Below are 57,671 nucleotides of genomic sequence, written 5' to 3'. Positions count from 1 at the left end.
AACTTGCACCCACTGGAATCATGCTGTTATTTGCCATTTTATATTTTGCCATCATGATTGATACCGGGCTGTTTGACCCCTCAGTCAAATGGATTTTAAGATTGGTCAAAGGTGATCCTTTAAAAGTAACGCTGGGAACAATCACCTTAACTTTAATCGTATCACTGGATGGCGATGGCTCAACGACCTATATGATCTGTGTGGCAGCCATGCTTCCTCTATATAAGCGTCTAGGAATGAGCCCTCTGGTCATGGCCTGTCTAATGATGCTGTCCAGTGGCATTATGAACCTGACGCCATGGGGTGGACCTACCGCTCGTGCCGCCAGCGCACTTCATGTTGATCCAAGTGATGTATTTGTCCCTATGATTGTTCCCATGATCTGCGCCATTGCCTGGGTTTATTTTATGGGCTACATGTATGGACGTATGGAACGTAAACGTTTAGGAATTATTACCCTGGATGTCAGTCATGGCGATAATATTCAAATTTCTTCCAATCCAGAAGCGAATCGCGCTCATTTAAGATGGTTTAATACTTTATTAACTGTCGTGCTCATGATTTGTCTGGTCAAAAGTGCATTACCCATGTCGGTACTTTTCATGATTGCACTTTGTATTGCCCTGGTGGTGAATTACAAAGATATTAATATGCAAAAAGATTTAATTGCCCATCATGCGGGAAGCGCTTTAAATGTTGTGGGAATTATTTTCGCAGCGGGTATTTTTACAGGTATTCTGGCCGGTACTGGCATGATAGATTCCATGTCTAAAGAATTAGTCGCCATTATTCCTGAAAGTATGGGGCCATTTCTTGCGCCTATTACTGCTATTCTAAGTATGCCTTTAACCTTCTTTATGTCGAATGATGCCTTCTATTATGGAGTTCTGCCTGTTCTTTCTGAAGCCGCCTTGCATTATGGAATCACTCCAGTAGAAATGGCACGTGCTGCAATTGTTGGCCAACCCGTCCATCTCCTTTCTCCTTTAGTCCCTTCCACTTATCTTTTATGTGGTTTAGCCGGAATTGATTTTGGACAACATCAAAAATTTGCAATCAAGTGGGCCATTCTGACCTGTTTAGTCATGATGCTGGGTGGCCTAATTTTTGGTGGTTTTCCTTTTTACTCGACTCTTTCTTAAACACGAATGATAAAAAACCCAAAAAGTCGAACTTTTTGGGTTTTTTCTTATGCTGAGAAAAACTATTTAAAGTTCTCAATCAAGGTCTCAATCACGAGAGCATAGTGAATACCAATATCTTCTTCTAAAATATTGTATGCATTATCAAACTGAACCATTGGCCAGCCTTCTTTCCAGAAAGGGAAAATATTGTGGAGGTCATGCGTCACAACTGCATCTTCACGTAGAATCGCTTGCGCAACCTGGGATAAAACCTGAGCTGTTTCAGCACCGTCAATCGCCATGTAATCAATACCGCGTACTTTCAAAATACGGATACGGTCTTTTTTATATTTAATTTTTTTGGCTTGTCCGGCATTCAAACCTAATGCCAAAGTTACTGCTTCGACAAAGTTTTTTTCAAAAGCATCATGCAAAGCCACAATTGCCTGTTTATGTGCTTCTTGACGACCAGCTTTACCACCATTACGGATAATCTCTTGCGCCTCAGTATTCAGCACATCGTTTTTCATGGACTGTAAAATGTCTAAAATTTCGATATCGCTTAAAGATTCAGGAGATTGATCAGTCATGAACTGTCCTTGGACAAAAATAATAAAGGTCTATTTTCGCATAAATCATCATTTAATACAGGAATAAAATCTGCTTCACCATATTCTTCTTCAGCAACAAGACTAAAAACAATACTCATAAATGACGCTAGTGATTTAATAACATTAAAATTTATTTAGTTCATTAAGACTTATCATTTTGGAGTCACAGTAATCGCTCTATATCAAAATTAAACTCGACTTAAATAGTCAAAAGTTAACAGGAAATACTTTTTGCCATTCCCTCCCCCAAAGATAAGCTTACTTTTTCTCTGTTATATTCCGTTAAATCATTTATATTAGCCCTACTTTTTATGACCCCTTTTAATTCTTATGATCAGCAACAAACAAACTTCCCTTTTTTTAAAACAAATGCGGGAACAATACCCGACAGCGTTTAAAAGAAATTATTTGTTTTACAGCATGATCAAAACCAAGGGCATTTTAGATGAATTGAAAGAACTGATTCCGTGGGTTCTTGCAGTGATGATTTTCGTATCATTATCCATGAGTGGGGGGCATTTTATTTCGCTTCAACTTCCACAATTTGATACTTTTCGCGCGCATGGCATTGCTGTTCTAGCCATCATGTTGCTGTTTATGCTCTACACTCCACTCGTCATCAAGCAAATCAAACACAGCTCAACCTCTCTATATCAACACTTACGTCATACTCCGGTTAAACTCGCTGTTTTGATTCTGCTTCAGGCTATTAATATTGCTTATATTGAAAGCACTTTTTTAGAAGTGATTCTATTTTTCTTCGCTTTAAGTTTTGGTTTTGTACGCTTCTATAAAGAAAATATGTTCCGTGAAGACACCCAAAATGAGCAATATTTTTATCTACAAGAAACGCGTCGCATCTGCTTTTGGTCATATAAACAAATTTTAAAAATTAAATTTAAAATTTTATTGAGTGCTAAAAATTCAAAAAACCGTCATGTCCTTGAACGACAAGAAAAAAAGTTTATCGAGCTGCATATTCAGCTGATTCGTTATGAAAATGAACTCTGTAAAACCCATAAACATGTTGATGTTGAAACCTACTTAGATAGTCTGATGTAAATATTAAAATTTTCATTTCCTCATCTGTTTTTCATTAGAAAATGATTGTTTTTCTTGCTGCGCTCAAGAATGGAAAAATAATCATGATTATGCAAAATAATTTCAAAAATAAACTATTTTTTAGCTATAAATACATGAATTGATTGAAAAGAAGGCAAACACACCGAAAGATGCTTGCCAAGTTTTATTTCGTCATCTATTATTGCCCACATGCCCGAGTGGTGAAATCGGTAGACACAGGGGATTTAAAATCCCCCGCCCACAAAGCGTGCCAGTTCGAGTCTGGCCTCGGGCACCATTTTAATACTGATTAAAATGGTGCAATAAAAGACCCAGCGATAAGCTGGTTTTTTTATGCCTAAATTATTAAAATAGAATCAAACCAATAAAAAGAAATAATAAAAATGAATACAAATGACTTGCCACGCATGCTGTATTTCAGCCTGCTTATATTGCTTATCTCACCCTTTACTTGTGCAGCTGAGTCAGAGCCAAAAGCACCGACTCAGGTCATCTATTCTTTATTTTCTGGAACAATAACCCAAGATAAAGATCAGCTTATATTACATCATTGCACTTTAGCCAAAGATTCGTACCTGCTTGAGTTTAATCATGCACAAGATGAAAAACGGATTCGCTCACTTCTGCAACAGGAACCAAATTTTTGGCTTAACTTAAGAGCAAGTGCTTATCTAAAAAATGAAAAACGCTACTTAACTGTGGACGGGATAGCAGAGATCCATCCCAAAGAAAGCTGCCATCTTTCCAAAATGTTGTTTGATTTAAATAAATCTTCGAATCTTAAACTAACTAATAGAGAGTGACTTACCACTCTCTATTAGATACCAATTCTTCCATTTCAATATCCATATAACCGTGATCTTGCACCACCATCATCATGGCTTCAGCAATATAATCAGCCGCAGTATCATCTAATGATGAATCAAGATCTTCAAACTGCGGTTTCATCTTGTTAATGAAAACAACTGTTTCGGCAGCAAAACGATAAATTTCAACTTCAGACAAATCAGGCTTTGCTACTTTTTTCGCAAACTGCTTAATTGTCTGTTTAACTTCAGCCACCAGAATATCGGGATAATATTCATCATCAAACATTGGGAGAAGTAAATCTTCAAACATACAAAACTCAAAAAAGACACGCATTAAAGCGAGCCTGTATAACACAAAGCAACAAAATTTCCAAACCAAAGAGCAAAAGAGTGTGTATTTAACTACACCTGTTTTATCCTGATTTCCTCCAAACAATTAGACTAGGCAATTAAATTTGGCTCATTGCATCCCACACTTTAAGTGTCTCATTCCTCTCTTCACATCAGATTCATACACCCTGCTGTATACTCCACATGATTAGAACAATTAAATCCACTCTCACCTAACCAACTAAATTACTCATTTATTTAATCTTTTAATTCCATGTAGGGGTTTGGTTGAGTTTTCGATACATTCGATAGCATTGCTATGATTTAAATAAAAGTTACTTTATAAAATAAAAACCTAATTTTTATAGGGAAATGTTATGAAAGCCATTTTAGTTACATTTCTTGGAATAACATTCACCGCATGCTCTACAACTCCCACAACAAATACTCAAAACAATATTATTTCTGAAAGCAAAGTTATAGCTGCACAGCAAGCGTGGTGTAAATCGTTACTTGATATCAGTTCAACATACGATCAAAGCGGAAAACAGGCAGCAAATGATCTCGCTAGTCAGGTGATTGATAATGCATATTTTTATCAGGATGGGCCGGTGTTATTTAAACCCACTTTAACAACCAATCCACAAACAGCCAGAACGACAAAAGAAGGCGCTTTGTCTTATTTTGTGGGAGGAAACCCAAATTTTCCTAGTGACAAAGGCTTTGCACTCGCTGGTTGGGAAAAATGCGAAGTCGATAATGCTGCTATAAATATATCGGGCGACAGTGCAACCAGTTTAGGTAAAGTTCACTTCACCAACAAGAATGGTGAAGTGACCACTGTCGATAAAACCTGGAAATTTGTAAAAGATAACGCAGGTAAATTACGCATTGTTGTTCACCATTCTTCGCTTGAGAATGAAGCTAAATGATGAGCTATTAAAGCAAAAAAAAGCCCGATAGGCTATCGAGCTTTTTTGCCTATACGCCTAGTTGATTCATTGCATTCCAGACTTTAATTGCATCATCCATCGCCTTCACATCATGCGCTCGCACCATACAGGCACCTTGTTGAATACTCATCAGATGTGCTGCGACCGAACCTATGGCACGGTTTTGTGCATCCGCCCCACCCAGTGCTTCACCAATAAAACGCTTTCTGGAAAGTGCAGATAAAATAGGATAGCCCATGTCATTTAATTTATAAAATTCATTTAATAATTTTAAGTTTTGCTGTGCATTTTTAGCAAAACCGAAACCCGGATCAATCATGATATTCTCAGGTTTTACTCCTGCTGTTAAAGCATCATCGACACGCTGTTGTAGCTCTTTAATTACATCTGTAGTTACATCTTCATATTGATCTAAATTATTCATGGTGGTGGGTTCACCACGCATATGCATAATGATGACAGGTATATTCAGTTCAGCCGCAGTGTCGAGTGCCTGTGGACGGGTTAATGCACGCACATCATTCCAGATATGGGCGCCCGCTTGCACTGCTGCACGCATCACTTCCGGTTGTGAAGTATCAATCGAGATAATCACCTCATGCTTTGATAATTCTTCTACCACCGGCACCACACGACGGATTTCTTCTTCAACATCCACAGCCGATGCTCCCGGACGTGTAGATTCGCCACCGACATCAATCACCGTTGCTCCATCAGCCATCATTTGCAGTGCATAAGTTAGCGCCTGATCTTTTCCATTATGCTTCCCACCATCACTAAAAGAGTCTGGGGTGACGTTCAAAATGCCCATGACATGCGGTTGAGATAAATCCAGACTTAGCCGTCCACATTGCAATACTCGTTTTGGTAATGGCATCAACCGCATAACAACTCTCCTTAATATCTAATCCACAGTGTATCAAGAGTTGCTTTTACTCTGGCTGAAATCTTTTCAAACTCTCAATTTTTAAGCATAAAAAAGAGCCTCATTTGAGACTCTTTTTTACACCAAACCTAAAGCATTAGCTTGCAGGTAATGGTGGTGGTGTTGCTGGACCATCAGTAGGTGTTACATCTATCACTGGATTGTCAGCAATATATACTTTAGGTGGTTGAGGTTCACGACCTTCCATAATGTCACGGATTTGGTCACGATCAATAGTTTCCCATTCCATCAACGCTTTAACCATTGCATGGGCAACATCTTTCTTACTTTCCAAGATATCGCGTGCAATTTTATATTGCTCATCCAGAATTCGACGAATCTCGCGATCCACTTCGAGTTGAGTCGTTTCAGAAATACTGCGGCTACCAATACTGCCCATGAAAGATTGCTGTGCATCTTCTTCATAGACCATCACGCCCATTTTGTCAGACATACCGTATTTGGTTACCATTGCACGTGCCATTTTCGTTGCACGTTCAAAATCGTTTGATGCACCGGTAGACATTTGATTAATGAATACTTCTTCAGCAATACGACCACCAAACAAAATGGAAAGTTCATTCAACATTTTGTCTTTATAATGGCTGGTTTGATCAAACTCAGGTAACTGCCAAGTTACACCCAAAGCCCAACCACGCGGCATAATGGTTACTTTATGCACCGGATCTGTACCTGGCAAACTTTCAGCAACAATCGCATGACCTGCTTCATGGTAAGCCGTAGCTCGACGTTCTTCATCACGAAGTACCATCGATTTACGTTCAGGTCCCATATACAACTTGTCTTTTGCATCTTCAAAGTCATGCATATCGACTGTGTTCTTGTTACGACGTGCTGCAAAGAGTGCCGCTTCATTTACAAGATTCGCCAATTGTGCACCGGAGAAGCCAGGGGTACCACGTGCCAGAACTTTTACATCTACACCTGTAACAGAAGGCAATTTTTTCATGTGAACATTTAGAATTTGTTCACGACCTTTAATGTCAGGAAGACCTACCATTACTTGACGATCAAAACGACCTGGACGAAGTAAGGCTTTATCCAATACATCTGCACGGTTGGTTGCAGCAATAACGATAATACCTTCGTTACCTTCAAAACCATCCATTTCAACCAGCATTTGGTTCAATGTCTGTTCACGCTCATCGTGACCACCACCAGTACCTGAACCACGGTGACGACCCACTGCATCAATCTCATCAATAAAGATGATACATGGCGCATGGCGTTTTGCCTGTTCAAACATGTCACGGACACGGGACGCACCCACACCCACGAACATTTCAACGAAGTCAGAACCGGAAATACTGAAGAATGGAACTTTTGCCTCACCTGCAATGGCTTTGGCCAGTAAAGTTTTACCGGTACCTGGAGGACCAACCATTAAAACACCGCGTGGAATACTTGCACCGAGACGTTTAAATTTGGTTGGATCTTTCAGGAAATCGACAATTTCTACAACTTCTTGTTTAGCTTCATCACAGCCAGCAACATCTGCAAACGTTACTTTGATTTGGTCTTCGGAAAGCATTTTTGCTTTTGACTTACCAAAACTCATCGGTCCGCTTTTACCACCGGCACCACCACCCATGTTGCGCATAAAGAACATGAATAACAAAATGATCAAAAGTACAGGGAAGCTGGCGATAAGAAGTTGCATCAACAAACCTTGACGCGCAGGAGCAGTACCCTCTACCACAACGCCTTGTTTAATGAGGTTTGGCATAAGTTCTGGGTCTTGAATCGCAGGACGGATACTCTCAAACTCTGAACCGTTTGTTTTTTCACCACGAATTCTTTCACCATCAATTGTGACTTGCTTAATTTGACCAGCATTCACCGCTGAAACAAACTCTGAATAATTCATTGCTGTCGGTTGATTGCGGTCACTGATGTTGCTGAAAATTAGAATCAGCACACCGAGTATAACCAGCCACAATACGGCATTCTTGAAGAGATCGCTCAAAGCTTTATTCCCATATCAATCTAATTTGATCATGCCCAAAATGGATGACCTTAATTTAAGCTGAAGATCAGCTTTGCAATATTTTAAAAATGTACAAAATGCACAATTTTTAACGTCTTGGCAAGTAAACTTTATTTAGAAGCCTTCTTGCGCCCTTGTCCGATCAAAAATACTTCTTTAGAACGGGCACGTGAAGCAGCAGGTTTTGCTGTCTTTAAAACATCAAAGCTATCTACGACTTGTTTACGGAATTCATCAAATCCTGTGCCCTGGAAAACCTTAACTACAAACTGCCCTTTCGGTCCTAAAACCTTGTTGGCGAAATCTAAAGCAAGTTCACACAAGTAGATTTGACGCGGTTGATCTACAGCCTTGTTACCTGATGTATTGGGGGCCATATCTGAAATTACAACGTCTACAGTGCGCCCATTTAAAATATTTAACAATTTTTCGAAAACTTCTTCTTCTCGGAAGTCACCTTGCAAAAAGGTGACATCAGGCAATGCATCCATTTCCAGGATATCGGAAGCAATCAGCAAACCTTTATCGCCGACTAATTTTCCGGCAATTTGCGACCAACTACCCGGGGCAGCACCCAGATCGACCACGGTCATACCTGGTTTGATAATTTTGTATTTTTCTTGCATTTCAAGAAGCTTATAGGCAGCACGCGCACGATAGCCTTCCTTTTGTGCTTTTTTCACAAACGGATCGTCTAAGTGCTCGCGCATCCAATCTCGACTGCTTTTCGATAACTTTTGGTTGGTAATGCGTGTCGCCATAACTCTCTAAATAATAAAAAACTTCTAATTCATGATTGTACGTGAAAAATATATCCCTTGCAGTATACATCTGTATCTAAATCTGATCTTTGGTATGTTTTTTTCAATAAACGAAATTGATTTTTTCACAGAATATAAAGCGTTTAAACCTGGCATTTGCTATACTAAGCCGTTTTTAAAATTAGGTTATCTTTATGGCGGCTTTATCAATTCAGGAACGCAAGCGTTTGCGTCAAATCGGACATGCACTTAACCCAGTGGTTATGCTTGGCGGTCAAGGTTTGACTGAAAATGTCATCGAAGAAACAAACCGTGCTTTAAATGATCATGAACTGATTAAAGTTAAAATTGCCGGTGAAGATCGCGAAGCACGTGTTGCTGCAATTAACGAAATTGCTCAAGTGACTGGCGCTGAAATAGTACAAACGATTGGTAAAATTGCATTGCTTTATAAAAAAGCTGCAAAACAAAATCCAAAACTTTCGAATCTTGTACGCCACGCACATTTGTCTAACTAAGCTGTATGGCCAGTTACGAACTTAATGCTTTCGATCGTCGCTTTCAATCTATCTCTTTAGTGGGCGCGATTGAACAACAAGGTCCATATGGTTTAAATGTGGGCTATTGGCTACGTGATCCAAATCAGCTCATGCAATGGCCTGAATTAGAACAGGGTAACCCACGTCAAGATTTCTTGTGGGAAAATACCTGTTATGAAATTTTTATTGGCGTGCATGACGAAGATTTCTATCGGGAGATTAACCTCTCTCCTTCACAAGCTTGGCAGGTCTATCAATTCGAGGAATATCGTTATCCTGAAGATATGCCTCCGCAAGCTGCAAATGACATTGAACTGAATCAACTCAAACGCACACATTACGGTTTAAATGTGAGCCTGGATTTGACCGAGTTTATGTTAAAGCACAAATTAAAATGGTCGGATATGTTCTTGGGTTTAAGTGCTGTACTGAACACCTCACAAGGTACTCAATACTACGCGATGCAACACAGCAGCCCGAATGCAGACTTTCACAACAAACGTGATTGGCTACATCAGTTCTAAAAGATAGTACGGATATTCGGTAAATAAAAAAGTGAGGCACATGACCTCACTTTTTTATGCTTTCAGTTTTTATGTTTTCAATACTTATTTTATTTTTTCAATATTTGGATTCAGGAAATATTGCATATTGCGCATATTCCCGACCCCTTAGTTTTTCATTTTTGCTTTGAATAAAAAATCAGTTTTTTAAAGCTGGTTTTTCCTCAGCTTTTTCTGATACTTTTTTCCAGACATCTAAAGTATGTTCTTTTGAACGCTTGAAGGTCTCAGCCAGATGATCTTTATGTTTAACAGAAATTTGGCTGACATCTTCTTTCAGCTCTTTACCCATTTTCGATAACTCATCAATCACTGAATTTAATTCAGATTTAACAAATTCTTTTAATTCAGCTAAATCTTTTTGTGAAAAATTAAGTTGCTTTTTAATGGTCTCGAGACGCTGTATGAGATCCTGTTTCAGATTCTGAACTTGAACTTGTACATCAGCCTGCACTTCTTTGGCTTCAGCTTTAACATTTTCAGCCGATTCAGACATCGCCTGTGTTACGTTTTGCTGTGCCTCTTTAGACGCTTGTCCCAACTTTTCGGCACCTTCAGCGACCACCTCTTTTAAGGCAGGTTTAGCTTTAACTTGTTTTTGTTCTGTAGTCATGGCTTTATTCCTAGAGTTATTACATGAGAGCTTTAGACTAGTCGATTTGATAAAATTTAAGTTTTGATTTGTCAGACAATTCTCATTTGCTTACATTTTACCTACATACGCTCAAAACAGACTTTTATTCAAAACACAAGGTATTTATCTTACATATTCGGCATAAATGGCATGGACTTCAACAGGCCGACTGCGTATAATGCCGTGTTAAGTTCAAGCGAGCAGACATAGGGAGGGTTGGTTAAAAAAATAGCCTTCCTTTTTTTTCGTCTTCTCGCTTTTTTACAGCCTAAATTTCAGGAGCTTTGGTTTGAGCACTCCCGCCATTTTAGCCCTCGCAGATGGAACGATCTTTAAAGGTACGTCTATCGGTGCATCGGGTAGTACGACTGGTGAAGTCGTTTTTAATACAGCAATGACTGGCTATCAAGAAATTTTGACTGACCCAAGTTATGCACAGCAACTTGTGACTTTGACTTACCCGCACATTGGTAATACAGGTTGTAATGATGAAGACGCTGAGTCAGGTCGAATTCATAAGGTATGGGCAAACGGTTTAATTATCCGTGACCTTCCTTTATTGCATAGCAATTTCCGTGCGAATCAATCTTTGAGTGAATATCTTCAACAACACAATGTTGTTGCGATTGCTGATATTGATACACGTAAATTGACACGAATTTTACGTGCGAAAGGCGCGCAGAATGGTTGCATCCTTGCGGGTGACAACATTACAGAACAAGAGGCTTTAGAAAAAGCACGTGCATTTGGCGGCCTGAACGGTTTGGACCTGGCGAAAGAATGCTGTGACCCGACCGGTTTTGAATGGACGGAAGGTTCTTGGACATTGGGTCAAGGCTTCTCTCAACCTGAACTTAAATTCCATGTTGTTGCATATGATTACGGTGTCAAAACCAACATCTTACGTATGCTGACTGATCGCGGATGCAAACTAACTGTAGTTCCAGCTCAAACGCCTGCAGAAAAAGTTCTCGCATTAAATCCGGACGGTGTGTTCCTGTCGAACGGCCCTGGCGATCCAGCTGCATGTGATTACGCAATTGAAGCTGTAAAAACCATTGTTGAAACAACCGAGATTCCTGTATTTGGTATCTGCCTAGGTCACCAAATCCTTGCGCTTGCTTCTGGTGCTAAAACGGTGAAAATGCCTCACGGTCACCACGGTGCAAACCATCCTGTACAAAATCTTGAAGATGGTACAGTGATGATTACTTCTCAGAACCACGGCTTTGCAGTGGAAATTGATACCTTGCCTGCAAACCTGAAAGCGACGCACGTTTCATTGTTCGATCAAACCCTTCAGGGTATGCATCGCACGGACAAACCAGCGTTCAGCTTCCAAGGTCACCCTGAAGCGAGTCCTGGTCCACATGACTGTGCACCATTATTCGATCATTTCATCGAACTTATCGAAGCGTCTAAGAAGTAATTAAGGAAGCGATCATGGCTAAACGTACAGACATTAAAAGCATCTTAATTATTGGTGCGGGTCCGATTGTGATCGGTCAGGCATGTGAGTTTGACTACTCAGGTGCGCAAGCATGTAAAGCCCTTCGTGAAGAAGGTTACCGCGTTATTTTGGTGAACTCTAACCCAGCGACCATTATGACCGACCCGGCAATGGCTGATGCAACGTATATCGAACCGATTACTTGGCAGACTGTTGCACAAATCATCGAGAAAGAGCGTCCAGATGCTGTCCTTCCTACTATGGGTGGTCAGACAGCGTTGAACTGTGCGCTTGCACTTGATGAACATGGCATTTTAGAAAAATTCAATGTTGAATTGATCGGTGCGAGTAAAGATGCCATTGAAATGGCAGAAGACCGTAAATTGTTTGATGACGCAATGCGTCGTATTGGTCTTGAATGCCCACGTGCTGCTGTTGCAAGCACTATGGAAGAAGCATTTGAGATTCAGGCGAAACTCGGCTTCCCTTCTATTATTCGTCCATCATTCACCATGGGTGGTTCAGGCGGTGGTATTGCTTACAACCGTGACGAATTCATTGAAATCTGTGAACGTGGTTTCGACCTCTCGCCTACTCACCAACTTTTAATCGATGAATCATTGATTGGCTGGAAAGAGTACGAGATGGAAGTTGTTCGTGACAAAAACGACAACTGTATCATCGTATGTGCGATCGAAAACTTCGATCCTATGGGTGTTCACACCGGTGACTCAATCACTGTTGCCCCTGCGCAAACATTGACAGACAAAGAATACCAGTTGATGCGTAATGCTTCGATTGCTGTTCTACGTGAAATTGGTGTGGAAACTGGCGGTTCGAACGTTCAATTCGGTATTAACCCGAAAGACGGCCGTATGGTTGTGATCGAGATGAACCCGCGTGTATCACGTTCATCTGCACTTGCATCTAAAGCAACCGGTTTCCCGATTGCACGTATTGCAGCGAAACTGGCTGTCGGTTACACCCTTGATGAATTGAAAAATGACATCACTGGCGGTACCACACCTGCATCATTCGAACCTGCAATCGACTACGTGGTAACGAAGATTCCTCGTTTTAACTTCGAGAAATTCCCGCAAGCTGAAGCAATTCTAACCACACAGATGAAATCTGTGGGTGAAGTGATGGCCATTGGTCGTAACTTCCAGGAATCTATGCAAAAAGCGCTTCGTGGTCTTGAAGTCGGTGCTTCTGGTTTTGATGAGAAAATCGAAATTGGTGCTGATGGCGCGAAAGATAAAATCCTTCAAGAGCTTAAAGTTCCGGGTCCTGAGCGTATTTGGTACATCGCTGATGCATTCCGTCACGGCTTTAGCCTTGATGAAGTGTTCGCAGCAACCAACATCGACAAATGGTTCCTGATCCAAATCGAAGACATCATTAAATCTGAAGAACAGATCAAAACGCTTGGCTTCGGTGATTTGAACGCCGACAACATCCGTTCGTTCAAACGCAAAGGTTTATCTGACCTTCGCATTGCGCACTTGATGGGTATTTCACAAAAACAATTCCGTAAACACCGTTGGAACCTGGGCGTAACTCCAGTGTACAAACGTGTCGATACTTGTGCTGCAGAATTCGAATCTGATACTGCTTACATGTACTCAACTTACGATGAAGAATGTGAAGCAAATCCGTCAACTCGTGACAAGATCATGGTCATCGGTGGCGGTCCTAACCGTATCGGTCAAGGCATCGAGTTCGATTACTGCTGTGTACACGCGGCGCTTGCAATGCGTGAAGACGGTTACGAAACTATCATGGTGAACTGTAACCCTGAAACCGTTTCTACCGACTACGACACTTCAGACCGTTTGTACTTCGAACCAATTACACTTGAAGATGTTTTAGAAATCGTGCGTATCGAGAAGCCTAAAGGCATTATCGTACAGTACGGTGGTCAGACTCCGCTTAAATTGGCTCGTGCTTTAGAAGAAGCCGGTGCGCCAATTATCGGTACATCACCAGATGCGATTGACCGTGCAGAAGATCGTGAACGTTTCCAGCAAATGATTCAACGTCTGCAACTTCGTCAACCAAGCAACAGCATTGTTAAATCTGCTGAAGAAGGTATGGCTGAAGCGTCTAAAGTGGGCTACCCGCTTGTGGTGCGTCCTTCATACGTGCTTGGTGGTCGTGCAATGGAAATCGTCTATAACGACGACGAATTGAAACGCTATTTACGTGATGCAGTTCAAGCTTCTAACGAAGCGCCTGTATTGCTTGACCACTTCCTTGATGATGCAACTGAAGTCGATGTTGACTGTGTATCTGACGGTAAAGATGTGGTGATTGGCGGTATCATGCAGCATATTGAACAAGCCGGCATTCACTCTGGTGACTCAGCATGTTCTATTCCTCCTTATTCTCTATCTCCAGAGATTCAGGACGAAATGCGTCGTCAAACTGTTGCGATGGCGAAAGAGCTTGGCGTAATTGGTTTGATGAACGTACAGTTTGCGGTTAAAGGCAACGACGTTTACATTCTGGAAGTGAATCCACGTGCATCACGTACTGTGCCTTTCGTTTCTAAATGTATTGGTGAGTCTTTGGCGAAAGTGGCTGCACGTTGTATGGCAGGTCAGTCTTTAGTCTCTCAAGGATTTACCAAAGAGATTATCCCGACTCACTTCGCTGTTAAAGAAGCTGTGTTCCCATTTGCGAAATTCCCGGGTGTTGACCCAATTCTTGGACCTGAGATGAAATCTACAGGCGAAGTGATGGGTGTGGGTACAACTTTTGGTGAAGCATTCTATAAAGCTGTGTTAGGCTCGAATGATCGCTTGCCAGGTAAACCAACCGAAGGTGAAGTGAAACACGCATTCTTGTCTGTACGTGAGTCAGATAAACCGCATGTTGCACGCATTGCACAACAACTTGTTGATTACGGTTTCAAACTTGTAGCAACAAGTGGTACGCATAAAGTGATTACTGAAGCCGGTATTGAATGTGAACGTGTGAATAAGGTAACCGAAGGTCGCCCTCATATCGTAGATCGCTTGAAAAATGGCGAGATTCACCTCATTATCAATACATCTGAAGGTAAACAAGCTCAGCAGGATTCGTTCTCAATCCGTCGCTCTGCGCTTCAAGGTAAAGTGTATTACACCACAACCTTGAATGGTGCTGATGCTGTATGCCAAGCTTTAGCAATTAAATTGCCGATGGATGTATACCGCTTGCAAGATTTAACAGTAGGTTAATAAATTACCGATAAGTCCCGTCACCTTATTGGTGGCGGGATTTTTTCATTTATAAACCATTTATTTTTATACTCAATTAGAGGGACAACAATGCAACGTTATCCTATGACTCCCGAAGGCAAAGAAGCCTTAGAGAAAGAATTACATCAATTAAAAAGTATTGATCGTCCACGTATTATTGCGGCTATTGCTGAAGCGCGTGAACATGGGGATTTGAAAGAAAACGCGGAATACCATGCTGCTCGCGAGCAACAGGGTTTCTGTGAGGGCCGTATTCAAGACATCGAAGGTAAACTCGGTGCAATGCAAGTGATTGATGTTAAAGCACTTGAACAAAACGGTCGTGTGGTTTTCGGCGTAACAGTAACGATTGAAAACCTGGATACTGAAGAGAAAAAAACTTACAAAATTGTAGGCGATGATGAAGCAGACTTTAAGATCAACAAGATCTCTGTGAACTCTCCTATTGCTCGTGGTCTTTTGGGCAAAAGCGAAGGCGATGAAGTGAAAATCGTAACGCCTCAAGGTGAAGTGGAATACGAAATTGTGAAAGTTGCCTATCTTTAATTTTAAAGATTGAATACTTTTAAAGCCCCTCTATTGAGGGGTTTTTTATATTCAGCTCTCTGACATAAACCGCTTAGCTTTTCACTTCTTTTAAAAATCCCGATGCAAATAAATTAAATGCATGTAAGGCCTCAGGAAGTACCTGCTCAGGATATTCGCTAGAGGCGACCCATAGTGCAGCATTCATGGCAGCACCATTTAAAAATACGGCAGCAGCTTCAGGATCGACGGCCTTGATCCGAGCTGCTGCCAGTAATTGTTCCACACACTCAAGGGTAAACTGCAAGCATTTATTCTGACTTGGCCAGTGTGCAGGATCACCCAGCACCGCAGGACCGTCGCGCAGCACAATACGCTGAAATTCAGGATTTAAGGCATTTTGAATATAGGTCCGCCCTTCCAGCATCAAGCCTTCCCAAAGATCATCAGGCTGCTCCAGATGTTGCTGGGCAGACGAAGCCATCTCTAAATCGATTTGATCGACCACCGCAGCAAATAAGCCCTTTTTATCGCCAAAATGATGATACAGCGCTCCACGGGTCAGCCCTGCTTCTGCCGTGAGTTTATCCATTGAAGTGTCCGCATAGCCATATTCCCCAAATGCACGGCGTGCCACTTCAATCAGTTTTTTACGGGTCTCGGCCATTTTTAATTCACGAACAGACATTTCTATTACCACTTCATCATTGCAAAAATTTTAATTGACATACGACCCGTATGTCAATTATGTTTACATACGGAGCGTATGTTAAACTACGATCCGCTTTTAAAATAAATTTTTTCATACTCGCTTTTTAATGAGAATAGCCATGACTAAAACTGCAATATTTCCCCAAGACCGCCATTCCCTGTATGAAGAGCATGGTTATTCTGCTGCGATCAAATCGCAAGATTTACTTTTTGTCTCTGGTCAAGTCGGTAGCCGTGAAGATGGCTCACCTGAACCTGATTTTGAGAAACAGGTAGAACAGGCTTTTAAAAACTTAGCTGCAACTTTGGCAGCGGCTGGCTGTACTTTCGATGATATTATCGATGTCACCACCTTTCATACCAATCCTGAAAAGCAGTTTGAAAGTATTATGAAAGTTAAGCAACAAGTGTTTAATCAAAAGCCTTATCCAAACTGGACAGCTGTGGGCGTGACCTGGCTGGCAGGTTTTGATTTTGAAATTAAAGTGATTGCCCGTATTCCTACAGCATCGGCCCTAACCTAATCATTGGCTTTATTTGCAGTCGCTTGAGTATCTTTTAGATATTGTTCAGCAAGTTTAGACGTCGATTAGGTATAATTTCTCATTCCTTATTTTTTGTATCTCCCTTATGGCTGAAAAGTTAATTAATTCTCCTGTCAATCATTGGTGTGAGTTCGAGTTCATCTCTAAAACGGTGAAAAACCCGAACATTCATATCAAAGGGAATTATTCTTACTATTCAGCATACTGGGATCAAGGTTTTGAACGTTGTGTAGTGCGTTACTTACATGACAAACCTGCAACCGTAGAGAAACTGATTGATCAGCTTTTTATCGGCAATTTTGTCTGTTTTGGCGCAGAATGCGTGATTATGATGGGTGGTAATCAATTGCACCGTACTGACTGGATTTCAGCTTTTCCGTTCGATACACGCAGTTTTGTGCCTGCTGGTAACACTGTCATTGGTGACGGTTGCTGGATTGGCTCGCGTGCCATGATCATGCAAGGTGTTACCTTAGGTGAAGGCGCAGTTGTGGCAACAGGTGCTGTGGTCACTAAAGATGTGCCACCTTATGCCGTGGTTGGTGGTGTGCCTGCGAAAATTATTAAATACCGTTTCCCTGAGGAAGATATAGAAAAGCTGCTTTCACTTAAGCTCTATGACCTAGACGAAAAGCAGTTTTTAAAAATGCGTGATCAGTTGCAGATGGATGATGTGGAAAAACTTAGTACTTATCTCATGCAAAATGAAATAAAAAGATAGATGAGGTAAAAAATTAATAATGATATTTTCTTCTAAATATTTACAATAATTATAAAATTTGCACATTCTTAATTTATGATTAATTAATCATAAATCTACAGTTAATCTCAGTTCTTTAACAAACTCGCGACTATTAAGATACCTCATAGCAGCATAATCATTCTCAAGACATTTTAGGCTTAAGGTTAAAATCTCAATAATAGGTTGTCGTCCAATACGTAAAATTTCATCAAACATTTCATGCTCGTGATCCATGAAATTTTTCGGTAAATGATCTGTCATATCTGCCCAATCGATGCCATTTTTATAGTCATCAAAATCACGAACACAATCTAATAACGCATCAAAAGAAAATGCTTTAATTTTAAAATCATCTTGAGTATCCAATAAAAAAGAAAAGAAAAAAGTATAAATTGGACAAAAGTTACTAGGCTCCATTAAAGGGCATGGAGAAAATTCTATTTGAAAACTTTGATACCTATTTTCAAATACCCATTCTTTATAATTCCCCATATTCTCTGTATAAGCAGAACAAAATAACGACTCGATACTGAGTTCAAATGCTTTATAGCCTGTAATTTGCTGTAATGGGCATTTTGAAGGTTTCAACTTAAGCAATAAATTATTAAGCTCACCAATAATATCTACTTCATCAAATTCAGTTTGATAAATATTCCTGGTGTGATCACCCGTTAGATTCCAATAAGTACAACATTTATCTAAAAAGTCATCTATAGAGTCAAAAGTTTCATCCGAATCAAAATTAGATTTATGCATCACAATTATTCTTTCTAAATATCGAGTAAATATAGCAATTATTGATACAAATTTATCTATTTATAACTTATCTTACGTCACAACCTGACGCTAAAATTTATTAAATCCTATATAGCTCCTAACACGCATCCAAAGTAAGTTCAGCACTTCCCCTACAAACCTTCAACATAAATGTGTGAGCTGAATACCTAAACACTTTCTCTCCCAAAGATCTCCCTCCCAAGCTTCTTTAATATTTTCAAAATCATCACGCTGCCAATTCAATTGCTTTATTTCAGTCATTTCTAATTCATTATTAATAAGTTACTACACTTATCATATGATAATTTTCAAAGGCAGTTTGCATCTATTTTTACATATAATTTCAAATTAAAAATCTGCTTACAATTTCATCAAACTTTAGTTTTAAACCCTCTAAATTTCTATCCAATCCATGTTAGATTGAATTATAAAAATCATTTATCGGTGCTAATTATCCCTATGAATTTACTAGGTTTTATTTTCCAAAAAATACAGCTAGTATCGGAGTGTAAACAGTTTTACACGCTATAAATCATGGTCTTAAAAGTATCCGTTAGAGTAATGATTATAAGGAGAAATGCACATGTCTTATCATAATATTTTAGTCCCTGTTGACGGTTCAGAAACTGCATATGCAGCTGTTGCAAAAGCGGCTGAGTTTGCTAAAGCATTTGGCAGCAAAGTTACAGTGGTTCAGGTGCTATCACTCGACCCCTATATCGCAGCGGAGTATATCTCTGCCAATCAAACTAATGATTTAATTGAACGTGCGCGTACAGCAATCACTGAATCGCTGGATGCTGCAAAAGCAAAATTTAATGAACAAGGTATTGAGGTAGAAACCAAACTGCTTGAAGGACAAGTCATCCATCGTGAAATTGTCAAAGCAGCACAAGAAAATCATGCAGACCTGATTATCATTGGTTCACATGGTCGTACAGGTTTGAAAAAACTTTTCCTCGGCAGTGTTGCACAAAGCGTACTGGGTGAATCACATATTCCTGTACTGATTGTCCGGGAATAATAATTAGCTTGACCTTTCCCATCTTTTTATAAAGGTGGGAAATCGCTCACTTCAGCGCATTTATTGCTGTTATCCATCATTCATCCATTGATATTGTTTTAAATTAATCTGATCCCCAATCACCATCACGCCTTCTTCCAATAATTTTAAGCGTTGAATATTATCCCCATGATCATCCAGTTTACTTAGGCTAATTTTCCCTTGTGAATTAATCACTCTATGCCAAGGAATTTTTGCATCATCTTCCAGATGCTTTAAAACATAACCGACTAGACGCGCATGTTTGGGTAAACCTGCTAGCTTGGCGATTTGTCCGTATGAAGCCACTTTTCCATAAGGAATTAAGGCAACCACCTGCAAGATTTGACGGGCCAATTCATCACTAGAGTGACTGAAATGTTGTGGCATAGAGTGTCCTTAAATCATTTAATGAATATTATCAAACATAAAAAAAGCCCTTTGAAGGCTTCTTTTATCAAGGCTTTAGGATTAGAAATTATCTGGACTTTCTAAGCGTTTCACTACTTTTACCTTTTCCGGATTATGCATAACCGCAACACCATCTTCGGCTTTTTCATCAATTAAATCATCTGGGTTATACACCGTAATGGTTTCATTACCATTGGCATCTTCCCCGACAATATACTGAAAACCTTTCTTGTTCATTTTATGGCACAGCCGTTGATACCAACCTTTAAAGCCCGTTGTTTCTTCATTCGGGTTGTAATAAAACGCATTCATTACCGCAGGCAAACCCAGCCCACAAACCAGACCTGATAATAATACGGCAATAAAGGTATAACCAATTAAGATACTGCTATATTCACTTAGTTCAGGAATGTTCGCAACCGCCAAGATCAAGGCCAGCGAGATCCCTCCGCGCACCCCGCCCCACGATAAAATAGCCAAACTACCGTTATAGCTTTTGTGGCGAAAATTTGGAAAAAATGCAAAAGAAAGGTAGTTGGCTGCAAAGCGTGAAGCATGCAAAATAATAAAGGCAACAATACCGCCTAAAATCAAGCTGATGCTTAAATCTAAAATAAACAGTTCCAGACCAATGAGGGTAAACAGGAATGAATTGATAATACCTTCAACGGTATGCCAAAAATGGTTCACTTCCCGAATTTCACGTTCCTGTAAAATTTCTTTCCACTTATTGCCCACAACCAGGCCGCCAATGACACAGGCAATTGGTGCAGAAGCATGCGCAAATAAGGCAACCAGATATGACCCACAGGCCAGTAATGCAGTGGTTAAGATTAAAGATTCCATCTCATGTTTGCCACGAAGTAATCTTAAAATACCCAGACCAAAGCCCCAACCAATAATAATGGCCACCACAATTTCATAGAGCAAGGTTTCTAAAGTACCGATAATGGTAAAATGCTCACCCTGTAATACATTTAATAAAGTCATGAATACGGCAATACACATGGCATCATTAAATAGTGATTCCCCTTCGAGTTTTACAATCAGATGATGCGGTGCACGTACCGAACTTAAAACAGCTTTTATCCCAATCGGATCTGTTGCACCAAGCGCAGCCCCCAATAACAATAGAACCAGGATATCGACATGCTTGCCTATCAGAAATTGATATCCGTATAAAACCACCCCGAAAAAGACTGCACAAAGTACCAGCGCAATACTTGCCAAGATACTAATCGGTTTCCAGTGCTTTCTTAAATCCGAAACTTTAAATTTTAAAGCGGAAGATGTCAGGATAAAACAAATCACCCCATTAATTAAAAAGTCATAAAAATCAATATGACGAACAGCTTCTTCAATATTGTGAATATTAATTGTTATAAACTGATTACCACTGAGTAAACTCGCACCCCATTGTAAAATAAACACAAAGATGGCTGAAACAATCGGCACACCAATGGCTTGCGGGAAACCCAAGATACGCTTATTAAAAATTGTCGTGGCAATAGAAAGGGCGAAAATGACAGTAAAGATCTGAAGAAAAAAGAAATTTCCCATTAAGGTTCCAATTTTTGCGATTCATTGGAATAAAGCGAACTCATCCAACTATTTCCAAGTAAAATATTTCATGAGATAACATTTATTAACTGAATCAGTTTAACGATTTTTTATAAGGCAAACAAAATAGTTAAGTTTTTTTACATATTTTTAGCAATGATTTAACATAGACAAACATCTGAGCATTTAGTGTAGCAACACTTTCTTTAATCTCCACGTTAAGTTGAATTTATTCATGCATCAAACAGTGAAAACCATATTTCGACTTTTTTTTGCAGTTGTGATTTTTCTCATTACCTTGGCTTTATTTTTCAGTGCCTATTCTAAAAGCAAAGAAATTTTACAGGCAGATCAACAGCTTCAGCAAGCCAAACACATCTCGCTCAAATCGACAGCTCAAGAACAATTGGTTTTAGTTTCCAATAATAAACGACCGGATCAAGCCATTTTTATTTTAATTGCCCAAAATGGTTATGTTGTTAAATTACCCTGCGAGCATTATCAGCAAGATATTTGTACAGATGAATATAACCAGTTGCATACCCGACAAATCCAGCAGCTTGATCTGTTAAAAGTGGGTCAGCAGCATTATATTGAAAATGTTCATTATCAAGATAGCCGTACTCAAAAGCCGCAACAATGGTCTTATTCTCCGCAACAAATTCAGCAATTTTATCAGGCGGATATTGCCAGCTTAAAATACATTGTTTTTAGTATTGTTCTGTTTGCACTGGCAGCACTTTATGTTTCCGTCCGGATTATCCGCAACTTTAAACAGTTTTTAACGCACTAAACCATCCAATAAAAAAGAGGATTTCAAATCCTCTTTTTTATGCACTTTAATTTATTCACTTTAAATGGATTGGTTGAAAGTATCGCAATCGTTGATATTCCCCGATTTCAAACCGGTTTGGAACCATTTCATGCGCTGCTCACTACTACCATGGGTAAAGCTGTCTGGAACCACCTGTCCTGTCGAACGCTTCTGCAAATAGTCATCCCCAATTTTGTGCGCTGCATCCATCGCTTCTTCAATATCGCCTTGTTCCAGGAATTGGGTACGTTGCTGATTATGGTTGGCCCAAATTCCGGCAAAACAGTCCGCCTGTAATTCCTGACGTACAGAAAGCTGATTGCCTTGTACTTGACTGGATTGTGCACGTGCTTTTTGCACTTGATCTGAAATACCTAACAACGTTTGAAGATGATGTCCCACTTCGTGCGCAACCACATAGGCTTGAGCAAAATCGCCTGCCTGATCTTGACGTGACAGTTCCGTGCTGTTCTGCTCACCCGAAATACCCATTTGCTGGCGCATATCTTTAAAGAAAGCAGTGTCGATATAGACTTTTTGATCTGCCGGACAATAAAAAGGTCCCATCGCAGATTGCGCCGTACCACAGCCTGAATTTACTACACCACTGAACATCACCAGTTTAGGTGCGACATATTCGCCATTCAGTTGCTGCTGAAATACTTGAGACCAGGTATCTTCCGTATCCGCCAAAACTGTCCCGACAAAATCCATCGCTTCTTGCTGTTCTGGGGTGGGATTGTCCAAACCTCGGGTTTCAGCCGACTGTGATTGTGATGTCACCTGTTTGGTTGCCTGATAGGCTTGTTGAGGATCCACCCCAAAAAACTTCCAGGCTACAAATGCAACCACTAAGCCTAAAATACTAATACCACCTGCTTTGGCTCCACCTCCACCACGGCGGTCTTCCACATTTGAACTTACACGACGTCCTTTCCAGCGCATAGTGATATTCCTTTTAGTTTGCTTTCGCTTAATTTAGCGAGCTTTTGTGATTATGCCTGTTTTGATTTCGGCCAGAACTTTTGAATGGTCGCAACCACCAATAGAACCAGTAAGCCGGCAACAAAACCAATGACAAAATTGATTAAAGTTGGAGTCAGTGCACCAATAATATTCCCAATGTTTGGAATGTGTTGCGCCTGATCGACTGAATTTTCAGTTAAATGATGAAACCACGGAATGGTATGGGTAATAATCCCGCCACCCACCAGAAACATTGCAATGGTTCCGACAATGGTCAGCGTTTTCATCAGTTTGGGTGCAAAAGCCAGCAAACCGCGTCCAATGCTTTGCTTGAAGTTTGATGCCTGCTCGGTTAAATACAATCCCAGATCATCAATTTTGACAATCATGGCAACAAAACCATAAACCCCTACAGTCATCACGATTGCAATGATGGAGAGCACCAGCACTTTGCTGCCAAAAGTAGCCGTCGCCACTGTACCCAGCGAAATCACCACAATTTCAGCAGACAAAATAAAGTCGGTACGAATTGCACCTTTGATTTTATCTTTCTCAAACTTTGCTAAATCGGTTTCAATGGCAGTAAATTCTGCTTCAGCAGCTTCTTTGGTTTTGGCTTTTTTATGATGCAAACTGTGCAGCACTTTTTCCACGCCTTCATAACATAGAAACAAACCGCCTATCATCAACAGAGGATTGATCAGCCAAGGGGCAACCACACTAATTAATAAGGCTAGAGGAACAAGAATGAGTTTATTAACAAAAGAACCTTTGGCAACGCTCCAAACCACAGGCAGTTCACGTTCAGAACGCACACCGCTGACTTGTTGGGCATTCAGGGCTAAATCATCTCCCAATACCCCTGCGGTTTTTTTGGCTGCCATTTTACTCATGACAGCAACGTCATCCAATACCGTGGCAATATCATCTAATAATATTAATAAGCTACTCGCCATTCTTATTTTTCCTTAAAGTTTCTATCTTGCATTTTAAAGATAAATATTTAAAAAAACTGTATCAACTTCATTAAATTATTCTTATTTTTTCTATGTTGTGTTTTCATTGTGCCTGACATTGAAAAACATTATGCCGTACAATAAGGCCATTCATCAGCATATACGTGTAGTGCTAACTACTTTGGAATAGAGAGATAATGAGTAATCAAGACAATCGTCCTGTTATTTTGACTGGCGACCGCCCAACCGGACAACTTCATTTAGGTCATTTTGTTGGTTCTTTACGTTCACGTGTAGGACTACAAGATTCTCACCATCAACATCTCCTCCTTGCCGATGCTCAAGCCTTAACTGATAACGCAGACAACTTTGAAAAAGTACGTCGCAATATTATTGAAGTGGCAACTGACTATTTAGCCGTGGGTATTGATCCAACCAAAACAACCATCTGTGTTCAATCATGCTTGCCTGCATTGAATGAACTGACCATGTTGTATTTAAACTTTGTGACTGTGTCACGCTTAGAGCGCAACCCAACCATCAAATCTGAAATTCAGATGCGTGGTTTTGAACGTGATATTCCAGCAGGTTTCCTTTGCTACCCTGTAGCACAAGCAGCCGACATCACCGCTTTTAAAGCAACGGTTGTGCCTGTGGGTGAAGACCAGATTCCAATGATTGAACAGACCAACGAAATCGTACGTCGTTTGAATCGTCAAATTGGTCATGACTTGCTTCCAGAATGCAAAGCACTGCTTTCCAATGTCGGCCGTTTACCGGGTTTTGATGGTAAAGCCAAAATGTCGAAGTCTTTGGGCAATACCATTGTGCTCGATGCTTCTGATAAAGACATCAAAAAAGCAGTCAATGCGATGTATACCGACCCGAACCATCTTCGTGTTGAAGATCCAGGTCAGGTTGAAGGTAATGTGGTATTTACTTATTTAGATGCCTTCGATACCAACAAAGAAGAACTTGAAGAATTAAAAGCGCATTACCGTCGTGGTGGTTTGGGCGATGGTACAGTGAAAAAACGTCTTGAAGGCGTGTTAAAAGAATTGATTACGCCTATTCGTGAACGTCGTATGGAACTTCAAAAAGATCCTGATTACATCATGGATATTTTAAAAGCCGGTACCGATAAATGTCGCGATATTACCCAGCAAACCCTTGATGAAGTTAAATCAGGTTTAGGCGTTTTCCATTTTTAAAAGCTCATCATCTGAAAAAATGCCTTTCCTATAGTGAAGGGCTTTTTTTTGCTGAACTAATGAGCAGTAAATCACACTAACCAATGGTTATTAACCTGAATTTACACAACTTTACTGAAATCATCATGAAATGACTCACCATTCATTTTATTATACTTTCAGTGCTTAGGGCTCTTAGAGTTCTAACATTCTCCTTAACCGAAACTGTGCAAACAGATTCGTTGTTCTACGCAGTGATCACCCCAATCATTGCGTATTTTTTTGCCTGAATTTTAAGCAACACTCATTTTCAAGTAAACACTAAGTTTCAAGCAATAAAAAACCCGCACTTGGCGGGTTTTTTAGGTTCACAACTTATGCATGTTTATGACGCATATGCGGGAATAAAATTACATCACGAATACTGGCTGCATCAGCAAATAACATCACCAAACGGTCAATACCAATACCTTGACCGGCTGTTGGAGGAAGACCATATTCAAGTGCTTCAATGAAGTCTGCATCGTAGTGCATTGCTTCATCATCACCTGCATCTTTCTCGGCAACCTGTGCTTGGAAACGTTCAGCCTGGTCAATCGGGTCATTTAATTCCGAGAAACCATTGGCTAATTCGCGGCCACCAATAAAGAACTCAAAACGGTCGGTAATGTGCGGATTGGTGTCATTACGGCGTGCAAGCGGTGAAGTTTCCGCTGGATATTCAGTAATGAATGTTGGCTGACGAAGTTTTGTTTCAACGGTTTCTTCAAATACGATGGTTTGAAGTTTACCCAGACCAAAACCAGGTTTAACTTTCTCTTTCAATTCTTCCTGAACAAATTTCGCCAGGAATTCACGGTCAGCTACATTTTCTGGCGTGAACTGAGGGTTATGTTCAAGAATCGCATCAAACATCGAGATTTTTTTGAATGGACCTTTGAAGCTGAATACTTCACCTTGATAAGGCACATCGGTCGTACCCAAAATGTCGATCGCTAATTTTTCAAGCATATTTTCAGTCAAAGCCATCAAGTCTTTGTAATCTGCATAAGCTTGGTAGAATTCGATCATGGTGAATTCTGGGTTATGACGTGTTGACACACCTTCATTACGGAAGTTACGGTTAATTTCAAACACGCGTTCAAAACCACCTACAACCAGACGTTTTAAGTAAAGTTCAGGTGCAATACGTAAAAACAATGGCATATCTAATGCATTGTGATGTGTTTCAAATGGACGCGCAGAAGCACCCCCTGGAATCACATGCATCATTGGCGTTTCAACTTCCATGAAACGTTCATTGGCCAAATACGCACGCATACCCGCAACCACTTTGGCACGAATTTCAAAAGTTTTACGTGTGTCTTCGTTCACCATCAAATCAAGATAACGTTTACGATACTTCATTTCGGTATCGTTTAAACCATGGAATTTATCTGGAAGTGGACGAAGTGATTTGGTCAAAAGCTCGAAATGTTCGATATGAACATACAGATCACCTTTACCTGAACGGCCAATATAACCTTCAACGGCAATAATATCGCCTAGGTCTAAACCTTTAATGCTCGCCAGTACGTCTGGATCTAATTCTTTACGTGCAACATACAGTTGGATACGGCCAGTCATGTCTTGAATCACGATGAATGAACCACGGTTCAACATCACACGACCTGCAACCTTCACATAAACCTTTTCACCCGCTTCAATTTCTTCTTTAGATTTATCAGCGAATTGTTCTTGTAAGTCTTGAGCGTAATGTTCACGCTTGAATGTGTTCGGCCAAGGGCTGGTTCCCTTTTCCTTAGCATGTTCTTCAATATGCTTTAACTTGGCATGACGCTGTGCAATTAAATCGTTTTCGGAAATGTGTTGTTCAGAAGTCGATTGAGCGTTATGTTGCGTCATCTCTGCCTCGAATATGTGTAAAAAACGGAAGTTGCATAGCATAGCAGATTTAGTATAAATTTCGTATGACTTATTGCCAAACAAAAGCATTGATTTGCTCAACACAACCTTGTTTCACTCACATTTAGGCTTCGGCCAATTGTTTGACGGTCTCAAAACCTCTTTGTAAACCATTATTCATCAATTCCACATGATCTTTAGAGGTTTCCAGTTCGACACTCAGCATGGTTGAGCCATTTACATCTTCAAGCACATATTTTTCTAAAACCCCGCTCCATTGTTTAACTTCTTCGCTGTCTAAATCTTCAATGCCATCTTCCAGCATGCCCAAGTGCTTAAAGGTCACCACTTTAAATTCTTCCAGCTCAGTAATGGTCGAAACCATGCCATCCCCATTAGCATCGAGAAAAACAGTTCGTCCATTCACTTGCCAGTCAGAATGCATGGATGAACCCGGAGCAAAATATTGGGTCCATTCGGTATAAGTGTCCGGGTCCCACAAAATCTGCCACACCTTTTCTGGAGAGGCGTGAATCAAAATTTCATAATTCAAAATTTCCATCAGCTCACCTCGGCTTATATTTATCCTAATAAATACCAAGTTATCCAAATTTATTTTTGCGTGATAGGCAGGTTTTGTTATCTATGCTCAGAGCAATTTTATTATCCTTTTATCTATTTAATTTTAATTAATAATTTATTTTGTAAGTGGGTTTATACCTTATTATGCTGTCCATTTATTAGACCAAAAGCTAACTTCTTTATTCTACAGAGTCCCCTACAATAATTTAAGCAAAATGGTTGAAAAGGAAACGATTCAACTTTTCTATCTTTGTACATAAAAACAGCGTGAACTATAAAACAATGAATACATGCACTTCGAAAATCTTGTTTTTACATGGACTCGATTCCTCGCGTGAATCGACAAAATTCCATGCCATTGATGCCAATCAGAAATATTGCATCGATATAGATTACCGCAACCTGAATTTTCAGACAGTCGCCGATTTTTATCGCGATATTATTGCCAAAATCAAACCTGAAATTCTGGTCGGACACAGCTTGGGCGCGTATTGGGCCTTGAAAATGTCAGCCTTATTTAAAATTCCGACTGTCATTGCCAACCCGAGTCTTCATCCGGATTTTCGTGAAGATTACCCACCCATTAATGAAGATGATCTTGAACATGACATTGCACAGATTGCCTATTTAGAATTAGGCGATGAAATACTAGATATGTATGCCGTTCAGGAACAGCTCGAACCCTATATGATTGTTCAGGCTTTAGAGGGTGGTCATCACCGTTTAGCCAGTCCAGAAAACATAAATGATCTGATTCAACACATGCAAACGCATTTTCTAAAAAAATAAAAAAGCCCTGGTTGTGACCAAGGCTTTTTTATGACATAAAACTGATTAAGCGACTGCTTGTTCTGGCTGAGATTTATCATCTAACACCGACCAGACATCTAAACCTAAATCGCCATGTAAATCAGGTAAATCTAGGAAAATGCTCGCGCCCAGGATTTCATGGTTGCATTTATCTACCAGCTGTTTCACCGCTTTTAAAGTACCGCCTGTTGCTAAAACATCATCCACAATAATAATTTTTTGTGCTTCGATATTCGCTGACATTTCCAGACGATCCCGGCCGTATTCCAGGCTATAACCTACGCCAACAACCGGTGGCGGTAATTTACCTGCTTTACGTACCAGCAATAAACCTTTGCCCAAACGTTGAGCCAACAAACTCGCCAATACAAAACCACGCGCTTCAACCGCGACAAAACTGTCTACCTGTTCCAGTTTATCAGCAGGAATACTGGCAATGAGAGCATCGGTTAAGGGCTCAATTTTACTCATAAACAAAGGAGTTAAATCGAAGAAGCAAATACCTGGTTTAGGGAAATCTTGGACAGTACGAATGTGAGACCACAAAGTTGTAGACAAATTGCTCATGGGGAGAAAGACAATGAAAAGAGAATATGTGAATTTTAACGCTTTATCAGGTTCATGACCAGTAAATGATCATAGTTACAACACTTCAAAACACAGCAATATATTATAAGTATTTGATTTAATTGTGTTAATTTTTTAAATAAATATTAAATATGGATTTATCTGATCGTAAATTAACAAACTTTGTTTATTTTCTCTCCCCGACCTTAGTCTAAACCTCTGTTTTCGACAGTATAAAGTCATTTTTTCAGCTTCTCAAAGCAGCACAATTGATGAACATTTTGGCATTCAGATTGAATTTAAATTGTTAGACAAAAACCATATTTAGCTGTTTTTATGACAAGTTTTGTCCTGCTAGGCAATTCTGGTTTCAAATTCAGCGATTAAACTCCGATATTTGCTTTACATTAATGCTAGAACTGCGTAAAAATTTGACTGAATATGTCCCTTGAAAGTCATATCATTAGAGTCATGCTGTATATAAGATTTTACTGACTTCACATTTTTAACAAGTCAGTGTTTTGGAGAGTCAAATGAAAAAGTATCAATGCATCGTTTGTGGATGGATTTATGACGAAGCTGAAGGGTGGCCACAAGATGGTATTGTCGCAGGTACAAAATGGGAAGACATCCCAGATGACTGGACCTGTCCGGACTGTGGTGTATCAAAAGTTGATTTTGAAATGGTTGAAATCTAATAATTGATACCAAAGACCATAATAAATGGTCTTTTTTTACGTCTTATCAAAAACAGTTTGGAGAAAAATATGCATCCTATCGTCATCATTGGTTCGGGTATGGCGGGATATACCGCAGCGCGTGAGTTTCGTAAGCTAAATCCCGAGCATAAACTGGTCATGATTTGTGCAGATGATGCGGTAAACTATGCTAAACCCACGCTGTCTAATGCTTTAGCCGGAAAAAAAGCACCTGAGCAAATTGCATTAGGTGATGCCAGCAAAATGAGTGATCAACTGAAGATGCGTATTGAAGCGCAGACTTGGGTTAAAGAGATTCAAGCTGAACAGCATCAACTGGTTTTAGAGAAAAATGGACAACAAAGCACTCAACCCTATTCAAAGCTGGTTCTAGCGGTAGGTGCAAATCCGGTTCGCTTAGCGATTGCGGGCGATGGCAGTGATGACATTCACGTGGTCAACAATCTGGATCACTACAAAGCCTTCCGTAAAAATCTCGCTCAACATCAAGATAAACGTGTGGTGATTTTAGGTGCAGGCCTGATCGGCTGTGAATTTGCCAATGACTTGCAAAACACAGAACATCAAGTGACAGTGATTGATTTGGCTCTGCAACCTTTAGGGCGTCTGATTCCTGATTATGTTGCGGCATCTTTCCAGGAAAAACTTGAAGCTATTGGTATTCACTTCGTACTCGGCACCACTGTTGAAAAAGTAAATAAAGTTGAAAATGGCGATTATCAAATTACTTTAGCCAATGGTCAGTCTGTTGTCGCAGATGTTGTACTTTCAGCAATCGGCTTACAGCCGAATTTAGAATTGGCAAAAGCTGCCAATATTCACTGTAGTCGCGGTATTTTGACCAATGGTCACTTAGAAACCAATCAGGCAGATATTTACGCGATTGGCGACTGTGCAGAAGTCAACGGTTTGCTGTTGCCTTATGTGATGCCAATCATGCAACAGGCGCGTGCTTTAGCGAAAACTTTAAATGGTGAACAAACGCATGTTCATTATCCAGCGATGCCTGTGGCTGTTAAAACTCCCGCTGCCCCACTCACAGTACTTCCGGCACCCGTGGGTGTAGATGTCACTTGGGAGACTGAAGAACTTGAAGATGGCATGATTGCCAAAGCCGTAGATAGTCAAAACACCTTGCGTGGTTTTGTTCTATTGGGCGCAACTGCAGCAAAACAGCGTTTAAGTCTAACTAAACTGGTACCGGACTTGATTCCTGCAACAGTTTAAGGTTTTAATACAAAGGACATTTTTTCAGCAAAATGTCCTTTTTTAGGAAAACAACAATGAATAGCGCACTCAATTTTACAGGCTCTCCCTATACCTCTTTTATGCATGAAACCAGAGTAAATTTAGGCAATGGCGTTGAACTGCATGTAGAAGTGGGCGGAAATCCTGAACATCCTGCAATCATGCTGATTATGGGTTTAGGTGCGCAAATGTTGTTTTGGCCTGATTTTTTCTGTAAATCACTGATTGATCAAGGTTATCGTGTCATTCGTTTTGATAACCGCGACATTGGGCTGTCCTCAAAAATTCGTCATTCAGGACCACGACTCAACACCTTAAAACTGATGGGCCGCTTTGCTTTAGGTCTGGAAAATCAGGGTGCGCCGTATAATTTATATGATATGGCGGAAGATGCCGCACTCCTGATTGATCGTTTGGGACTAGAAAAAGTCTCTGTGATTGGTGCTTCAATGGGTGGCATGATTGCACAAATTCTGGCAGCCAAGCATCCTGAAAAAGTCAGCAATCTGGGTTTAATGTTTACCAGTAATAACCAACCGCTATTGCCACCCCCTTTTCCAAAACAGCTTTTTAGCCTGATCGGTCGACCTGAATCGACTGATGAAGACGGTATCGTAAATCATAGCGTGAAAGTTTTTAACATTATTGGTTCACCTGGATATATCAACCAAATTGAGATTATTCAGACCGCACGTAAATTATATCAACGAAGTTATTATCCAGCGGGTGTACTTCAACAATTTTTAGCAATATTATGTACCGGTTCTTTGCTACAATTGAGTAAGCAAATTCAGCAACCTACCCTTGTGGTACATGGCTCTCGTGATCGTTTACTGCCACCGAGTCATGGCAAAGCAGTTGCAAAGGCAATTACAGATGCTAAGTTTGAATTAATTGATGGAATGGGGCATGATATGCCTCCGCATTTTATTCCATATCTTAGCGGATTATTTGCTGATCACTTTAAATCGAAACATTAGGACACTATGGCTGCATTACCCTCTTTAAGACAGCTGTCATACCTCGTTACACTGTCTGAAACGCTACATTTTACTGAAGCTGCGCGCCGTTCATTTGTGACCCAATCGACTTTGTCAGGCGGAATCATGGAGTTAGAGCGTTTGTTAGGTGGAGTCCTCGTTGAACGCGACCGCCAAAATGTACGTTTAACTCCGCTTGGAGAACAGGTTGTTGCTCGAGCCCGTGTTTTATTGGCTGATGCTCAAGACTTGATGCGTTTAAGTCGCGAAATGAGCGAGCCTTTAACTGGTGATTTACATTTAGGGATCATCCCCACCATTGCTCCTTTCATTTTGTCGCAACTTTTAGATGAAGTGCATAAACAGCTGCCTAAAATTCAATTGCATCTGTATGAAGCGCAAAGTGAAAAAATTGTCGAAAAATTAGAACACGGCAATCTGGACATGATTGTTTTGGCACTGCCTTTTGATACTCGCGGTTTAAAAGTTGCTGAAATTGCCAAAGAAAATCTTTACTTGGTGCATCATAAAACCGATCAAAATGGACAAAATGCCAAAGTTCTAGATGATTTGGATTTATCACGCTTAGTGTTACTTGAAGAAGGCCATTGTTTACGCAATCATGTCTTAAGTGCATGCCCAATTGGTGAACGTAAAAATGATCATCGTTTAAAAGCAAGTTCATTACCAACACTGGTTGAAATGGTCTCTGCCGATTTAGGTTTTACCCTGCTTCCTGAAATTGCGATTCATACCAATATGATTAAGGCGAATCCAGATTTGGTGGTTAAAGCGATTGAAGCTGCACCAAGTCGCACGCTCGCTTTGGTCACGCGTAAAAGCACACCATTGCAAAGTGAATTTGATGTTTTATTGCAAATCTTGCAAAAAATCACCAAAAATCTTCATTAAAACTAAACGATGCATTAAAAGGAGCAACTGCTCCTTTTTTATTGTCCAATTCTCTTGCTGACCATGGTTTTCGCTCGAATAAAATCCGTTGTTTAATTAAAAAAACACTTTTACATTTGTTCAAATAAAAAAAAGGCTTACCACAACGGTAAACCTAGTCTGAAGTTAAAAGATAATATCTTGCACATGGATGAATTGAGATATTAAAGCTTCAAAAAGTTGAAAACCTCTTATACACCAGATTTATAAGAAGCAGGTCTATTCTAATCGGTCATCTAGACTGGTTATATCCCCAATAATAGGTATTTTATAAGCTAAAATTAAAATACAGTTCATGTACTTAAGTAAAGGCCATATAATAAAAATCATCATTAAAAAAATAGCTTAAAGACGCCATAACAGCGAGATCATCATAAAATTAAGTTTTTAATTCTTTATTATTCTATAAATACTTTAGTTTAGTTTAATTGTATAAATTCCCTAGTTCTTGGGATAGTACTTTTATGCGTTGTATAGCAAAGTAACTCAATAAAATGAAAACCAGTGTGAGCATAGACTAGTGGGTGAACTGATGTTACCTGTTCCTATCCTGTTGATCACGGATCAACCCACTTTGAATACGCTATTAGAGCGCGTTCTTATTGGCTTAGGTTATCCTGCAAAATTAATTCTTTGCACTGATCATCTCGCTGAAGCAGAACAACTACTACAGCGCCATTTACCCAACCTGATTTTGATCGATTTATCTATTGATGGCATAGCAACAATTTCATTTATTAAGCAACTTAAAAAAATCCATCCCGATGCAAATGTCATGGTGAGCTTAGCGCAACATCAAACCACTTTACTGTTTGAGGCTATTCAGGCGGGAGCACAGGGTTATATTTTTTATGAACATACTGAAACAGAAATGGTGAATAATATTAAAAGTATTCTGCGCGGTGGAGCACCTATCCATCATGTTTTGGCACAGTATATTTTGTCGCATCAAGTTGAATCCACACAAACCATATCCACCACTCAACTCAATCAGGCCCTACATTTAAGTGCCACTGAATATGAGATTTTAAATTTAGTGTCAACAGATCTTAACCCGCAGCAAGTTGCAGAACAAACTTCGACCTCTCTTTATAAAATTGAAGGTACTATTAAAAGCATTTATCAAAAAATTGCCGGCTTAAAAAGTTAGCCCTTTATATTTTTAATATTTCCATTGCATAAAAATAAAGGAGCTTAGAGGCTCCCTTATTTCTTTATTAACACTTAAATGAATTATTTAATCGCATCTAACAATACTCTTTGTGCATTATGGGCTGCTTGTCCGTCTGCCACCTGTGCACGAAGCCAGGTTCCATCCCCTTGCAACAGCCACGCTTGCTGATTGTCTTTTAAATAGGTCAGTAGGCCTTGCTGATAAATACGTTTTTTCAGTGCCGGATCTTCAACAGGAAAACACGCTTCAACACGGTTAAATAAATTACGATCCATCCAGTCCGCACTTGAACAGTAAATTCGAGCATTACCATTATTGCCAAAGTAATACACACGCGTATGTTCCAGGAAACGCCCCACAATTGAACGCACACGAATATTTTCTGAAAGCCCTGGTAAACCAGGACGCAAACAGCAAATGGAACGAATAATCAGATCAATTTTAACCCCGGCTTGCGAAGCTTCATATAACTTGTTAATCAGCTGCATTTCAGTCAATGCATTTACTTTAACAATGATTTGCGCCGGCTTGCCTGCTTTGGCATTGACAATTTCTTCATCAATAAAATTAATCAGTTGAGCATGCAAGGTAAAGGGTGCGTGCAGAAGTTTCTTCAGCTTGGCCATTTTGCCCATACCGGTCAATTCCTGGAAAATACGGTGCACGTCTTCACACAGTTCCTTGTCGGTGGTCAGCAAGCCATAATCGGTATAAATGCGGGCATTGCCTGCATGATAGTTACCGGTACCTAAATGCACATAACGCACCAGTTTGTTATTTTCACGGCGCACCACCAGAATCATTTTGGCGTGGGTTTTATAGCCCACAATACCATACACCACCACAGCACCGGCTTCCTGAAGCACATTGGCCACTTCAATATTGGATGCTTCATCGAAACGTGCGCGTAGCTCAATGACTGCAGTAACTTCTTTGCCATTTCGAGCGGCTTCTGCCAGTACCTGAACAATTTCAGAATCTGGCCCACTACGATACAAGGTTTGCTTGATGGCAAGCACTTGCGGATCACGTGCTGCTTCACGCAATAGATTGATCACGGGTGCAAAGGATTCAAACGGATGATGTAAAAGAATGTCCTGTTTCTGCATGGCAGAGAAAATATTTTCAGATTTTTTCAATACTTTAGGAATAATTGGCGTATGGGTATCATAACGTAAATGCGGACGTTTAAAATTCGATAATAACCGCGCAAGATTGACAGGACCATCGACTTTGTAAAGCTGATCTTTTTCCAGATCAAATTCTTCAAGCAAATATTCATAAATATTTTCAGGGCAATTTTGCGTCACTTCCAGGCGCACTGCACGGCCGAAACGGCGCGAATTCAACTCCCCTTTTAAGGCTTTGGCCAAATCTTCGACATCTTCATTTAAAGCCAAATCTGCATTACGCGTCACTCGGAACTGATAACAGCCGGTGGCAGTCATGCCCGGGAATAAATCTGAAACATGCTCATGAATAATGGCAGACAACATCACATGATGCTCTTTACCGTCAGTCAATTCATCCGGTAAACGCACTACACGAGGCAGTGAACGCGGTGCTGGCACAACTGCCAGATCAATTTGACGACCAAAGGCATCTTTACCTTCTAGCGTCACAATAAAGTTTAAGCTTTTATTGACCAAACGCGGAAATGGATGAGCCGGATCCAGGCTGATCGGAGTTAGTACCGGCGCCACTTGCTCCTGGAAATACTTTTTAATCCAGGCAGATTGAGCCGGTGTAAGTTCTCCACGACGTAAAAAACAGATATCTTCTTCACGCAGTTTGGGCAGAATTTCTTCATTTAAAATACGGTACTGGCGTTCAATAGCAGCATGGGCCCTTTTAGAAATAATCTCTAAAACCTGTTTTGGGGTTAAACCATCCGGACTATGACTTTCATTGCCTAAATCGAGCTGTTCCATCAGTCCCGCAAATCGGATTTCAAAAAACTCGTCCAGATTACGCGAGAAAATAAGCAGGAAATTCATGCGTTCAAGTAAAGGATGCAGTGGGTCAACCGCCTGTTCTAATACACGAAGATGAAAATCTAAAATAGAAAGTTCACGATTAATGTAGCGATCGTTATATGTATATTCTGTTTGTGTAGGAGATAAGCCTGCTGCAGTATTCATACCTAACCTTTACTTCTTCGAATGTGATTCGTATCTTGATCAGTATGCTTCAAAATTATGACAATTTCATAAAAAAAGCCCAAAAATTTGGGCTTTTTATTACACTCTTTCATTAAGGAATATTGCTATAACGCATATATTTTTGAATCATCCGTTTGCGGTATTTTAATTTTCGGTCATCACGGTGGTCTTGGTAATATTTTGGATTGGGTAAAATGGCAGCCAGGAAGGCAGCTTGTTCACGGGTCAAGCTTCTCGCACTTTTGCCAAAATAATGCTGGGTTGCGGCTTCCACGCCATAAATATTGTCACCAAATTCAACCGAGTTTAAATAAACTTCCAAAATACGTTGTTTGGTCCAGACGCGCTCCATCATCCATGTTGCCACAGCTTCTTGACCTTTACGCAGAAATGAACGCTTGTTGTATAAGAATAGATTTTTTGCCAATTGCTGTGAAATGGTTGAACCGCCTGCAACCACTTTGCCTTTGTCTTTATTACGCTCCAAGGCAAATTGCATGCCTGCCCAGTCAAAACCATGATGCTGGAGAAACTTGCCATCTTCTGCGGCAACCACAGCATGTTTGAGATAGTCACTGATTTGATCGTAGTCACGCCATTGATGTTTGATCGGTTTAGAGGGTTCGGACCAATAATCCAGACGCATCATCATGGTGGTGTCGACCGGATGGGTGCGCCACCACACCAGACTTGAAAAAATCCAAAGTTGAACCAAAAGCACCAAACTGACAAGTATTAACAAACTACGAACAATAAAAGCTTTCATGTCAGTGAGTTACTCCAAAATATCTATTTTTTCGTGCTAAGCTTATCGCTGAATATAGCAAAGATTATAAAAGAATAGCATGGTTGAACTTTCACCTCCTTCCATTCAAAGTAAACTCGAGGTTCACCTTTGGTGGCTGACTGCACTTTTTATTGCCATCAATGTCGGTTTATTTCTCTGGCAAGTGCTTACCGGGGTCAATATTACCAGCCCAAGTCTGGTCGATGCTATTCATTGGGGAGCTGATTATGCACCTTTAACCTTTTTAGAGGAACCCACCCGCCTGTTTACAAGCATGTTTTTTCATTTTGGCCTGATCCATTTAATGCTCAATATGTGGGCGCTCTATATTTTCGGCAGTGTGGCTGAACAGCTTTTTGGCCGATTCTATTATTTGGGTTTATATATTCTTGCCGGCCTGATGGGGAGTTTGCTCAGTGGCTTTATCGATATTCAAAATACCTTTCAACTGCTGCAAACTAATGACCCCAAACTTTTCCCGACGGTCAGTGCCGGTGCTTCTGGCGCAGTGATGGGCATTGGCGGTGCTTTAACCATCTTATCTTTATTGCCCATTTTACCGAAGCAGCGCTTTATTTTAGATAAAAAAACCTTGGTCATGGTGATGGGGATTAACCTGTTTATTGGCTTCACCATGCCGGGAATTAACAATGCAGCCCATATTGGCGGCATGCTGACGGGTGCGGTATTAGCGGCTATTTGGTATATGGGACAACGCATGCATAAACCCAATTTAGGCTTTATGTTAGGTTTAGGTGTGGGCGTAATAGCATGTTATGGATTTTACGATTACTGCATGCAGCAAGTGCAGCTCCTTGAACCTGTTTGGCGTCAAATCCTTGCAGCCATGCGCGCACAACTGCATTTTTAATATTAATGAATGATTTTCGGGAGATGAACCTGTTATTGATTCATCTCTCGCAAACTTTGTAAAGGCGGAATATCACAGAGATAACTTAAGCGATAGCGTCCGATCAGGGCACACATCAAAGTCATTAAAATCGGTAAAATCAGCCAAATTTCCCCATGCGCCTGAATGGTCAAATTCATTTTATAACTGGCAATCGCACTAATCACTTCTGCAAACAGACAGGAGACCACGCCTGCCATGAATCCGATAAAACCGATCTCTACACTCATCATCTGTTTTAATTTTTGTTTGGAACTGCCAAATGAACGCAGCAAAGCCACTTCACGTTTGCGTTCATCCATCAGCAAGTTCAAGCAGGCAACTAAAACCAATATGCCAGAGACACTGACCAATAGCGCAAGTATGCTAATAATTTGTACCAGCACATTCACCAGGCGTTTTACTTCATCCAGAATAAGACTGACATCAATAAAAACCGTATTGGAAAATTGCTGAATTACAGAAACCAGTTGCTTCTTATCCTGTGCGGGCACATAGAAACTGCCCAAATAACTGCCGGCATTTTCATCCATGGTTTTGGGTGCAAAAATAAAGAAAAAATTCGGACTAAAACTTTCCCATTCGACGCTACGCAAGTTAACGACTTTGGCTTGAATCAAGCCTTCAGGCAAACTAAAGGTAAGCCGATCGCCTATTTTAATGCCCAACTCTTCCGCTGTTTTTACTTCAACCGATACATCGCCGACCTGCTGCAATACTGCTGTACCCTGCACGATTTTATTGTCCGCAGGATATTCTGCCGTTTGGGTTAAATTGAGTTCACGGCGTAAAGAGTTATTGCTTTTAAGCAAGCTTTGTGCAAAAGGTTGATCATTTTTCGCCACCAATCGTCCACGGATATTGGGATAAAGTGGAGTACTGTGCCAATCCCGTTGCTCAAGCTGTGCTTTCAATAAAGGCATATCAAATGGCGGCAAACCGTAAACAAATTGATTCGGTGTGCCTTCCGGTAATTGTTGCTGCCAACGCTCAAGCAAATCTGTCCGCAATACTGCCAATACGGTAATTAAACTTAGACCGAGTGCCAAAGCGGTAATTTGAAAGGCAGTTTGATAAGGCGCACGGATATAAGCTGAAATGGACCATTTCAAGCTTTTAATCAGTTTTAAGCAGCTCCAAATCAGCATGTACAGCACAGTACACAAGATGATAATTGCACCGATCACCCAAGCGGTCAGCACAATATTTTCAGTCAGGACAATACTAAACAGTACCAGACTGGCTGTGCCCATCAGCAACATCCATAGCATTGATTGCACTGATTTTTCTTGCTGACGAATCACCCGAATAGGCGGTGTATTGAGTAACTGCCATAAACTCGGCACGATAAAACCCAGTAACACCACTGCACTGGTCAGCATCGCAATCGGCAATGGGCCCAGTAACATATCCAATGCAGAAAATTCAATTTGCAGATGTGGAATCAGTTGCAGCATCAGTTGCAACAAACCATATCCAAGTGCTACCCCTGCCAGACTGCCAATCGCCATTGCGGCAATTAATACCACGCCCAATAAAGCCAGATATGCGCTCAGAATTTGGCTTTTAGTCGCCCCGATACAACGCATCAGTGCAATACTGTCCTGATTTTGTTGCACATAACGCTGACTGGTTAAGGCAATCGCAATACCACACAGCAAAATGGTCAAAATATTGGTGAGTTGCAGGAAGGTATCTAAATTGGCAATTGGCTTCATTAAACGGGTATTGCCTTCGCTGGCATTACGCAGCTTTAGGCCGGTTTGTTCATTCTGTATTTTGCTTTGCGCAGATTTATGCAGCTGATTGAAATCTTGTTCAAACTGTCTGGTCTGTTGGGCAGACCCTACCATCAATAAACGATATTCAATCCGACTGCCAATTTGAATGGCGTTGGTTCGGGCAATATCGGCTTGGGAAATAATCACCGTAGGCGAAAAACCGGAAAAACCCAATTCCTGATTGGAATCATGTTCAATTTTAGCGCTGACTTTAAATGTCCCATCGGCAATATTGATGCTATCCCCGACGTTGGCATGCAACAAATCCATGGCACGGTTACTCAGCCAGACTTCTCCTGGCTGAATTTTCTGTGCTTTGGGTGCAACCCGAATTTCGCCGCGCAAAGGAAAAGCATCATCTATGGCTTTGACATTGACCATCACAAATTGATCATTGGTATGCGCCATCGAACTGAATGTGGTGACTTCAGATTGTTGCAGCGCTAACTGATCAGCTTTATCTTGCCACTTTTTTTCAAGTGGCTGATTGTCGCTCAGAACCAAATCCCCTGCCAGCATTTCAGCAGCCTGCAATGCCACGGCATTCTGGATCTGTTCATTGCTAAATTTCAGTGCCGTGGTCGCACTAATGGCCAGCGTCAAAGCAATAATCAGCAAGTAAACACCACTACTTTTAAAACTTTGGGTCAGCAAGGGTCGAAAGAGTGGATTCATTTCAGCCCTCACCGTTACGATGTTCAATCAAGCGACCATCTAGCAGTTCAAAATGGCGCTGACATTGTTCGGCCAATGCTGGATCATGGGTGACCAAAACCAAGGTCGTGCCAAATTCACGATTCAGCTGAAATAACAGTTGTTCAATTTCTTTGGCGGTTTGGGTGTCCAGGTTACCTGTTGGCTCATCTGCGAAAATAATTTTCGGGTCGCTAATTAAAGCACGGGCAATGGCAACACGTTGCTGTTCACCCCCAGAAAGCACTTTGGGCGTTTGTGTGGCCTGGCGTTCTAGACCGACTTTCTGAAGCAAAGCCAATGCCTTTTTTTCAGCGGATGCAAAATTAAAGTTCTTTTGTAAGCGCAGCGGTAACATGACATTTTCTAGCGCGCTTAAATGCGGCAACAGCTGGAAAGACTGGAACACAAAGCCGATATATTTTAAGCGTACCAGTGCGCGCTGTTCTTCATTCAGTTCTGTAATTGATTCGCCACAAACCACCAATTTTCCTGAACTGGCTTGATCTAATGTCGCCAGAATTCCGAGCAAGGTCGATTTTCCTGAACCCGAACGTCCGGTAATGGCCACCTGTTCACCTGCCAGAATATCCAGACTGAAATTTTCGAAAATAATAAATTCCTTTTGAGGAAGTTTTATCTTTTGTGTCAGTTGCTGTGCAGAAATTATTGCTTGTGGCATGATGGAATGGTCGCTCGTCACTTGGATCATAAAATCCCTATATGCAAAATCGCAATCTAAAAATTCGTGTATTTGCTTGCCTGGCGATGTTCAGCCTGTGTCTTGCTCCAGTCGTGGTGTCTGCTAAAACCATTATGATTCTGGGTGACAGTATTAGCGCAGGCTATGGAATGCAAGCACAGCAAGGTTGGGTGCATTTATTACAAAAACGTCTAGAGCAACAGTATCCGAAACAGCATAAAGTGGTCAATGCCAGTGTCAGTGGTGAAACCACCAGCGGTGCCTTGGCGCGCTTGCCTAAATTATTGCAAATCCATAAACCGCATATTGTCGTCATTGAGTTAGGTGGAAATGATGGTTTACGTGGCCAATCACCGCTATTGATTCAAAAGAACCTGGCTCATTTAATTCAACAAAGTCAGAAAGCCAAGGCCACTGTGCTGGTTTTCGGAATAAAAATTCCACCGAATTACGGTACGGCCTATAGCAAAGCCTTTGAAAAAAATTACCAGACTGTCAGTCAACAGTACAAGGTAAAATTGATGCCATTCTTTTTAGAAGGAATTGCAGGCAAGAAAAACCTGATGCAACCGGATTTAGTTCATCCCAATGCAAATGCACAAAGCATTTTGCTGAACAATGCCTATCCTTATATAAAAGGCGCTTTATAAAGCGCCTTTTTTACTACTCGAAGATTTATTCTATTTTAGAAATCGAAGAAAGTAACTTCACCTGTTTCAAGCGAGTACTCTGCCCCAACCACTTTCAACTTGCCTTGAGCAATCAGGTTTTCCAATACCGCAGAACCATGACGCAGCTGATTTACAGAGGCAAAAACGTTTGAACGCACTGCATGAGTCGACAGTTTTTCTAAATCATCTTTCAGTTCGGTTTGCATCAAGATTTCAACTGAAGGGCGAACACGGTTCACAATGGACATCAAGTTCGCAGATGGTGGAGCCGCAGGATTGGTTAAAGCTTCAATAGTGGAATGAATTGCGCCACAGTGCGTATGACCGAGGACAATCACCACCGGGCAGCCAAAACTTTCTGCCGCAAATTCCACACTACCGACTTGCGACGGTGCAACAATATTTCCGGCCACGCGAATAACGAATAAATCGCCCAAGCCTTGATCAAATACCATTTCAGCCGGTACTCGAGAATCTGAACAGCCTAAAACAATCGCAAATGGATCCTGACTTTCAGCCATTTCTGCACGTTGTTGATGAGTCAAAAGCTTTAAATGGGTCGTTTCACCATGGACAAAACGCTGGTTCCCTTTTTTTAAACGATCTAAAGCTTCTTCTGCTGTTAGCATGCTGGTCTTCCAATGTTTTAAGTTACAATATTTTAATGCGATGAAGTCAGAAAGTCACTTGCAAAAAATATAGCTGTTGATTTTATAACTAAGGTTACAAAATATTTTATTTAGCCCATAAAATTGATCCAGGTCACACTTTTAAACTGCGCTGCCACCTAAGTCAAAAAACTATTCAGTGACAATTATTTAATAATAATTACAATATACTACAGACATTTTTAAAAAAATAAAATGCAGTCAAAATCAGATGATTTTTATAGGATTACTTCTAAAGAATTATCGTCATGAATACATTAGGATGATGATCAATGACAACACTTCAATCGACTTTATCCCGCTTTTTACAAACAACCTGTTTGGCCCTTTCTATCAGTGTGCCTGTTTTTTCCCATGCAGCAATAAATAAAAATACTTACGTGGTTCAACCTTCACTTGAAAATTATTTAGCCAAAGAACGCAATGCCGCTGGCTTACGCAGTAAAACCATTAAAATTGATGATATTAGCTGGAGCTATAGCGAAGGCGGCTCGAGCAACAAACCTGCGGTACTGCTCATACATGGCCTGGCAGGAAATCGGGATAACTGGAATGGCGTGGCACATTTTTTAACCCCCTACTACCACGTCATTATTCCAGACCTTCCCAGCAATGGTGAAACCAAAGTTGCAGATAATTTTGACCTGTCTGTTCCCAATGTCACGGAGCGTTTACGCCGTTTCGTTGAAGCCATTGATGTCGAAGACAAACTGAATATTGCCGGTCACTCGCTGGGCGGATCGATTGCCACAGTTTATGCATCACAATATCCATTTGATACGCAAAGCCTGTTTTTGCTCAATAGCGCCGGAATCTATAAACAGGCCAATACCGCCTACAGCAAAGACCCTTATTTTCTAAAGCACCTGATTGTATCTAAACCGGGTGATCTGGACGATGTGATGGGTCAAGTCATGCAAAACCCACCGGACTTACCGATTTATTTTAAAAAAGCACAAGAAAAAATGCTGATTTCCCAGTCCGTGCAAACCCGTAAAATGATTGACCAGTTGATCACTTTAAGTCGTATTTATACACCTGAATCGTTTGCCCGAATGACGCAAACCATTGAAGCACCTACACTGATCCTGTGGGGCAAGCAAGATAAAATTATTAATGTCGAAGCTGCAAATGAATTACAATCCTTATTGAAGCGTGCAGAAACCCCGGTGATTTTAAATAATGTCGGGCACATGCCTATTTTAGAAGCAGAACAACAAGTGGCGAACCACTATTTACCTTTTCTAGCAAAAACCCAAAAGTTAAAAAACCCACTTGCTGATAAACTTATCCCATTAAATTAGCTTGCAGAGACAGTATGCCGAAACACCCGATGATTGAGCAATTAATTGAAGCTCATCTTGACTTTTTAGAGCAAGAGTTTTCACATACTGCCACTATTCAGAGCGAATTTTTAAATTTCTATCAGTGGTTTAGAAAGCAAACTTTGCAGGATATCTGGTCATTTGAGCAAATCAATGCGCTCTTGCAAAAGCAGGTTTTAGCCACGCCTGGCAGTCACTTTTTAATTGAGCAAATTAGCGAACATCTGCGCTTTGCCTTAATTCATCCTGCCAATGAAAGCACTCAGATTGCGGATGTCATTCCGGTATTAACCGTCGATAAAATTGCCCAATATGTTGCAAGTAAAAGTGGACATCGTCAACGCCTGATTAAAACCGTGGTCAATAGCCCAGCTTTTTCAGCCATGATCACGCAATTGATTCAGCATTCCATTCAGGATTATCTGGACAATTCGGTCATGGCAAAACGTGTGCCGGGTGTGTCGCGTTTTATGAAAATGGGGAAATCGGTTTTAGAGACCGTGACTGACTCAAATCTGGATGAAGCCATTGGGCATTATCTGCAAAAGAATATTTTAAAGCTCAGTCAAATGAGTGAGCATGTTTTAAATCAGCATTTTGATGATGAAAAGCTGTATCACTTTCAGGCCAATTTGTGGCATAAAATTAAAGACCTGCCTTTAACGGTTTTGAAGAACTATATCGAAGTTCAAGACTTGCCGAATACTGTCGGCTTAGGGCATGAAATTTGGGATCATCTGCGTCAAACGGAATATTTAAAACAACAAGTTCATGATGGTATCTATGCTTGGTATACCCGGAATCAGGAGCGTAGTTTTGACTTGTTACTGCGTGACTTAAATATTGATGAAGCTTTAATTCAACATGAATTGCAGCACTTGTTAGCACCGGTTATTCAAAAAATGCTTTCATCTGACTATTTACGCATGCGTGCACGCGCATATTTAGAAAAGTTCTATTATGCTGAAACCGCACAGAAGATTTTAAATATTCAATCATAAGAAAAAGCCGCTTGAAGCGGCTTTTTCTTTATTCAACATTCAACTGATTAGAAATTGGCAACAAAACTGATTCCATAACGGCGGCCATCTAAAACCTGATCACCATCTGCATCTTCTGCTTTTTCATCTAGGATATTATAAACCCCGAATTTACCTTTTAAGCTTGGGGTAAATTGATAGTTAAAGCCGACATCTAGGAATTGATACGCAGGTGTCGGATCAGACATGGTTGCACGCCCCAAATAAGAAGACGTTTCACTGCGATAATGCAAGCGTGTCCAGACATCTAAAGCATCATTGATGTTGTAGTCCACAGTGGCATTAAACATATGCTTTGGCATTTGATTTAAAGGCTGACCTTTTAAATCACCTGATTTCTGCTCGGTTTCTGTATAGGTGTAGTTGGTATTTAGATTTACCCCTTCCGCAAGCTCGGTGTCAAATGAGGCCTCCACACCTTGCATGATTGCTTCATCCACATTAATTCGTGAACTGATAAAGTTCCACAAGCGGACATTCCCCGTCGCTGCATCAATGCGACCAAATGGGTCTGCACATGTCCAGCTTGCCGAATCACTGTTATTCCCGTTTGGCGATGAGCAATCGCGTACTTCAGTAATTTTATCTTTATATTCAGTATAGAATGCGGTTAAAGATGCTTTAGACCTCTCACCCTGCCATGCAGTTCCAAGTTCATAGCTCAACGATTTTTCCGGCGTTAAATCATCATTTCCCATAATAAAGGCACTGCCTTTACCGGTCACAGAATGTACATCACTTGATGATTGTCTTAAGTCGGGTTGTTTATAACCTGTAGATACCCCACCCTTAAATGTCCAGGCATCTGTCGGGTTGTACACCCCATATAAACGGGGTGAAAAGTTACCATCATAATTTTCATCGTGATCGTAACGTAAACCCGTGGTTAAGTTAAAGGTATCGCTCATTGACCAGGTATCCTCTGCAAAAACTGCAAAGGCCCAACGGTCTAATTCAGTTACAGGCATCTCCAGATTTTGATTGGTTGCTTTATCAACCAATGACTCATTTTTAAAATACAGGCCTGAAATTAAATTGTGATGACCTAACTGCCAATTCCATTGGCTATTGGCAAGCCAGGTTTCAAGTTCAATTCCGCTTAGACCTGAAGTGCTATTTTTACGATCCGGATTTTTTGATTTTTCATATTGGATATAAGAACTGCTATTTAATACATCGCTATAGCGGCCATTATGCGTTAAACCAAAGACTTCACGATAATTTCGACCGTATGAATCTGTTCCCGAACTGAGAATGGTTTGACCCGCAGTAGATTCAGATTCCTGTTTGGTGAAATTTGCATCAAATTCCAGGTCATGATTGTCATTGATTAAATAAGTCAGTCTGGAATTTAGACTTTCTACTTCCGTACCGCGGAAGCCGCCTACATAGCTGTCTTCTTCACGCTTTTGCTTATTCACTCCAAGCTGCATGCCCAGTTTATTTTCAATCAAGGGTCCGGCTAGATAGACCGAACCATTTTTGATATCTCCAGAATGATTCGAATCCTGTAAAACAGTACCTAGTTCAGCTGTTCCCGACCATTCATCACTGACTTTTTTGGTAATAATATTGATGACACCACCCATCGCATCACTGCCATATAAAGTAGATGCAGGTCCACGAATCACTTCAATACGTTCAATGGATGCAACCGGCGGCAAGATATTTTTTTCAAATCCGCTGTCATCCCCATTCGGATTGACATCTTTAGAATATTGACGCTTACCATTGACCAAAAACAAGGTGTAACTTGAACCCATACCACGAATACTGACCGTTTGTGCAGAACCTGCGCCAGAAATCACCACCCCCGGTGTATTTCTGAGTACATCAGTAATATCATTGTATTGTCGCGCTTCTAGCTCTTCCCTGGTAATCACAGTCATGGATGCAGGAGCTTTGCTTACATCCTGTTCATAACCTGCCGCTGTAACGACTATTGTTTCTAATTTGACCGGATTGGAAACAGAAGATGTATTTTGATCAGTTGCAAATGTAACTGAAGCAAGAACAGATAAAATTGAAAGTGAGAGTGCAGATCGAACAATACGCTTGGTCATTCAAGTTTCCCCAAGTGGCAAAATAATGGATAAGTAATGCAATTTTCGTTGCACAGTGTAACAAAAGTTAAACTTAATGCAATTAATTATAAGAATCATTCTCAATAATATTTATTTTTCACGCAAAAAAATAACCTCCAATATGGAGGCTATTTTATTCAATCATTTGGGCTTATTTGAAATAAGCACCTTCAGTATTGCTGTGGTCAGTTTGGTCAACTACACGGGCCAATTCAGGAATATGTTGTTTTAAGGTTGTTTCAACGCCTTGTTTCAAGGTCAAATCAATCGATGAACAACCTTGGCAGCCACCACCGAATTTCAATACAGCAGTTAGACCATGTTCTTCATCTTCAACAATTTCAACCAAGGCACAGTTACCGCCATGACCTGCAAGACCCGGGTTAATTTCGGATTGCAATACATAGGTAATACGTTCTTCAATTGAAGCATCCGCACCTACGCGTGGCACTTTTGAGTTTGGTGCACGGAAAGTCAACTGACCACCAAAACGGTCTTTATTGTAGTCAATCACAGCATCTAGCAAATATGGGATAGATGGCGCGTCAATATAAGCCGCAAAATTTGGATAATCCTGTTTATAGTCTGTAGGAATCACTTCTTCAGGTGCACTATATGCCATACAACATTCAGCACGTGGCGTACCAGGATTTTCCACAAAAATACGCACAGCAATGCCCGGAGTGTTTTGTTTTTCAAGCAGGTCAAACAAATACTCTTGTGCCGTTGGCGTAATCAATAAATTTGGAATTTCTTCTGCAACTGCAGCGCTGATGTTCTCAGTCGACATAATCATATTTCCTCAAGCTTAAGTTAGCATTTTAACTGAAGATGCGGGGTAATAAAAAAAAATCAACTAAAATTGTCGGAATTATTATAAAAGTTCATCTTAATGCTTCATTTAATGGCATTATTAAGTATAAATATTTAAAAGTTAAACTTTCAATTTATGCTAGATCTACCTTTTAACCATACTGTTTGCCTGATCCTGATTACAGTGGCTGTTTCACTGATTGCATTTTCAAATCAGAAGGCCATGAGCCGTCTTATTTTCTGGCCTCCCGCGATGCAGCGTGGACAATATGACCGCTTTATTACCCATGGTTTCGTGCATGCCGATGGTGGACACTTAATCTTCAACATGATTACGCTATTCTTTTTTGGCAGTGTGATTGAAAGTTTTTACCGACAGTATTTTTTTGATCTTGGCTTTGTATTGTTCTACTTAGGCGGCTTAATTGTTGCCATTATTCCCAGTTATCTCAAACATAAAAATGACCATCAATGGGCCAGTCTAGGCGCTTCCGGTGCAGTTTCGGCAGTCTTGTTTGCCTATATTCTATTTGAGCCGTGGAAACTGATTTTTGTATTCTTCATTCCTGTACCGGCAATTATTTTTGCGGTTTTATATGTCGCTTACAGTATTTGGTCAGGCAAGCGTGGCAATTCCCACATCAACCATAGTGCGCATCTTTGGGGAGCTGCCTATGGTGTGGTCATGACCATCATTCTTGAACCACGGCTTATCCCCCACTTCTTCAATAAGCTGATGCAATTGCCTTTTTAAAATAAATTGTTCAGTTATGAGTATTTCAAGGCGCTGAATTTTCAGCGTCTTTTTTTTATGTTGAAAATAAAATAATTCCTATTTGTTAATGATTATCATTTTAATAAATTCAATTCTTTGTTACCCTGTTGCCAAATTTAAGCGAAGATCACTTTCAAATGAAAACTAAGGTATTATTTTTAAGCGCCATTTTGGCTTCAGCGGGATTGAATAGCTTGGCGCATAGTGCAGTTTTCAATCTGGCTACAGAAAAACAGAACATTGAACTTAAACAAACACCGAAAAAAATTGCAGTCTATGATCTCTCCATTTTAGATACGTTAAATGCCCTAAACATTCAGGCTCAAATTGTGCCAAAAACCACATTTACAGGTAGCCTAACTGAATATAATCAAGATCAGTTTGTTAAAGCAGGCAGTCTTTTTGAACCCGATTTGGCTCAGCTAAAACAGTTAAAGCCCGATTTAATTTTTGTCGGTGGTCGTTCCGCGAAAACAATGCAAAGCTTGCAACCGATTGCAGCAACAGTTGACCTTTCTCCCAAGACCGACCAATACATGAGTGATTTGAAAAATCGCACCTTAACGCTTGCAAAAGCCTTTAAGCGTGAAGCTATTGCCACTAAAAAATTAAAAGATTTAGATCAATTACAGCTAAAAGTGAAAGAGCAGACTGCCAATAAATCAGCAGTGATGCTCTTTGCAGTGGGTAATAATTACATGCCGCATGCAGCCAATGACCGTTTTGGTTTTATCCATGAGTTATCCGGTTTTAAATCTGTTCTTCCACTCACTGAAAAAACCGATACTGCTCGCCCTGAAGCAGGCTCAGCTGAAGCTTTAGCCGCACAAAAGAAAAGTGCTGAACTGTTAAAGTCTGCTGTTCAACATAATCCGGATTATGTAATTGTGCTCGATCGTGGCGCGGTGAATACCCAGAAATATGCCACCAAGGAAGGCATTAAAACCCATCCTGTTTTGGGGCAGTCTCAAGCGGTAAAACAGAACCGGATTATTTTTGTAAATGCTGATGCTTGGTATATTACTGGAGCCGGTCTGGATAATACCGCATTCATGCTGAAAGAAATTTCTGAAGGCATGTCTAAATAATATTGAAATGATAAAAAATAATACTGAAATGATGAAATTTATACATTAAGGAGCTTCGGCTCCTTTTTACTGTGCCATTTGAAAAAGATTCACACAATTTTGTCATTAAATGCTACCCATCAAATCAATTTGGCATAGATAATGTAGACATCCGTATATTAATGATCAAAAAAACGAGATTTTTTGCATGTCCACTTCATTAGATGGTCTTCAATTTCCGATTAATCCCAGCAGTAATAAACCCAGCACCTCCCAGACAGGCAAAGAAATTATTGCTGAAGCTTTATCTATTGTTGACAACAAGTCATCAATGAATGCACTTGCGGAAAAAAACTGGCGTAAGCATTATCCTGTCTATTTTAAAGCCCTGGTTGAACAAGGCATTCGCAATATCAGTAACCCGATTATCATTGCAAAACAAGGCTTACACAAGGCCCATCATAGCTTTGAATTTTATAGAAATGGTCAACGTTATTTGCTTAAAGACATCATGAAGGATATCGATACAGCCAGTTTGTATACGGTTCAGCTGAAAGGTGAAAGTGAGTCGGCACCTGAATGGTATGTGCCTTATAAAGGTCAAAAATTGCAAGGTCAGGCTTTAATCGACCAAATTCAAATCTGGCAAGATGCGGGCATTATAGAACCCAGCCATGCGGATGCTTTACGTGCTGCACACGCACATCCTGAATGGTTCGATCTTTCTGACCGCACCATGGTCTTATTTGGTGCAGGTTCGGAAGCCGGTCCACTGACCTGGCTGTCTAAATGGAAAGCCAATATTGTAGCCGTTGACTTACCCAACAGCCGCGTTTGGGACAGAATTTTAAAAACCATTCAACAAGGCAATGCAACGCTATATGCACCATGTGCAGAAAAATTGGAGGAAGGTACGCCAACTGCAACACTCAAGGAAAAATTGGGTGCGGATTTACTTACCCAAACACCTGAAATTGCCCATTGGCTGATCCAGAGTGAGCACCAGCTAGACCTAGCAGCCATTGCCTATTTAGATGGTGAAAAGCACGTCCGGGTATCTATGGCCATGGACAGCATTATGCAGTACGTCAGCGAGCAAAAGGCTGACACCAGTTTGATGTTTATGTGTACCCCAACCGATGTCTACGCCATTCCTAAAGAAGTGGTAGAAGCTTCAACGCTTAAGTTACTCCAGCGTTCAAAATCACAACGCATGATCAGTGAAAGCATTTCGATGATTTCTGCTCAGCATTTTTTCAAAAAAAACCTCGATGCATTAATCCTTTGTGAAAACGGTCATGAATATGGCATTGCAGACTGCCTGGTGGTGGAGCAAGGTCCAAACTATGCTTTGGCAAAACGGATTCAGCAATGGCGTGCAACTCTCGCGCGTCATTATGGACAACGTGTCAGTATCAATATTGCACCCTCTACCACTACCCATTCGGTGACTAAAAATCCGTTATTAAAAGCCGCGTTTAATGGGGCAAGTTTGTTTGATGTGGAATCTTTTGATCCAGAAACGACCAATGCGCTGATGGCTGCATTATGGATTTATGACTTGCGCAATCCTGAATCGGTAGCCAATCCGGAAACGCCTTTGGATCATCCATTAGAGTTGATGATGAAAGGTGCCAACCATGGCGGTCTATGGCGTGTGGCCTATTTGGCCCGTACCGCGCTGCCTTTTGCGGCACTGTATGGTTTTGCCAATGAAAAATTGCCGCTTAAAAAAATGTTCGGTTTATTTAAGAATAAGAAGTAGTTTTTATACTTTTTTTTTTGCTGAATATATTTATTATTCTGGAAAAGTTCCCTCTCCTTAAAGGAGAGGGTTAGGGAGAGGTCATTTTTTACTGTACTAAAAGGTACATGTATTAATTAAAACCTTCCACCCAACCTCCTTCCCAAAGAGAGAAGGAACTTCTCTGTTTAAAAAAGATGAGTAGTTCTGCTCATCCAGGAAGCGTTTATTTTTTTAAACCACCTATTCCTTAAAAATAAAAAAACGCTGCAATTGCAGCGTTTTTTTATTTCAGATAGAGATCTTAAACAAACTGCAAGAACAGCCAGAACAAACCACCCGATAAACAGATTGTCGCGGGTAAAGTGAATATCCATGCGGAAAGAATGGTTTTCACCGTCGCAAAGTTTAGTCCGGATTTATTGGCCACCATGGTACCTGCAACCGCACTGTTCAGAACGTGGGTAGTCGATACTGGCATACCGAAACCATCAGCCGCAGCAATGGTCGACATCGCCACAAGTTCAGCAGACATGCCCTGACCAAAGGTCATGTGGTCTTTACCAATACGTTCACCCACAGTCACCACAATACGTTTCCAGCCCACCATTGTTCCAAGGCCGAGTGCAAGTGCAACTGCCACTTTCACCCAAGTTGGAATGTATTGCAGGAATGAATCTAAATTGTCGCGGTATGCTTTTACGGTCTTGGTTTGATCGTCTGACATTGCAGGCAACTGTTCAGCTTTATCCAAACGCTTAAATGCCGTGGTACTTAAGTACATGTCATTGCGGATGATTGAAACTTCAGTTTCTGGAATTTCTTTTAAATTATCATATTGCGCTACACGATCACCCAAATGTTCCGACAGGCTGGCTAAAGCAGGCACCACTTCCGGTGACATCTCTTTAGTTTGGATATAGCGGGTCAAGACTTGACGCGCTTCGCCATCTGGAATGTCTGAATGATTGGCATAAATAGCGGTCGCTGCCTGGCTAGACAATTGATCAAATGATTGAATATGTTGATGATCCAGATTTTTATTTAAAGAATACGCTAGCGGCACAACACCAATCAGGATGAGCATAATCAAGCCCATGCCTTTTTGACCATCGTTTGATCCATGCGCAAAACTTACACCGGTACAGGTAAAAATCAGGATGGCACGAATTAAAGGCGGTGGTGGCTTATTGCCTTCAGGCGGTTGAAAAAGTTCGACCTGTTTTTTGAAAACTTTTTTCACTAAAATGAATAAGATGGCTGCGAAAGCAAAACCAATTAAAGGCGAAAACAATAAGGCTTTACCGACTTTAATCACTTGGTCCATGTCTACACCACTGGCACCATTACCCATGTGCAGGATGTAGTTCATAATGCCCACACCTAAAATCGAACCGATTAAAGTATGTGAACTTGAAGCGGGAATACCCAGAAACCAGGTACCCAAATTCCAGAGAATTGCGGCAATCAGCATGGCGAAAACCATGGCGAAACCTGCCCCAGAGCTGACATTCATAATCAGCTCTACTGGCAATAAGGCAATGATGCCGTAGGCCACTGCCCCACTTGCAACCATTACCCCAAGGAAATTACAAAAACCGGCCCACATCACAGCAACAGGTGCAGACAAGGCATTGGTATAAATGACTGTCGCTACCGCATTGGCAGTGTCATGAAAACCATTAACAAATTCAAAGCCTAAAGCAATTAACAATGCAGTCGCTAAAAGAATAACCGAATATAAACTTAATGTTGGAACATGTGCCAAATCGGCTGAAAGCTGAAAGCCAATGTACACCAAAGTAGAAATAATAACCGTAAAAAACACCGGCATAAAAAATTTCGGTGTAGGAACATGCACATTCGTCGATTTCGCTGGTGCTGATGGCACCTGATCTTGGACGGGAGGAATATTAGAATTCATGCAGACGGTTCAAGGGGATAATAAAATCCCCTTATTGTTCAATTTAATTGTGACAATTATATGACAAACAGCTGTCATATAAAGCCAAATTTTAACAATTGAGCTAATTTAAATCACTCCGCTTTATCTTGGGGAGCTGAACTGTTTTAAATCCATCATTTTAAAATATTTAAGACCCAGAATAGTTTGTGCCTCAATATTTCAAAGTACCTGGATACATGTATAAAAAATCTTTCCGATGATCCAATCACTCAACTTTTTCTTATCGATGCTGAATGCTAAGGTTTTTATATTTCAATTCGATGAAAAATTCGGCACAAATGAACTTATTTTAAGCCGTGCTTAACTAAGTCGGCTGAATATTCCTCAAAGGCGGTGTAATTCTGCTAAAATAATGCCCATTTGTATTCCATCGGATTGGGGTTATTTATGTCCACGCTTGCCACCCTGAAAGAGCTTCTCGCCAAACGCATCCTGATTATTGACGGTGCCATGGGCACCATGATTCAACGCCATAAACTAGAAGAAGCGGATTATCGTGGTGAGCGTTTTGCTGACTGGGCATCTGACCTAAAAGGCAACAATGACCTTTTAGTTCTTACTCAACCACAAATTATTCAAGGCATTCATGAAGCTTACCTGGATGCCGGTGCAGACATTATTGAAACCAACAGCTTTAACGGCACACGTGTTTCCATGTCTGACTACCACATGGAAGACCTGGTTCCGGAAATTAACCGTGAAGCCGCACGTATTGCTAAAGCGGCTTGTGAAAAATACTCAACACCCGACAAACCGCGTTTTGTTGCCGGGGTGCTTGGACCCACATCTCGTACCTGTTCAATTTCACCGAATGTAAATGATCCGGCATTTCGTAACATTACCTTTGATGAACTGAAAGATAACTATATTGAAGCAGCACATGCCTTAATTCAAGGCGGTGTAGATATTCTGCTCATTGAAACTGTATTCGATACGCTGAACTGTAAAGCGGCTATTTTTGCAGTCAAAGAAGTATTCAATCAGCTTGGTTATGAATTGCCGTTGATGATTTCCGGCACCATCACCGATGCTTCAGGTCGTACCTTAACCGGTCAAACTGCAGAAGCATTCTGGAACTCGGTTCGTCATGGCGACTTGCTATCAATCGGCTTTAACTGTGCCTTGGGTGCAGATGCGATGCGTCCGCATGTTAAAACCGTTGCAGATGTGGCCAATACCTTTATTTCAGCGCATCCAAACGCAGGCTTACCGAATGCTTTCGGTGGTTATGATGAAACCCCTGAACAAACTGCAGCATTTCTTAAAGAATTTGCAGAAAGTGGCTTGATCAATATCACGGGCGGTTGCTGTGGTACAACTCCGGATCATATCCGTGCCATCTACAATGCAGTAAAAGACATTGCGCCGCGTCAGATTCCTGAAATTAAACCAGCATGTCGCCTTTCAGGTTTAGAGCCGTTTAACATTGATGAAAATTCTCTGTTCGTCAACGTGGGTGAACGTACCAACGTGACCGGTTCTAAAAAATTCGCCCGTCTGATTCGTGAAGAAAACTATACTGAAGCTTTAGAAGTTGCCTTGGATCAAGTCCAAGGCGGTGCGCAGATTGTCGACATCAACATGGATGAAGGCATGCTGGATTCGCAAGCTGCGATGGTGAAATTCCTGAACCTGATTGCCTCTGAACCGGATATTTCACGTGTACCTTTAATGATTGACTCATCAAAATGGGAAATTATTGAAGCAGGCTTAAAATGTGTACAAGGTAAAGCGGTGGTTAACTCGATTTCCTTAAAAGAAGGTTATGACGAGTTCGTACATAAGGCACGTTTATGCCGTCAGTATGGTGCAGCGGTTATTGTGATGGCTTTTGATGAAGATGGTCAGGCCGATACGGCAGCGCGTAAACGTGAAATCTGTAAGCGTTCTTATGATGTGTTGGTCAATGACGTGGGCTTCCCTGCCGAGGACATTATTTTTGACCCGAACGTATTTGCAATTGCAACCGGTATTGAAGAACACAATAACTACGCAGTCGATTTCATTGAAGCAACCGGCTGGATTAAACAAAACCTGCCGCATGCGATGATTTCGGGTGGTGTATCCAACGTATCGTTCTCATTCCGGGGGAATGAGCCGGTTCGTGAAGCCATTCATGCAGTCTTCTTGTACCATGCCATTCAAAAAGGCATGACCATGGGGATTGTAAATGCCGGTCAGTTGGCAATCTATGATGACATCCCTGCTGAATTAAAAGCTGCGGTTGAAGATGTTGTACTGAATCAAAAACAAGGTGAAAGCGGTCAGGATGCCACTGAAAAACTGCTTGAAATTGCAGAACAATACCGTGGCAAAGGCGGTGCGCAACGTGAAGCTGAAAATCTGGAATGGCGTGAAGAGTCTGTTGAAAAACGTCTTGAATATGCACTGGTTAAAGGCATCACGGCTTATATTGATGTCGATACTGAAGAAGCACGCTTAAAAGCTGTCCGCCCTTTAGATGTGATTGAAGGTCCGCTCATGTCCGGCATGAACGTGGTCGGTGACCTGTTTGGTGCAGGTAAAATGTTCCTGCCACAAGTGGTTAAATCTGCCCGTGTAATGAAACAGGCCGTGGCTTGGTTGAACCCGTACATTGAAGCGGAAAAAACCGAAGGTCAGACCAAAGGTAAAATCCTGATGGCGACGGTTAAAGGCGACGTGCACGATATTGGTAAAAATATTGTCGGCGTGGTTCTGGGCTGTAACGGTTACGACATTGTTGACCTTGGCGTAATGGTGCCTGCAGAAAAAATCCTGCAAACCGCCATTGATGAAAAAGTCGATATTATTGGTTTGTCTGGTTTGATTACACCGTCATTAGATGAAATGGTCTTTGTCGCCAAAGAAATGCAGCGTAAAGGTTTCCATGTTCCATTGATGATTGGTGGTGCGACGACTTCTAAAGCGCATACCGCAGTAAAAATTGATCCGCAATATTCCAATGATGCGGTGATTTATGTTGCCGATGCTTCACGTGCAGTCGGAGTTGCAACTTCCCTGCTTTCACCTGAAATGAAACCTGAGTTCATTAAAGGTTACCGTGAAGAATATGCCAAAGTACGTGAGCGCATTGCAAACAAGCAACCGAAAGCGGCAAAACTGTCTTATACAGATTCAATTGCCAACGGTGTGAAAATTGACTGGGCGAACTATGTTCCACCTAAACCAAATGTACTGGGTCAGCATGTTCTGAAGAATTATCCGCTTGAAACTTTGGTGCCATATATTGACTGGACACCATTCTTTATTTCATGGAGTTTGGCGGGCAAGTTCCCTGCAATTCTGACGGATGAAGTGGTCGGTGAAGCGGCAACAGATTTGTACGAACAAGCGCAAATCATGTTGAAAGATATTGTAGAGAACAAGCGTTTTGATGCACGCGCCGTGTTTAGTCTTGCTCCTGCAAAACGTACTGGTGCAGATACTGTTTCGATTTTTGATGAAAATCAAACTGCAACGCATAAATTCGAGCATACCCGTCAGCAGTCTGACAAAGTTTCAGGTAAACCGAACTTCTCTTTAGCAGACTTTATTGCCCCTGAAGATGCGAAACTTGAAGATTACTTGGGTGGTTTCACCGTATCGATTTTTGGTGCGGAAGAAATGGCGCATGAATACAAAGCCAAAGGTGATGACTACTCTGCAATTTTGGCACAGTCTTTGGGTGACCGTTTTGCAGAAGCCTTTGCTGAGCATTTGCATGAGCGTATTCGTAAAGAGTTCTGGGGTTATCAAGCCTCTGAACAGTTGTCGAATGATGAGCTGATTAAAGAGAAGTATGTCGGGATTCGTCCTGCACCGGGTTACCCTGCCTGCCCTGAACATTCAGAAAAAGCGACCTTGTTTAGCTGGTTGGATTCGACCAATGCGATTGGTACCGAACTGACCTCTAGCTTTGCAATGTGGCCACCTTCAAGTGTAAGCGGTTTCTATTACAGCAATCCGCAATCTGAATACTTTAATGTCGGCAAGATTGCGCAGGATCAGCTAGACAGTTATGCAGAACGTAAAGGCTGGTCAATGGATGAAGCGAAGCGCTGGTTGATGCCAAACTTGGATGATTCGATTGATATTTGAGTCTTTTAAGATATAAAAAACCCCCTCTGATGAGGGGTTTTTTAATTTCTCTAAATCCATCTTTTAAAAAGAGGAACTTTGGCATGTGATTAGGGTCTGTTGACATTTCAAGTATAGAATTTACCCGATAAAGGTAGCCAAATAAATACACAAGCTAATGCAACTGCACCCTCATAGCTACACTTTAGCTTA

The 57,671-nt window shown here is 40.8% G+C and carries 51 protein-coding genes, 1 tRNA gene and 1 pseudogene (1 of these 53 running past the window's edge); 29 read left to right on the top strand and 24 right to left on the bottom strand.

What is annotated here, in order from left to right; all coding sequences use genetic code 11:
- A protein-coding gene (locus ACU0NF_RS04530) for a CitMHS family transporter (RefSeq protein WP_445660273.1) crosses the window boundary here: on the top strand, nucleotides 1-1,142 show its 3' portion. 199 nt of this gene lie to the left of the window's left edge; only the last 1,142 of its 1,341 coding nucleotides appear in the window; the start codon falls outside the window, past its left edge; the stop codon is at nucleotides 1,140-1,142.
- Between the two features lie 62 nt (nucleotides 1,143-1,204).
- Here the strand turns inward: ACU0NF_RS04530 and ACU0NF_RS04525 are convergent, their stop codons facing one another.
- Nucleotides 1,205-1,714, bottom strand: a complete 510-nt coding sequence (locus ACU0NF_RS04525; RefSeq protein ID WP_370984091.1) for a hypothetical protein — start codon at nucleotides 1,712-1,714, stop codon at nucleotides 1,205-1,207.
- A 351-nt stretch (nucleotides 1,715-2,065) separates the two neighbouring features.
- On the opposite strand from ACU0NF_RS04525, the gene ACU0NF_RS04520 reads away from it, so the two are divergent.
- The 3 genes from ACU0NF_RS04520 to ACU0NF_RS04510 all read left to right on the top strand — a co-directional run bounded on the left by ACU0NF_RS04520 (nucleotide 2,066) and on the right by ACU0NF_RS04510 (nucleotide 3,621).
- Nucleotides 2,066-2,797 carry a hypothetical protein gene (locus ACU0NF_RS04520; RefSeq protein WP_370984092.1) on the top strand — a complete coding sequence of 244 codons (732 nt, stop codon included), beginning with the start codon at nucleotides 2,066-2,068 and terminating at the stop codon, nucleotides 2,795-2,797.
- 212 nt (nucleotides 2,798-3,009) lie between these two features.
- Nucleotides 3,010-3,095: transfer RNA gene (locus ACU0NF_RS04515), tRNA-Leu, on the top strand.
- Nucleotides 3,096-3,201: 106 nt separating this feature from the next.
- Nucleotides 3,202-3,621, top strand: a complete 420-nt coding sequence (locus tag ACU0NF_RS04510) for a hypothetical protein (RefSeq protein WP_445660272.1) — start codon at nucleotides 3,202-3,204, stop codon at nucleotides 3,619-3,621.
- A 1-nt stretch (nucleotide 3,622) separates the two neighbouring features.
- On the opposite strand, the gene ACU0NF_RS04505 is transcribed toward ACU0NF_RS04510, so the two are convergent.
- Complete coding sequence (locus ACU0NF_RS04505) at nucleotides 3,623-3,937, bottom strand: DUF5713 family protein (protein ID WP_131386080.1); 315 nt, start codon at nucleotides 3,935-3,937, stop codon at nucleotides 3,623-3,625.
- Nucleotides 3,938-4,334: 397 nt separating this feature from the next.
- On the opposite strand from ACU0NF_RS04505, the gene ACU0NF_RS04500 reads away from it, so the two are divergent.
- On the top strand, nucleotides 4,335-4,889 hold the full coding sequence (locus ACU0NF_RS04500; RefSeq protein ID WP_445660271.1) for a hypothetical protein: 555 nt from the start codon (nucleotides 4,335-4,337) through the stop codon (nucleotides 4,887-4,889).
- Nucleotides 4,890-4,938: 49 nt separating this feature from the next.
- Here the strand turns inward: ACU0NF_RS04500 and folP are convergent, their stop codons facing one another.
- The 3 genes from folP to rlmE form a co-directional block, all read right to left on the bottom strand.
- Nucleotides 4,939-5,796, bottom strand: coding sequence for a dihydropteroate synthase (gene folP / locus ACU0NF_RS04495; protein ID WP_445660270.1), 858 nt, complete (start codon nucleotides 5,794-5,796; stop codon nucleotides 4,939-4,941).
- 136 nt (nucleotides 5,797-5,932) lie between these two features.
- Nucleotides 5,933-7,822, bottom strand: a complete 1,890-nt coding sequence (gene ftsH, locus ACU0NF_RS04490) for an ATP-dependent zinc metalloprotease FtsH (protein WP_131386086.1) — start codon at nucleotides 7,820-7,822, stop codon at nucleotides 5,933-5,935.
- 131 nt (nucleotides 7,823-7,953) lie between these two features.
- On the bottom strand, nucleotides 7,954-8,604 hold the full coding sequence (gene rlmE, locus ACU0NF_RS04485) for a 23S rRNA (uridine(2552)-2'-O)-methyltransferase RlmE (protein ID WP_131386088.1): 651 nt from the start codon (nucleotides 8,602-8,604) through the stop codon (nucleotides 7,954-7,956).
- A gap of 194 nt (nucleotides 8,605-8,798) precedes the next feature.
- Here rlmE and yhbY point away from each other — a divergent pair, with 194 nt between their 5' ends.
- Together yhbY and ACU0NF_RS04475 are read left to right on the top strand one after the other, a co-directional pair.
- Entirely contained in the window at nucleotides 8,799-9,122 is a 324-nt protein-coding gene (gene yhbY, locus ACU0NF_RS04480) for a ribosome assembly RNA-binding protein YhbY (RefSeq protein WP_067868089.1), read from the top strand.
- A gap of 5 nt (nucleotides 9,123-9,127) precedes the next feature.
- Complete coding sequence (locus ACU0NF_RS04475) at nucleotides 9,128-9,667, top strand: DOMON-like domain-containing protein (RefSeq protein WP_445660269.1); 540 nt, start codon at nucleotides 9,128-9,130, stop codon at nucleotides 9,665-9,667.
- Between the two features lie 178 nt (nucleotides 9,668-9,845).
- Here ACU0NF_RS04475 and ACU0NF_RS04470 read toward each other — a convergent pair whose 3' ends face one another.
- Nucleotides 9,846-10,319, bottom strand: a complete 474-nt coding sequence (locus tag ACU0NF_RS04470) for a hypothetical protein (protein ID WP_445660268.1) — start codon at nucleotides 10,317-10,319, stop codon at nucleotides 9,846-9,848.
- A 310-nt stretch (nucleotides 10,320-10,629) separates the two neighbouring features.
- Between ACU0NF_RS04470 and carA the strand changes: the two genes are divergently transcribed.
- The 3 genes from carA (at nucleotide 10,630) to greA (ending at nucleotide 15,581) form a co-directional block, all read left to right on the top strand.
- Nucleotides 10,630-11,769, top strand: coding sequence for a glutamine-hydrolyzing carbamoyl-phosphate synthase small subunit (gene carA / locus ACU0NF_RS04465; protein WP_445660267.1), 1,140 nt, complete (start codon nucleotides 10,630-10,632; stop codon nucleotides 11,767-11,769).
- Nucleotides 11,770-11,783: 14 nt separating this feature from the next.
- Entirely contained in the window at nucleotides 11,784-15,014 is a 3,231-nt protein-coding gene (gene carB, locus ACU0NF_RS04460; RefSeq protein WP_445660266.1) for a carbamoyl-phosphate synthase large subunit, read from the top strand.
- A gap of 90 nt (nucleotides 15,015-15,104) precedes the next feature.
- Nucleotides 15,105-15,581, top strand: coding sequence for a transcription elongation factor GreA (gene greA, locus ACU0NF_RS04455; RefSeq protein WP_370984100.1), 477 nt, complete (start codon nucleotides 15,105-15,107; stop codon nucleotides 15,579-15,581).
- A 73-nt stretch (nucleotides 15,582-15,654) separates the two neighbouring features.
- On the opposite strand, the gene ACU0NF_RS04450 is transcribed toward greA, so the two are convergent.
- Nucleotides 15,655-16,248, bottom strand: coding sequence for a TetR/AcrR family transcriptional regulator (locus tag ACU0NF_RS04450; protein WP_445660265.1), 594 nt, complete (start codon nucleotides 16,246-16,248; stop codon nucleotides 15,655-15,657).
- A gap of 142 nt (nucleotides 16,249-16,390) precedes the next feature.
- Between ACU0NF_RS04450 and ACU0NF_RS04445 the strand changes: the two genes are divergently transcribed.
- Both ACU0NF_RS04445 and ACU0NF_RS04440 read left to right on the top strand, forming a co-directional pair.
- Entirely contained in the window at nucleotides 16,391-16,795 is a 405-nt protein-coding gene (locus tag ACU0NF_RS04445; protein WP_445660264.1) for a RidA family protein, read from the top strand.
- A 106-nt stretch (nucleotides 16,796-16,901) separates the two neighbouring features.
- On the top strand, nucleotides 16,902-17,537 hold the full coding sequence (locus ACU0NF_RS04440; protein ID WP_445660263.1) for a CatB-related O-acetyltransferase: 636 nt from the start codon (nucleotides 16,902-16,904) through the stop codon (nucleotides 17,535-17,537).
- Nucleotides 17,538-17,624: 87 nt separating this feature from the next.
- Here ACU0NF_RS04440 and ACU0NF_RS04435 read toward each other — a convergent pair whose 3' ends face one another.
- Complete coding sequence (locus tag ACU0NF_RS04435) at nucleotides 17,625-18,314, bottom strand: hypothetical protein (RefSeq protein WP_445660262.1); 690 nt, start codon at nucleotides 18,312-18,314, stop codon at nucleotides 17,625-17,627.
- Between the two features lie 604 nt (nucleotides 18,315-18,918).
- On the opposite strand from ACU0NF_RS04435, the gene ACU0NF_RS04430 reads away from it, so the two are divergent.
- On the top strand, nucleotides 18,919-19,359 hold the full coding sequence (locus ACU0NF_RS04430) for a universal stress protein (RefSeq protein ID WP_445660261.1): 441 nt from the start codon (nucleotides 18,919-18,921) through the stop codon (nucleotides 19,357-19,359).
- Nucleotides 19,360-19,428: 69 nt separating this feature from the next.
- Here ACU0NF_RS04430 and ACU0NF_RS04425 read toward each other — a convergent pair whose 3' ends face one another.
- Together ACU0NF_RS04425 and ACU0NF_RS04420 are read right to left on the bottom strand one after the other, a co-directional pair.
- Complete coding sequence (locus tag ACU0NF_RS04425) at nucleotides 19,429-19,767, bottom strand: MGMT family protein (protein WP_445660260.1); 339 nt, start codon at nucleotides 19,765-19,767, stop codon at nucleotides 19,429-19,431.
- A gap of 81 nt (nucleotides 19,768-19,848) precedes the next feature.
- Entirely contained in the window at nucleotides 19,849-21,348 is a 1,500-nt protein-coding gene (locus tag ACU0NF_RS04420) for a cation:proton antiporter (RefSeq protein ID WP_445660259.1), read from the bottom strand.
- A 235-nt stretch (nucleotides 21,349-21,583) separates the two neighbouring features.
- On the opposite strand from ACU0NF_RS04420, the gene ACU0NF_RS04415 reads away from it, so the two are divergent.
- Nucleotides 21,584-22,141, top strand: a complete 558-nt coding sequence (locus ACU0NF_RS04415; RefSeq protein ID WP_445660258.1) for a hypothetical protein — start codon at nucleotides 21,584-21,586, stop codon at nucleotides 22,139-22,141.
- A 60-nt stretch (nucleotides 22,142-22,201) separates the two neighbouring features.
- Here the strand turns inward: ACU0NF_RS04415 and ypfJ are convergent, their stop codons facing one another.
- Together ypfJ and ACU0NF_RS04405 are read right to left on the bottom strand one after the other, a co-directional pair.
- A complete protein-coding gene (gene ypfJ / locus ACU0NF_RS04410; RefSeq protein ID WP_131386115.1) occupies nucleotides 22,202-23,107 on the bottom strand; it encodes a KPN_02809 family neutral zinc metallopeptidase in 906 nt (301 codons plus the stop codon).
- Nucleotides 23,108-23,157: 50 nt separating this feature from the next.
- Nucleotides 23,158-24,084: a DUF808 domain-containing protein gene (locus ACU0NF_RS04405; RefSeq protein WP_445660257.1), complete on the bottom strand. Its 927-nt coding sequence runs from the start codon at nucleotides 24,082-24,084 to the stop codon at nucleotides 23,158-23,160.
- 197 nt (nucleotides 24,085-24,281) lie between these two features.
- Between ACU0NF_RS04405 and trpS the strand changes: the two genes are divergently transcribed.
- Nucleotides 24,282-25,295: a tryptophan--tRNA ligase gene (gene trpS / locus ACU0NF_RS04400; protein WP_131268490.1), complete on the top strand. Its 1,014-nt coding sequence runs from the start codon at nucleotides 24,282-24,284 to the stop codon at nucleotides 25,293-25,295.
- A gap of 354 nt (nucleotides 25,296-25,649) precedes the next feature.
- On the opposite strand, the gene lysS is transcribed toward trpS, so the two are convergent.
- Both lysS and ACU0NF_RS04390 read right to left on the bottom strand, forming a co-directional pair.
- Entirely contained in the window at nucleotides 25,650-27,179 is a 1,530-nt protein-coding gene (lysS, locus tag ACU0NF_RS04395; protein ID WP_445660256.1) for a lysine--tRNA ligase, read from the bottom strand.
- A 124-nt stretch (nucleotides 27,180-27,303) separates the two neighbouring features.
- Nucleotides 27,304-27,741, bottom strand: a complete 438-nt coding sequence (locus ACU0NF_RS04390) for an SRPBCC family protein (protein ID WP_445660255.1) — start codon at nucleotides 27,739-27,741, stop codon at nucleotides 27,304-27,306.
- Nucleotides 27,742-28,043: 302 nt separating this feature from the next.
- Between ACU0NF_RS04390 and ACU0NF_RS04385 the strand changes: the two genes are divergently transcribed.
- On the top strand, nucleotides 28,044-28,550 hold the full coding sequence (locus ACU0NF_RS04385) for a YqiA/YcfP family alpha/beta fold hydrolase (RefSeq protein WP_131386123.1): 507 nt from the start codon (nucleotides 28,044-28,046) through the stop codon (nucleotides 28,548-28,550).
- Nucleotides 28,551-28,595: 45 nt separating this feature from the next.
- On the opposite strand, the gene ACU0NF_RS04380 is transcribed toward ACU0NF_RS04385, so the two are convergent.
- Nucleotides 28,596-29,138 (bottom strand): adenine phosphoribosyltransferase, encoded by a 543-nt coding sequence (locus ACU0NF_RS04380; protein WP_131268498.1) that lies wholly within the window; start codon nucleotides 29,136-29,138, stop codon nucleotides 28,596-28,598.
- Between the two features lie 533 nt (nucleotides 29,139-29,671).
- Between ACU0NF_RS04380 and rubA the strand changes: the two genes are divergently transcribed.
- From rubA to ACU0NF_RS04355, 5 genes are all read left to right on the top strand, one after another.
- Nucleotides 29,672-29,836: a rubredoxin RubA gene (rubA, locus tag ACU0NF_RS04375; RefSeq protein WP_005179369.1), complete on the top strand. Its 165-nt coding sequence runs from the start codon at nucleotides 29,672-29,674 to the stop codon at nucleotides 29,834-29,836.
- 69 nt (nucleotides 29,837-29,905) lie between these two features.
- Nucleotides 29,906-31,084 (top strand): NAD(P)/FAD-dependent oxidoreductase, encoded by a 1,179-nt coding sequence (locus ACU0NF_RS04370; protein ID WP_445660254.1) that lies wholly within the window; start codon nucleotides 29,906-29,908, stop codon nucleotides 31,082-31,084.
- A gap of 56 nt (nucleotides 31,085-31,140) precedes the next feature.
- A complete protein-coding gene (gene estB / locus ACU0NF_RS04365) occupies nucleotides 31,141-32,085 on the top strand; it encodes an esterase EstB (protein ID WP_445660253.1) in 945 nt (314 codons plus the stop codon).
- Nucleotides 32,086-32,091: 6 nt separating this feature from the next.
- A complete protein-coding gene (oxyR, locus tag ACU0NF_RS04360; RefSeq protein ID WP_445660252.1) occupies nucleotides 32,092-32,997 on the top strand; it encodes a LysR family transcriptional regulator OxyR in 906 nt (301 codons plus the stop codon).
- A gap of 559 nt (nucleotides 32,998-33,556) precedes the next feature.
- Nucleotides 33,557-34,186: a response regulator gene (locus tag ACU0NF_RS04355; protein ID WP_445660251.1), complete on the top strand. Its 630-nt coding sequence runs from the start codon at nucleotides 33,557-33,559 to the stop codon at nucleotides 34,184-34,186.
- 83 nt (nucleotides 34,187-34,269) lie between these two features.
- On the opposite strand, the gene ppk1 is transcribed toward ACU0NF_RS04355, so the two are convergent.
- On the bottom strand, nucleotides 34,270-36,351 hold the full coding sequence (gene ppk1, locus ACU0NF_RS04350) for a polyphosphate kinase 1 (protein WP_445660250.1): 2,082 nt from the start codon (nucleotides 36,349-36,351) through the stop codon (nucleotides 34,270-34,272).
- Nucleotides 36,352-36,463: 112 nt separating this feature from the next.
- Nucleotides 36,464-37,138, bottom strand: a complete 675-nt coding sequence (mtgA, locus tag ACU0NF_RS04345; RefSeq protein ID WP_171539434.1) for a monofunctional biosynthetic peptidoglycan transglycosylase — start codon at nucleotides 37,136-37,138, stop codon at nucleotides 36,464-36,466.
- 79 nt (nucleotides 37,139-37,217) lie between these two features.
- Between mtgA and ACU0NF_RS04340 the strand changes: the two genes are divergently transcribed.
- Entirely contained in the window at nucleotides 37,218-38,030 is an 813-nt protein-coding gene (locus ACU0NF_RS04340) for a rhomboid family intramembrane serine protease (RefSeq protein ID WP_445660249.1), read from the top strand.
- A gap of 32 nt (nucleotides 38,031-38,062) precedes the next feature.
- On the opposite strand, the gene ACU0NF_RS04335 is transcribed toward ACU0NF_RS04340, so the two are convergent.
- Nucleotides 38,063-40,525: an ABC transporter permease gene (locus tag ACU0NF_RS04335; protein WP_445660248.1), complete on the bottom strand. Its 2,463-nt coding sequence runs from the start codon at nucleotides 40,523-40,525 to the stop codon at nucleotides 38,063-38,065.
- A gap of 1 nt (nucleotide 40,526) precedes the next feature.
- Nucleotides 40,527-41,255: an ABC transporter ATP-binding protein gene (locus tag ACU0NF_RS04330; RefSeq protein WP_445660247.1), complete on the bottom strand. Its 729-nt coding sequence runs from the start codon at nucleotides 41,253-41,255 to the stop codon at nucleotides 40,527-40,529.
- Between the two features lie 56 nt (nucleotides 41,256-41,311).
- On the opposite strand from ACU0NF_RS04330, the gene ACU0NF_RS04325 reads away from it, so the two are divergent.
- Nucleotides 41,312-41,896 (top strand): arylesterase, encoded by a 585-nt coding sequence (locus ACU0NF_RS04325; RefSeq protein WP_445660330.1) that lies wholly within the window; start codon nucleotides 41,312-41,314, stop codon nucleotides 41,894-41,896.
- A gap of 35 nt (nucleotides 41,897-41,931) precedes the next feature.
- On the opposite strand, the gene ACU0NF_RS04320 is transcribed toward ACU0NF_RS04325, so the two are convergent.
- Nucleotides 41,932-42,546: a carbonic anhydrase gene (locus ACU0NF_RS04320; RefSeq protein ID WP_131384333.1), complete on the bottom strand. Its 615-nt coding sequence runs from the start codon at nucleotides 42,544-42,546 to the stop codon at nucleotides 41,932-41,934.
- 311 nt (nucleotides 42,547-42,857) lie between these two features.
- Between ACU0NF_RS04320 and ACU0NF_RS04315 the strand changes: the two genes are divergently transcribed.
- Entirely contained in the window at nucleotides 42,858-43,889 is a 1,032-nt protein-coding gene (locus ACU0NF_RS04315) for an alpha/beta fold hydrolase (RefSeq protein WP_445660246.1), read from the top strand.
- Between the two features lie 14 nt (nucleotides 43,890-43,903).
- On the top strand, nucleotides 43,904-44,911 hold the full coding sequence (locus ACU0NF_RS04310; RefSeq protein WP_445660245.1) for a hypothetical protein: 1,008 nt from the start codon (nucleotides 43,904-43,906) through the stop codon (nucleotides 44,909-44,911).
- A gap of 47 nt (nucleotides 44,912-44,958) precedes the next feature.
- Here ACU0NF_RS04310 and ACU0NF_RS04305 read toward each other — a convergent pair whose 3' ends face one another.
- Both ACU0NF_RS04305 and nfuA read right to left on the bottom strand, forming a co-directional pair.
- Nucleotides 44,959-47,013: a TonB-dependent receptor domain-containing protein gene (locus ACU0NF_RS04305; protein WP_445660244.1), complete on the bottom strand. Its 2,055-nt coding sequence runs from the start codon at nucleotides 47,011-47,013 to the stop codon at nucleotides 44,959-44,961.
- 172 nt (nucleotides 47,014-47,185) lie between these two features.
- Nucleotides 47,186-47,824, bottom strand: coding sequence for a Fe-S biogenesis protein NfuA (gene nfuA / locus ACU0NF_RS04300; RefSeq protein ID WP_131384325.1), 639 nt, complete (start codon nucleotides 47,822-47,824; stop codon nucleotides 47,186-47,188).
- A 159-nt stretch (nucleotides 47,825-47,983) separates the two neighbouring features.
- On the opposite strand from nfuA, the gene ACU0NF_RS04295 reads away from it, so the two are divergent.
- The 3 genes from ACU0NF_RS04295 (at nucleotide 47,984) to ACU0NF_RS04285 (ending at nucleotide 51,454) form a co-directional block, all read left to right on the top strand.
- Entirely contained in the window at nucleotides 47,984-48,601 is a 618-nt protein-coding gene (locus tag ACU0NF_RS04295; protein WP_171536620.1) for a rhomboid family intramembrane serine protease, read from the top strand.
- A 158-nt stretch (nucleotides 48,602-48,759) separates the two neighbouring features.
- The gene (locus ACU0NF_RS04290) at nucleotides 48,760-49,710 is read left to right on the top strand and encodes an ABC transporter substrate-binding protein (RefSeq protein ID WP_445660243.1); all 951 of its coding nucleotides are present in this window, start codon (nucleotides 48,760-48,762) and stop codon (nucleotides 49,708-49,710) included.
- A gap of 187 nt (nucleotides 49,711-49,897) precedes the next feature.
- A complete protein-coding gene (locus tag ACU0NF_RS04285) occupies nucleotides 49,898-51,454 on the top strand; it encodes a hypothetical protein (RefSeq protein ID WP_445660242.1) in 1,557 nt (518 codons plus the stop codon).
- A gap of 283 nt (nucleotides 51,455-51,737) precedes the next feature.
- Here the strand turns inward: ACU0NF_RS04285 and ACU0NF_RS04280 are convergent, their stop codons facing one another.
- Nucleotides 51,738-53,357 (bottom strand): inorganic phosphate transporter, encoded by a 1,620-nt coding sequence (locus ACU0NF_RS04280; protein WP_445660241.1) that lies wholly within the window; start codon nucleotides 53,355-53,357, stop codon nucleotides 51,738-51,740.
- Between the two features lie 429 nt (nucleotides 53,358-53,786).
- Between ACU0NF_RS04280 and metH the strand changes: the two genes are divergently transcribed.
- Nucleotides 53,787-57,479: a methionine synthase gene (metH, locus tag ACU0NF_RS04275; RefSeq protein WP_445660240.1), complete on the top strand. Its 3,693-nt coding sequence runs from the start codon at nucleotides 53,787-53,789 to the stop codon at nucleotides 57,477-57,479.
- 107 nt (nucleotides 57,480-57,586) lie between these two features.
- On the opposite strand, the pseudogene ACU0NF_RS04270 reads toward metH, so the two are convergent.
- A pseudogene (locus tag ACU0NF_RS04270) lies at nucleotides 57,587-57,671 on the bottom strand (IS5/IS1182 family transposase); the annotation flags it as partial.

Source organism: Acinetobacter sp. F16, from assembly GCF_052712855.1.
The sequence above is the reverse complement of the archived record's forward strand: the minus strand, read 5'-3'. Positions and strand labels throughout refer to the sequence as shown.

Excerpts from the sequence above, each read along its gene's own strand:
- ACU0NF_RS04525 (WP_370984091.1), bottom strand. The coding sequence starts at position 1,714 with ATGACTGATCAATCTCCTGAATCTTTAAGCGATATCGAAATTTTAGAC.
- ACU0NF_RS04520 (WP_370984092.1), top strand. The coding sequence starts at position 2,066 with ATGATCAGCAACAAACAAACTTCCCTTTTTTTAAAACAAATGCGGGAA.
- ACU0NF_RS04510 (WP_445660272.1), top strand. The coding sequence starts at position 3,202 with ATGAATACAAATGACTTGCCACGCATGCTGTATTTCAGCCTGCTTATA.
- ACU0NF_RS04505 (WP_131386080.1), bottom strand. The coding sequence starts at position 3,937 with ATGTTTGAAGATTTACTTCTCCCAATGTTTGATGATGAATATTATCCC.
- ACU0NF_RS04500 (WP_445660271.1), top strand. The coding sequence starts at position 4,335 with ATGAAAGCCATTTTAGTTACATTTCTTGGAATAACATTCACCGCATGC.
- folP (WP_445660270.1), bottom strand. The coding sequence starts at position 5,796 with ATGCGGTTGATGCCATTACCAAAACGAGTATTGCAATGTGGACGGCTA.
- rlmE (WP_131386088.1), bottom strand. The coding sequence starts at position 8,604 with ATGGCGACACGCATTACCAACCAAAAGTTATCGAAAAGCAGTCGAGAT.
- yhbY (WP_067868089.1), top strand. The coding sequence starts at position 8,799 with ATGGCGGCTTTATCAATTCAGGAACGCAAGCGTTTGCGTCAAATCGGA.
- ACU0NF_RS04475 (WP_445660269.1), top strand. The coding sequence starts at position 9,128 with ATGGCCAGTTACGAACTTAATGCTTTCGATCGTCGCTTTCAATCTATC.
- ACU0NF_RS04470 (WP_445660268.1), bottom strand. The coding sequence starts at position 10,319 with ATGACTACAGAACAAAAACAAGTTAAAGCTAAACCTGCCTTAAAAGAG.
- carB (WP_445660266.1), top strand. The coding sequence starts at position 11,784 with ATGGCTAAACGTACAGACATTAAAAGCATCTTAATTATTGGTGCGGGT.
- greA (WP_370984100.1), top strand. The coding sequence starts at position 15,105 with ATGCAACGTTATCCTATGACTCCCGAAGGCAAAGAAGCCTTAGAGAAA.
- ACU0NF_RS04450 (WP_445660265.1), bottom strand. The coding sequence starts at position 16,248 with ATGTCTGTTCGTGAATTAAAAATGGCCGAGACCCGTAAAAAACTGATT.
- ACU0NF_RS04445 (WP_445660264.1), top strand. The coding sequence starts at position 16,391 with ATGACTAAAACTGCAATATTTCCCCAAGACCGCCATTCCCTGTATGAA.
- ACU0NF_RS04440 (WP_445660263.1), top strand. The coding sequence starts at position 16,902 with ATGGCTGAAAAGTTAATTAATTCTCCTGTCAATCATTGGTGTGAGTTC.
- ACU0NF_RS04435 (WP_445660262.1), bottom strand. The coding sequence starts at position 18,314 with ATGCATAAATCTAATTTTGATTCGGATGAAACTTTTGACTCTATAGAT.
- ACU0NF_RS04430 (WP_445660261.1), top strand. The coding sequence starts at position 18,919 with ATGTCTTATCATAATATTTTAGTCCCTGTTGACGGTTCAGAAACTGCA.
- ACU0NF_RS04425 (WP_445660260.1), bottom strand. The coding sequence starts at position 19,767 with ATGCCACAACATTTCAGTCACTCTAGTGATGAATTGGCCCGTCAAATC.
- ACU0NF_RS04420 (WP_445660259.1), bottom strand. The coding sequence starts at position 21,348 with ATGGGAAATTTCTTTTTTCTTCAGATCTTTACTGTCATTTTCGCCCTT.
- ACU0NF_RS04415 (WP_445660258.1), top strand. The coding sequence starts at position 21,584 with ATGCATCAAACAGTGAAAACCATATTTCGACTTTTTTTTGCAGTTGTG.
- ypfJ (WP_131386115.1), bottom strand. The coding sequence starts at position 23,107 with ATGCGCTGGAAAGGACGTCGTGTAAGTTCAAATGTGGAAGACCGCCGT.
- ACU0NF_RS04405 (WP_445660257.1), bottom strand. The coding sequence starts at position 24,084 with ATGGCGAGTAGCTTATTAATATTATTAGATGATATTGCCACGGTATTG.
- trpS (WP_131268490.1), top strand. The coding sequence starts at position 24,282 with ATGAGTAATCAAGACAATCGTCCTGTTATTTTGACTGGCGACCGCCCA.
- lysS (WP_445660256.1), bottom strand. The coding sequence starts at position 27,179 with ATGACGCAACATAACGCTCAATCGACTTCTGAACAACACATTTCCGAA.
- ACU0NF_RS04390 (WP_445660255.1), bottom strand. The coding sequence starts at position 27,741 with ATGGAAATTTTGAATTATGAAATTTTGATTCACGCCTCTCCAGAAAAG.
- ACU0NF_RS04385 (WP_131386123.1), top strand. The coding sequence starts at position 28,044 with ATGAATACATGCACTTCGAAAATCTTGTTTTTACATGGACTCGATTCC.
- ACU0NF_RS04380 (WP_131268498.1), bottom strand. The coding sequence starts at position 29,138 with ATGAGCAATTTGTCTACAACTTTGTGGTCTCACATTCGTACTGTCCAA.
- rubA (WP_005179369.1), top strand. The coding sequence starts at position 29,672 with ATGAAAAAGTATCAATGCATCGTTTGTGGATGGATTTATGACGAAGCT.
- ACU0NF_RS04370 (WP_445660254.1), top strand. The coding sequence starts at position 29,906 with ATGCATCCTATCGTCATCATTGGTTCGGGTATGGCGGGATATACCGCA.
- estB (WP_445660253.1), top strand. The coding sequence starts at position 31,141 with ATGAATAGCGCACTCAATTTTACAGGCTCTCCCTATACCTCTTTTATG.
- oxyR (WP_445660252.1), top strand. The coding sequence starts at position 32,092 with ATGGCTGCATTACCCTCTTTAAGACAGCTGTCATACCTCGTTACACTG.
- ppk1 (WP_445660250.1), bottom strand. The coding sequence starts at position 36,351 with ATGAATACTGCAGCAGGCTTATCTCCTACACAAACAGAATATACATAT.
- mtgA (WP_171539434.1), bottom strand. The coding sequence starts at position 37,138 with ATGAAAGCTTTTATTGTTCGTAGTTTGTTAATACTTGTCAGTTTGGTG.
- ACU0NF_RS04340 (WP_445660249.1), top strand. The coding sequence starts at position 37,218 with ATGGTTGAACTTTCACCTCCTTCCATTCAAAGTAAACTCGAGGTTCAC.
- ACU0NF_RS04335 (WP_445660248.1), bottom strand. The coding sequence starts at position 40,525 with ATGAATCCACTCTTTCGACCCTTGCTGACCCAAAGTTTTAAAAGTAGT.
- ACU0NF_RS04330 (WP_445660247.1), bottom strand. The coding sequence starts at position 41,255 with ATGATCCAAGTGACGAGCGACCATTCCATCATGCCACAAGCAATAATT.
- ACU0NF_RS04325 (WP_445660330.1), top strand. The coding sequence starts at position 41,312 with ATGTTCAGCCTGTGTCTTGCTCCAGTCGTGGTGTCTGCTAAAACCATT.
- ACU0NF_RS04320 (WP_131384333.1), bottom strand. The coding sequence starts at position 42,546 with ATGCTAACAGCAGAAGAAGCTTTAGATCGTTTAAAAAAAGGGAACCAG.
- ACU0NF_RS04315 (WP_445660246.1), top strand. The coding sequence starts at position 42,858 with ATGACAACACTTCAATCGACTTTATCCCGCTTTTTACAAACAACCTGT.
- ACU0NF_RS04310 (WP_445660245.1), top strand. The coding sequence starts at position 43,904 with ATGCCGAAACACCCGATGATTGAGCAATTAATTGAAGCTCATCTTGAC.
- ACU0NF_RS04305 (WP_445660244.1), bottom strand. The coding sequence starts at position 47,013 with ATGACCAAGCGTATTGTTCGATCTGCACTCTCACTTTCAATTTTATCT.
- nfuA (WP_131384325.1), bottom strand. The coding sequence starts at position 47,824 with ATGTCGACTGAGAACATCAGCGCTGCAGTTGCAGAAGAAATTCCAAAT.
- ACU0NF_RS04295 (WP_171536620.1), top strand. The coding sequence starts at position 47,984 with ATGCTAGATCTACCTTTTAACCATACTGTTTGCCTGATCCTGATTACA.
- ACU0NF_RS04290 (WP_445660243.1), top strand. The coding sequence starts at position 48,760 with ATGAAAACTAAGGTATTATTTTTAAGCGCCATTTTGGCTTCAGCGGGA.
- ACU0NF_RS04285 (WP_445660242.1), top strand. The coding sequence starts at position 49,898 with ATGTCCACTTCATTAGATGGTCTTCAATTTCCGATTAATCCCAGCAGT.
- ACU0NF_RS04280 (WP_445660241.1), bottom strand. The coding sequence starts at position 53,357 with ATGAATTCTAATATTCCTCCCGTCCAAGATCAGGTGCCATCAGCACCA.
- metH (WP_445660240.1), top strand. The coding sequence starts at position 53,787 with ATGTCCACGCTTGCCACCCTGAAAGAGCTTCTCGCCAAACGCATCCTG.